The organism is Jannaschia helgolandensis (genome assembly GCF_900109285.1).
Classification (GTDB): Bacteria; Pseudomonadota; Alphaproteobacteria; order Rhodobacterales; family Rhodobacteraceae; genus Jannaschia; species Jannaschia helgolandensis.
In genome coordinates, this window is record NZ_FNZQ01000004.1 from 277,084 (window position 1) to 333,484 (window position 56,401).

The 56,401-nt window shown below is 63.5% G+C and carries 55 protein-coding genes and 1 tRNA gene (2 of these 56 running past the window's edge); 23 read left to right on the forward strand and 33 right to left on the reverse strand.

The genetic code is table 11. From position 1 onward, the window contains the following. From BMY38_RS12265 to BMY38_RS12280, 4 genes are all read right to left on the reverse strand, one after another. Positions 1–33: the 5' portion of a DMT family transporter gene (locus tag BMY38_RS12265; protein WP_092763167.1), read on the reverse strand. The gene continues 864 nt to the left of window position 1, outside the view; 33 of the gene's 897 nt are visible here — the first part of the coding sequence; the start codon lies at positions 31–33; its stop codon lies off the left edge, out of view. A 40-nt stretch (positions 34–73) separates the two neighbouring features. Further along, entirely contained in the window at positions 74–667 is a 594-nt protein-coding gene (locus tag BMY38_RS12270; protein WP_092763169.1) for a LysE/ArgO family amino acid transporter, read from the reverse strand. A 130-nt stretch (positions 668–797) separates the two neighbouring features. Continuing rightward, positions 798–1,448, reverse strand: a complete 651-nt coding sequence (locus BMY38_RS12275) for a DUF998 domain-containing protein (protein WP_092763171.1) — start codon at positions 1,446–1,448, stop codon at positions 798–800. Positions 1,449–1,523: 75 nt separating this feature from the next. Then, positions 1,524–2,267: a YebC/PmpR family DNA-binding transcriptional regulator gene (locus BMY38_RS12280; RefSeq protein WP_092763173.1), complete on the reverse strand. Its 744-nt coding sequence runs from the start codon at positions 2,265–2,267 to the stop codon at positions 1,524–1,526. Between the two features lie 166 nt (positions 2,268–2,433). Here BMY38_RS12280 and BMY38_RS12285 point away from each other — a divergent pair, with 166 nt between their 5' ends. From BMY38_RS12285 to BMY38_RS12300, 4 genes are all read left to right on the forward strand, one after another. Further along, positions 2,434–4,218, forward strand: a complete 1,785-nt coding sequence (locus tag BMY38_RS12285; protein WP_092763175.1) for an SLC13 family permease — start codon at positions 2,434–2,436, stop codon at positions 4,216–4,218. An 87-nt stretch (positions 4,219–4,305) separates the two neighbouring features. Further along, complete coding sequence (locus BMY38_RS12290; RefSeq protein ID WP_092763178.1) at positions 4,306–5,103, forward strand: MBL fold metallo-hydrolase; 798 nt, start codon at positions 4,306–4,308, stop codon at positions 5,101–5,103. A gap of 33 nt (positions 5,104–5,136) precedes the next feature. Next, positions 5,137–6,063 carry an AEC family transporter gene (locus BMY38_RS12295; RefSeq protein ID WP_092763180.1) on the forward strand — a complete coding sequence of 309 codons (927 nt, stop codon included), beginning with the start codon at positions 5,137–5,139 and terminating at the stop codon, positions 6,061–6,063. A gap of 123 nt (positions 6,064–6,186) precedes the next feature. Further along, positions 6,187–6,612, forward strand: coding sequence for a lipocalin-like domain-containing protein (locus BMY38_RS12300; protein ID WP_092763374.1), 426 nt, complete (start codon positions 6,187–6,189; stop codon positions 6,610–6,612). A gap of 124 nt (positions 6,613–6,736) precedes the next feature. On the opposite strand, the gene BMY38_RS12305 is transcribed toward BMY38_RS12300, so the two are convergent. Beyond that, positions 6,737–7,621 (reverse strand): transglycosylase SLT domain-containing protein, encoded by an 885-nt coding sequence (locus BMY38_RS12305; protein WP_092763182.1) that lies wholly within the window; start codon positions 7,619–7,621, stop codon positions 6,737–6,739. Between the two features lie 292 nt (positions 7,622–7,913). Here BMY38_RS12305 and gatB point away from each other — a divergent pair, with 292 nt between their 5' ends. The 3 genes from gatB (at position 7,914) to BMY38_RS12320 (ending at position 11,090) form a co-directional block, all read left to right on the forward strand. Beyond that, a complete protein-coding gene (gene gatB / locus BMY38_RS12310) occupies positions 7,914–9,443 on the forward strand; it encodes an Asp-tRNA(Asn)/Glu-tRNA(Gln) amidotransferase subunit GatB (RefSeq protein ID WP_092763184.1) in 1,530 nt (509 codons plus the stop codon). Between the two features lie 175 nt (positions 9,444–9,618). Beyond that, positions 9,619–9,942, forward strand: coding sequence for a DUF4177 domain-containing protein (locus BMY38_RS12315; RefSeq protein ID WP_092763186.1), 324 nt, complete (start codon positions 9,619–9,621; stop codon positions 9,940–9,942). 167 nt (positions 9,943–10,109) lie between these two features. After that, the gene (locus tag BMY38_RS12320; RefSeq protein WP_281243223.1) at positions 10,110–11,090 is read left to right on the forward strand and encodes a restriction endonuclease; all 981 of its coding nucleotides are present in this window, start codon (positions 10,110–10,112) and stop codon (positions 11,088–11,090) included. A gap of 197 nt (positions 11,091–11,287) precedes the next feature. Here BMY38_RS12320 and BMY38_RS12325 read toward each other — a convergent pair whose 3' ends face one another. Then, positions 11,288–11,548: a BolA family protein gene (locus BMY38_RS12325; RefSeq protein WP_092763190.1), complete on the reverse strand. Its 261-nt coding sequence runs from the start codon at positions 11,546–11,548 to the stop codon at positions 11,288–11,290. A gap of 92 nt (positions 11,549–11,640) precedes the next feature. On the opposite strand from BMY38_RS12325, the gene BMY38_RS12330 reads away from it, so the two are divergent. Further along, entirely contained in the window at positions 11,641–12,255 is a 615-nt protein-coding gene (locus BMY38_RS12330; RefSeq protein WP_092763192.1) for a J domain-containing protein, read from the forward strand. A 24-nt stretch (positions 12,256–12,279) separates the two neighbouring features. On the opposite strand, the gene BMY38_RS12335 is transcribed toward BMY38_RS12330, so the two are convergent. The 4 genes from BMY38_RS12335 to BMY38_RS12350 form a co-directional block, all read right to left on the reverse strand. After that, on the reverse strand, positions 12,280–13,449 hold the full coding sequence (locus BMY38_RS12335; RefSeq protein ID WP_092763194.1) for a phospholipase effector Tle1 domain-containing protein: 1,170 nt from the start codon (positions 13,447–13,449) through the stop codon (positions 12,280–12,282). A gap of 182 nt (positions 13,450–13,631) precedes the next feature. Then, a complete protein-coding gene (locus tag BMY38_RS12340; protein WP_092763196.1) occupies positions 13,632–14,192 on the reverse strand; it encodes a fasciclin domain-containing protein in 561 nt (186 codons plus the stop codon). A gap of 102 nt (positions 14,193–14,294) precedes the next feature. Continuing rightward, a complete protein-coding gene (locus tag BMY38_RS12345) occupies positions 14,295–14,966 on the reverse strand; it encodes an anti-sigma factor (protein ID WP_175495867.1) in 672 nt (223 codons plus the stop codon). Then, complete coding sequence (locus BMY38_RS12350) at positions 14,963–15,511, reverse strand: sigma-70 family RNA polymerase sigma factor (protein ID WP_092763200.1); 549 nt, start codon at positions 15,509–15,511, stop codon at positions 14,963–14,965. Before BMY38_RS12350 ends, BMY38_RS12345 begins: the two co-directional genes overlap by 4 nt. Before the next feature lie 116 nt (positions 15,512–15,627). Between BMY38_RS12350 and cobS the strand changes: the two genes are divergently transcribed. The 4 genes from cobS to BMY38_RS12375 all read left to right on the forward strand — a co-directional run bounded on the left by cobS (position 15,628) and on the right by BMY38_RS12375 (position 21,319). Further along, the gene (gene cobS / locus BMY38_RS12355; RefSeq protein WP_092763202.1) at positions 15,628–16,614 is read left to right on the forward strand and encodes a cobaltochelatase subunit CobS; all 987 of its coding nucleotides are present in this window, start codon (positions 15,628–15,630) and stop codon (positions 16,612–16,614) included. Between the two features lie 505 nt (positions 16,615–17,119). Continuing rightward, positions 17,120–18,991: a cobaltochelatase subunit CobT gene (gene cobT, locus BMY38_RS12365; protein ID WP_092763206.1), complete on the forward strand. Its 1,872-nt coding sequence runs from the start codon at positions 17,120–17,122 to the stop codon at positions 18,989–18,991. A 154-nt stretch (positions 18,992–19,145) separates the two neighbouring features. Further along, positions 19,146–20,924 (forward strand): aminopeptidase P family protein, encoded by a 1,779-nt coding sequence (locus BMY38_RS12370; RefSeq protein ID WP_092763208.1) that lies wholly within the window; start codon positions 19,146–19,148, stop codon positions 20,922–20,924. A gap of 53 nt (positions 20,925–20,977) precedes the next feature. Then, complete coding sequence (locus BMY38_RS12375; RefSeq protein WP_092763211.1) at positions 20,978–21,319, forward strand: DUF427 domain-containing protein; 342 nt, start codon at positions 20,978–20,980, stop codon at positions 21,317–21,319. A 179-nt stretch (positions 21,320–21,498) separates the two neighbouring features. Here BMY38_RS12375 and BMY38_RS12380 read toward each other — a convergent pair whose 3' ends face one another. Then, the gene (locus BMY38_RS12380; RefSeq protein WP_092763213.1) at positions 21,499–22,527 is read right to left on the reverse strand and encodes a lysylphosphatidylglycerol synthase transmembrane domain-containing protein; all 1,029 of its coding nucleotides are present in this window, start codon (positions 22,525–22,527) and stop codon (positions 21,499–21,501) included. A gap of 295 nt (positions 22,528–22,822) precedes the next feature. Continuing rightward, positions 22,823–24,196, reverse strand: a complete 1,374-nt coding sequence (locus tag BMY38_RS12385) for an FAD-binding oxidoreductase (protein ID WP_092763215.1) — start codon at positions 24,194–24,196, stop codon at positions 22,823–22,825. Between the two features lie 63 nt (positions 24,197–24,259). On the opposite strand from BMY38_RS12385, the gene BMY38_RS12390 reads away from it, so the two are divergent. Both BMY38_RS12390 and BMY38_RS12395 read left to right on the forward strand, forming a co-directional pair. After that, positions 24,260–25,942, forward strand: a complete 1,683-nt coding sequence (locus tag BMY38_RS12390; RefSeq protein WP_092763217.1) for a chloride channel protein — start codon at positions 24,260–24,262, stop codon at positions 25,940–25,942. After that, positions 25,942–26,598, forward strand: coding sequence for an NAD(P)H-binding protein (locus tag BMY38_RS12395; RefSeq protein ID WP_092763219.1), 657 nt, complete (start codon positions 25,942–25,944; stop codon positions 26,596–26,598). Before BMY38_RS12390 ends, BMY38_RS12395 begins: the two co-directional genes overlap by 1 nt. Here BMY38_RS12395 and BMY38_RS12400 read toward each other — a convergent pair. Then, positions 26,576–27,487: a sugar kinase gene (locus tag BMY38_RS12400; RefSeq protein WP_092763221.1), complete on the reverse strand. Its 912-nt coding sequence runs from the start codon at positions 27,485–27,487 to the stop codon at positions 26,576–26,578. The two genes, BMY38_RS12395 and BMY38_RS12400, sit on opposite strands and share 23 nt — an antisense overlap. Positions 27,488–27,625: 138 nt before the next feature. Between BMY38_RS12400 and BMY38_RS12405 the strand changes: the two genes are divergently transcribed. Beyond that, positions 27,626–28,582, forward strand: a complete 957-nt coding sequence (locus BMY38_RS12405) for a glutaminase (RefSeq protein WP_092763223.1) — start codon at positions 27,626–27,628, stop codon at positions 28,580–28,582. Here the strand turns inward: BMY38_RS12405 and BMY38_RS12410 are convergent. From BMY38_RS12410 to pdxH, 7 genes are all read right to left on the reverse strand, one after another. Next, positions 28,579–29,031: a YtoQ family protein gene (locus tag BMY38_RS12410; protein WP_092763225.1), complete on the reverse strand. Its 453-nt coding sequence runs from the start codon at positions 29,029–29,031 to the stop codon at positions 28,579–28,581. The genes BMY38_RS12405 and BMY38_RS12410 overlap by 4 nt on opposite strands. A gap of 25 nt (positions 29,032–29,056) precedes the next feature. Beyond that, a complete protein-coding gene (locus BMY38_RS12415) occupies positions 29,057–29,803 on the reverse strand; it encodes an SDR family NAD(P)-dependent oxidoreductase (protein WP_092763227.1) in 747 nt (248 codons plus the stop codon). A 308-nt stretch (positions 29,804–30,111) separates the two neighbouring features. Further along, entirely contained in the window at positions 30,112–33,798 is a 3,687-nt protein-coding gene (locus tag BMY38_RS12420; protein ID WP_092763229.1) for a vitamin B12-dependent ribonucleotide reductase, read from the reverse strand. A 564-nt stretch (positions 33,799–34,362) separates the two neighbouring features. Continuing rightward, positions 34,363–34,439: transfer RNA gene (locus tag BMY38_RS12425), tRNA-Pro, on the reverse strand. A 48-nt stretch (positions 34,440–34,487) separates the two neighbouring features. Then, a complete protein-coding gene (locus tag BMY38_RS12430; RefSeq protein ID WP_245737588.1) occupies positions 34,488–35,006 on the reverse strand; it encodes a DUF192 domain-containing protein in 519 nt (172 codons plus the stop codon). Continuing rightward, positions 34,985–35,515, reverse strand: a complete 531-nt coding sequence (locus BMY38_RS12435; protein WP_092763233.1) for a cold-shock protein — start codon at positions 35,513–35,515, stop codon at positions 34,985–34,987. Before BMY38_RS12435 ends, BMY38_RS12430 begins: the two co-directional genes overlap by 22 nt. A gap of 182 nt (positions 35,516–35,697) precedes the next feature. Beyond that, positions 35,698–36,312, reverse strand: coding sequence for a pyridoxamine 5'-phosphate oxidase (gene pdxH / locus BMY38_RS12440; RefSeq protein ID WP_092763235.1), 615 nt, complete (start codon positions 36,310–36,312; stop codon positions 35,698–35,700). Positions 36,313–36,391: 79 nt separating this feature from the next. Here pdxH and fabI point away from each other — a divergent pair, with 79 nt between their 5' ends. From fabI to gpt, 3 genes are read left to right on the forward strand one after another with little or no spacing between them, the layout of a single operon-like run. Then, positions 36,392–37,207 carry an enoyl-ACP reductase FabI gene (gene fabI / locus BMY38_RS12445; protein ID WP_092763237.1) on the forward strand — a complete coding sequence of 272 codons (816 nt, stop codon included), beginning with the start codon at positions 36,392–36,394 and terminating at the stop codon, positions 37,205–37,207. A gap of 4 nt (positions 37,208–37,211) precedes the next feature. Beyond that, entirely contained in the window at positions 37,212–37,820 is a 609-nt protein-coding gene (locus BMY38_RS12450; RefSeq protein ID WP_245737589.1) for a LysE family transporter, read from the forward strand. Between the two features lie 16 nt (positions 37,821–37,836). After that, positions 37,837–38,343 carry a xanthine phosphoribosyltransferase gene (gene gpt, locus BMY38_RS12455; RefSeq protein WP_092763239.1) on the forward strand — a complete coding sequence of 169 codons (507 nt, stop codon included), beginning with the start codon at positions 37,837–37,839 and terminating at the stop codon, positions 38,341–38,343. A gap of 78 nt (positions 38,344–38,421) precedes the next feature. Here the strand turns inward: gpt and BMY38_RS12460 are convergent, their stop codons facing one another. Continuing rightward, positions 38,422–39,765, reverse strand: a complete 1,344-nt coding sequence (locus BMY38_RS12460; protein WP_092763241.1) for a cytochrome P450 — start codon at positions 39,763–39,765, stop codon at positions 38,422–38,424. Further along, positions 39,762–41,024: a hypothetical protein gene (locus tag BMY38_RS12465; RefSeq protein ID WP_092763243.1), complete on the reverse strand. Its 1,263-nt coding sequence runs from the start codon at positions 41,022–41,024 to the stop codon at positions 39,762–39,764. The genes BMY38_RS12460 and BMY38_RS12465 overlap by 4 nt, the downstream gene beginning before the upstream one ends. Before the next feature lie 69 nt (positions 41,025–41,093). Here BMY38_RS12465 and BMY38_RS12470 point away from each other — a divergent pair, with 69 nt between their 5' ends. Next, entirely contained in the window at positions 41,094–41,315 is a 222-nt protein-coding gene (locus tag BMY38_RS12470; protein WP_092763245.1) for a sulfurtransferase TusA family protein, read from the forward strand. A gap of 52 nt (positions 41,316–41,367) precedes the next feature. Here the strand turns inward: BMY38_RS12470 and BMY38_RS12475 are convergent, their stop codons facing one another. After that, entirely contained in the window at positions 41,368–44,772 is a 3,405-nt protein-coding gene (locus BMY38_RS12475) for an indolepyruvate ferredoxin oxidoreductase family protein (RefSeq protein WP_092763247.1), read from the reverse strand. Positions 44,773–44,902: 130 nt separating this feature from the next. Between BMY38_RS12475 and BMY38_RS12480 the strand changes: the two genes are divergently transcribed. Next, positions 44,903–45,808, forward strand: coding sequence for a LysR family transcriptional regulator (locus BMY38_RS12480; protein WP_092763249.1), 906 nt, complete (start codon positions 44,903–44,905; stop codon positions 45,806–45,808). Between the two features lie 170 nt (positions 45,809–45,978). On the opposite strand, the gene BMY38_RS12485 is transcribed toward BMY38_RS12480, so the two are convergent. Beyond that, positions 45,979–46,404, reverse strand: coding sequence for a SufE family protein (locus tag BMY38_RS12485; RefSeq protein WP_092763251.1), 426 nt, complete (start codon positions 46,402–46,404; stop codon positions 45,979–45,981). Positions 46,405–46,531: 127 nt separating this feature from the next. Between BMY38_RS12485 and BMY38_RS12490 the strand changes: the two genes are divergently transcribed. After that, positions 46,532–46,981: a hypothetical protein gene (locus BMY38_RS12490; RefSeq protein WP_092763253.1), complete on the forward strand. Its 450-nt coding sequence runs from the start codon at positions 46,532–46,534 to the stop codon at positions 46,979–46,981. On the opposite strand, the gene BMY38_RS12495 is transcribed toward BMY38_RS12490, so the two are convergent. The 6 genes from BMY38_RS12495 to BMY38_RS12520 are packed head-to-tail and all read right to left on the reverse strand — an operon-like array spanning position 46,978 to position 52,122. Next, positions 46,978–48,120 (reverse strand): cobalamin-independent methionine synthase II family protein, encoded by a 1,143-nt coding sequence (locus tag BMY38_RS12495; protein ID WP_092763255.1) that lies wholly within the window; start codon positions 48,118–48,120, stop codon positions 46,978–46,980. The genes BMY38_RS12490 and BMY38_RS12495 overlap by 4 nt on opposite strands. Positions 48,121–48,151: 31 nt before the next feature. Next, the gene (locus BMY38_RS12500; protein ID WP_092763257.1) at positions 48,152–49,117 is read right to left on the reverse strand and encodes a cupin domain-containing protein; all 966 of its coding nucleotides are present in this window, start codon (positions 49,115–49,117) and stop codon (positions 48,152–48,154) included. Positions 49,118–49,164: 47 nt separating this feature from the next. Further along, on the reverse strand, positions 49,165–49,368 hold the full coding sequence (locus BMY38_RS12505) for an SRPBCC family protein (RefSeq protein ID WP_092763260.1): 204 nt from the start codon (positions 49,366–49,368) through the stop codon (positions 49,165–49,167). Beyond that, positions 49,365–50,351 (reverse strand): nuclear transport factor 2 family protein, encoded by a 987-nt coding sequence (locus tag BMY38_RS12510; protein ID WP_092763262.1) that lies wholly within the window; start codon positions 50,349–50,351, stop codon positions 49,365–49,367. The genes BMY38_RS12505 and BMY38_RS12510 overlap by 4 nt, the downstream gene beginning before the upstream one ends. Next, on the reverse strand, positions 50,348–51,370 hold the full coding sequence (locus BMY38_RS12515; protein ID WP_217638809.1) for a LacI family DNA-binding transcriptional regulator: 1,023 nt from the start codon (positions 51,368–51,370) through the stop codon (positions 50,348–50,350). Before BMY38_RS12515 ends, BMY38_RS12510 begins: the two co-directional genes overlap by 4 nt. Next, positions 51,367–52,122: an SDR family NAD(P)-dependent oxidoreductase gene (locus BMY38_RS12520; protein ID WP_092763266.1), complete on the reverse strand. Its 756-nt coding sequence runs from the start codon at positions 52,120–52,122 to the stop codon at positions 51,367–51,369. Before BMY38_RS12520 ends, BMY38_RS12515 begins: the two co-directional genes overlap by 4 nt. A 136-nt stretch (positions 52,123–52,258) precedes the next feature. On the opposite strand from BMY38_RS12520, the gene BMY38_RS12525 reads away from it, so the two are divergent. Then, positions 52,259–52,831 (forward strand): exopolysaccharide biosynthesis protein, encoded by a 573-nt coding sequence (locus BMY38_RS12525; protein ID WP_245737590.1) that lies wholly within the window; start codon positions 52,259–52,261, stop codon positions 52,829–52,831. Here BMY38_RS12525 and BMY38_RS12530 read toward each other — a convergent pair. The 3 genes from BMY38_RS12530 to BMY38_RS12540 form a co-directional block, all read right to left on the reverse strand. Beyond that, positions 52,828–53,772, reverse strand: a complete 945-nt coding sequence (locus BMY38_RS12530; protein ID WP_175495868.1) for an ester cyclase — start codon at positions 53,770–53,772, stop codon at positions 52,828–52,830. The genes BMY38_RS12525 and BMY38_RS12530 overlap by 4 nt on opposite strands. 40 nt (positions 53,773–53,812) lie before the next feature. Then, complete coding sequence (hisD, locus tag BMY38_RS12535) at positions 53,813–55,138, reverse strand: histidinol dehydrogenase (RefSeq protein ID WP_092763270.1); 1,326 nt, start codon at positions 55,136–55,138, stop codon at positions 53,813–53,815. Between the two features lie 272 nt (positions 55,139–55,410). Then, entirely contained in the window at positions 55,411–56,154 is a 744-nt protein-coding gene (locus BMY38_RS12540) for an alpha/beta hydrolase (protein ID WP_092763272.1), read from the reverse strand. A gap of 116 nt (positions 56,155–56,270) precedes the next feature. Between BMY38_RS12540 and BMY38_RS12545 the strand changes: the two genes are divergently transcribed. Beyond that, positions 56,271–56,401, forward strand: the 5' end (the start) of a protein-coding gene (locus BMY38_RS12545) for an ArsR/SmtB family transcription factor (protein WP_092763274.1). Its footprint extends 610 nt past the window's final position; only the first 131 of its 741 coding nucleotides appear in the window; the start codon lies at positions 56,271–56,273; its stop codon lies beyond the right edge, outside the window.

A 56,401-nucleotide genomic window follows, 5' to 3' on the forward strand; every position in this document is an offset into this window, starting at 1 on the left:
AATACCCTGGATCGGATGCGATGGCATTTTCATCCGCAATCCATGGGCCGGGCGCGGGCCGTCCGCAAGCGCGTCATCCGCGCAGCAGGCTGATGGCGATGGACCACATGACGATGGCGATCAGCCCGTCCAGAACGCGCCAGGCGACGGGTCGTGTGAACACCGGGCGCAACAGCGTCGCGCCATACCCCAGCGCGAAGAAGAACGCGAAAGAAGATGCGACGGCCCCGACCCCGAACATCACCGGCGATGCCGCCTGCGTCGAGATCGAGCCCAGCAGGATCAGCGTATCAAGATAGACGTGCGGATTGAGCCAGGTCAGTGCCAGGCAGATCGTCACGGCCCGGCGCAACCCGCCCGCCGCCGCCGCCGCCTGCAAGGAGCTGCCGCCTCGCCATGCCGCCAGCGCCGCCCGTCCGCCATAGACGATCAGGAACGCCGCCCCGCCCCAGCGGAACAGCGGCACGATCCAGGGCACCGTCTCGACAAGTATGCCGAAGCCCGCGACCCCCGCCGCCACCAGAAGGGCATCCGAGAGCGCGCAGGTCAGAACGACAGCCAGAACATGTTCGCCACGCAGCCCCTGGCGCAGCACGAAAGCGTTCTGTGCCCCGATGGCGAGGATCAGCGAAAGGCCAAGGCCGAAGCCGGAGAGGAACGAAGTCATAGCGGGCGGAAGGACCACACGGACTGGACTTGTGCAACTGGGAAGTTACGCAAAGTCAGGAAACGCTCTGCCAGAGATGCCCGGACCGCCGCCGTCCGCGTTTGGGCACTGCATCAGCCGGTATGCCCTCTCATGCGTCGATTGCCTTGGCCCGCCCCAGAAACGTCAGAGCGATGGCTGCGACGAAGACAAACGTCAGGGCACCGAGACCGCGTTCATACAGTCCGTCGATGTTGTCGGGCATGAAAAAGAACACCGGGGCCAACGGCAGCCAGAGAACCGTGACTGCCTTGCAGGTCAGTTCCAGACGGCGCGAAACCACACCCGCACCCGCCGACATCGCCCAGGGCACGACCGAAAACAGAACCCACAGACCCCAGACCAGATAGGTGTGGATCACCACGCCCTCGGAATCGCTGTCGCCATATTCGTCCCGTGCACCGACAAGGAAAACAATCAGCCCAGCCAGGATCAGTCCATAGATGCCCGTGGTCCAGCCGCGTCCGCCCAGATGTGCATGGGCCGCACCAACCGCGCAGGCAATCAGCGCGGCAGAATAGGAATAAATACCCGCGTCTACGATGAATTCGTACCGCCCCGCGCCCAGATCGCTGATCGTGTCGGACACCCAATCGTGGTCCGGCACCGCGAAATCGGCGATCAGCATGGACAGCGAGAACAACACCATGCCCGCAATCGCGATCACGGCCATACCGCGCAGAATGTGCGAATGCTCCGGCAGGGGGACATAGGGCTGATCGGAAAAATCTCTGGCCTGCATGGTCGTCTCCTCCGGTCGCGGACATACCGCAGGTGGCGGAACAACGACCAGAAAAGGGACTGGTTCCTCCGGCGTCTACTCCAGTTGCGCCATGACCTCGTCGCTGGCCTCGAAATTGGCGGTGACATTCTGCACGTCGTCGTCGTCTTCCAACGCATCGAGCAGTTTCATCAGCGATTGCATGCCGTCCAGGTCCAACTCGGTCGTGGTGGTGGGCCGCCACACCAGTTTCGTGGATTCGCTTTCGCCCAGATGCTCTTCCAGCGCGGTCGACACGGCATTCAGATCGGTATCGGCGCACCAGACGACGTGGCTTTCCTCGTCGCTCTCCACATCTTCGGCACCGGCCTCGATCGCGGCCATCAGAACGGTTTCGCCATCGCCCACGCTGGCGGGATAGACGACCTGTCCTTTGCGGTCGAACATGAACCCGACGGAGCCCGTTTCGCCCAGGTTACCGCCATTCTTGGAAAACGTGGAGCGCACGGACGAGGCGGTCCGGTTGCGGTTGTCGGTCATCGCCTCGACGATGACAGCAACGCCATTGGGGCCGTAGCCTTCGTAGCGGATCTCGTCATAGCTTTCCGCGTCGCCGCCCGACGCCTTGGCGATGGCGCGCGCGATGACGTCCTTGGGCACCGACTGCTGCTTGGCCTCTTTCACGGCAAGCCGCAGGCGGGGGTTCTTGTCGGGATCGGGGTCGCCCATCTTGGCAGCAACGGTGATTTCCTTCGACAACTTGGAAAACAGCTTGGCGCGGATCTTGTCCTGACGCCCTTTGCGATGCTGGATATTCGCCCATTTGGAATGGCCTGCCATGGGGTCTCTCCGGAATTTGAGGTTTGTTTGCGGCCCGCTATACCGCCCCGGCAAGGGTGGCGGCAAGCCGGGACGGAATTTCAGGTCGGCGCAACCCGACAAGGCATTTGCGCGTTCCCTTCGGTCCGTCCTAGACGGGGATACCCAGATCGGAACGGACACCTGCATGACAACCGACCAGATTATCCTGTTTGCCCTGTTCGGGGGCGTCTTCGCCATGCTGCTCTGGGGCCGGTTCCGGTATGACATCGTGGCGTTTTCCGCGCTGCTGCTGGGCGTGATTCTGGGCGTCGTTCCCAAGGAGGACGCATTCCTGGGCTTCGGCCACCCTGCCACGCTGGTTGTGGCGCTGGTGCTGATCGTGTCGGCGGGCCTTGTGCGGTCTGGCGCGGTGCTGCTGATCACGCGCACACTGGTCGATGCGAAACGCGGCACCGGGACGCATATCACCATCATGGGCGGAATCGGCGCGATCCTGTCGGCGTTCATGAACAACGTGGCGGCGCTTGCGCTGTTGATGCCGGTGGACATCGCCACCGCGCGCAAGGCAGGCCGCCTGCCCGGTCGGACGCTGATGCCGCTGTCATTCGCGACCATACTGGGCGGCACGATCACCCTGATCGGCACGCCGCCCAACATCGTTATCGCGGGCATCCGCAGGGACCAGCTGGGTGAGAGCTTTGCGATGTTCGACTTCGCACCGGTCGGCCTGGTGACCACGCTGGCGGGGCTGATCTTCGTGGCACTTGTCGGCTGGCGGCTGATCCCCGGAATGGGGGACAGCGACGCGCAGGGCGGGCTGAACGAGAACGAAAAGGCCCATTACGTCGCCGAACTGACCGTGCCCGAGGGCAACGCCCGCGTCGGCGCGCACGTCGGCGATCTTTATGATACGGGCGACGAGATCGGGGTGCATATCATCGGCCTGCTGCGCAATGGGCGACGGATGTTCGGAACGTCCCGCGATGTCGTGCTGGAGGCGGGCGATGCCCTGATCCTCGAAGCGATGCCCGAGCAACTGGACGAGTTTCGCGTGGCGGAATCCTTCGAATTCACCGATGATCGCCGCATGACGATGCTGGAAGCGGCGGATCAGGGTCTGAGCCTGATCGAAGTCGTGGTCCGCGATGACAGCCGCATCAACGGCAAGTCGGCGCAGGCCATCGGCCTGGCATGGCGTCAGCGCACGATTCTGATGGGAATCTCGCGTCGGGGGCGGCGCATCACCGACCGTTTGCGCCGCGAAACGATCAAGGCGGGCGATATTCTGCTGTTGCTGGCTCCCACCGACTCGGCCGAGGAAATGGTGACCTGGCTGGGCGCGCTGCCACTGGCCGACCGTGGTCTTGCCGTGACCGATAACAAGAAGATCTGGCCGTCGGTCGGGTTCTTCGCGGTGGCCGTGGCGGCCGCCAGTTTCGGTCTTGTCGACCTGACCGTCGCGCTCGGCGTTGTCGTCGTCGCCTATGTCCTGACCCGCATCGTGCCCTTGCAGGAACTGTATAACCATGTCGAATGGCCGGTCGTCGTCCTGCTGGGGTCGATGATCCCGCTGGGCGCGGCGCTCGACTCGGCGGGCGGCACCAAGCTGATTGCCGAATGGCTGCTGGTGTTGACGAAGGGACAACCGGCCTGGATGGCGATGCTGCTTCTGATGGTGGTGACGATGGTGCTGTCGGCGGTGCTGAACAATACGGCGACCGCGATCGTGGCCGCCCCCGTCGGCATCTCGATGGCGCGGGCGATGGACGTGAACCCGGATGCCTTCCTGATCGCCGTGGCGATCGCGGCGTCCTGCGCGTTTCTGACGCCCATCGGCCACAAGAACAACACGCTCATCCTTGGGCCCGGCGGCTATCGCTTCGGCGACTACTGGCAGATGGGTCTGCCGCTGACAGTCGTGATCCTTGCCGTATCCTTGCCCGCGACGCTTTATTTCTGGCCGCTTTGAGGTTGGGGCGATGGCGCAGTCGGAAATTTGTGACACCGCGACCGCGACCGGCTTGCCCCTGCCCCGCGCCGGGCGCATGAAGCAGGCATGACGCTGCGCTTCACGATCCTCGGTTGCGGCTCCTCCGGCGGGGTTCCGCGGCTGGGGGGCCACTGGGGCAATTGCGACCCGTCCAATCCGCGCAACCGCCGACGCCGCTGCTCCATGCTGGTCGAGAGGATCACGCCGGACGGCAGGACGCGGGTGTTGGTCGACACCTCTCCGGACATGCGCCAGCAGCTTCTGGATGCGGGCGTCGGTCAGTTGGACGGCGTGGTCTGGACCCATGCCCATGCCGATCATGTCCACGGGATAGATGACCTGCGGATGATCGTCATCAACCAGCGCCGGATGCTGGACATCTGGGCCGACGACGCGACCTGGGCCGACCTGTCGACACGCTTTGCCTATGCCTTCCAGACGCCGCCCGGGTCCAGCTATCCGCCGATCCTGTCGCGCCATTCCCTGTCGGGGCCGGTCAAGGTCGAGGGCGCGGGCGGGCCGATCACCCTGCACCCGATCAGGGTCGGCCACGGAGAGATCGAGGCCCTTGGGCTGCGCATCGGCGGGCTGGCCTATATGCCTGACGTCAATGTCATTCCGCCCGAAGCGCAGGCGCTGCTATCCGATCTCGACGTCTGGGTTCTGGATGCCCTGCGCCGAACGCCGCACCCGTCGCATCTGTCGCTGTCGGAATCGCTTGCCTGGATCGACCGCATGAAGCCCCGGCGCGGCGTTCTGACCAACATGCATCTCGACCTCGACTACGCGACCGTCATGGCGGAAACCCCCGAAACCGTCGTCCCCGCCCATGACGGCATGACGATCGAACTGCCGGATGACTGACGTTCGGGCCCCCTGCGCCCGAAAGCCGCACTGATGCTCGACGTCCTTACCGTCACGCTTCCGGTCTTCCTGATCATCGGCGCGGGCTATGTGGCTGTCTGGCGCAAAGTCTTCTCTCAGGGCCAGGTCGATGGGCTGATGATGTTCACCCAACGCTTCGCGATTCCCTGCCTGCTGTTCCTTGCCATGGCGCGGCTGGACCTGAGCGAGGGCTTCGACTGGCGCATGCTGACGGCGTATTACTCCGGCTCGCTCGTCAGCTTTGGCGCAGGCGTCATCGGCACCTTGCTCTGGCTCAAACGAGGGATAGAAGACGCGGTCGCCGTTGGTTTCGCGGCCATGTTCGCCAACACCGTTCTGCTTGGCCTGCCGATCGCCGCCCGCGCCTACGGCGAAGACAGCCTTGCGCCGAACTATACCATCATCGCGTTCAATGCGGCCTTTTGCTACTTCATCGGCATCTCCGCGATGGAAGCTGTGCGCGCGGGCGGGACCGGCTTTCTCGGCGGGATGAAGACTGTCGCGCGCCGGATGTCGACCAATTCGCTGATGATCGGCGTCGCAGCCGGTTTGCTGGTGAACCTGACCGGCCTGCCCCTGCCCGGCCCGATATCCGAAGCCCTGACGTTGATCGCCAGCGCCGCCCTGCCCGCCGCGCTGTTCGGTCTGGGGGGCGTGCTGGTGCAATACCGCCCCGAAGGCGACGCGCGCGGCATCATTCTATGCTCTGGTATCGCGCTGATCCTGCATCCAGCATGGACCTGGGGCATTGGGCGCATGCTGGGTTTGGATCAAGCCGCATTCCGTGCGGCGGTCCTGACGGCGGCGATGGCACCGGGCGTCAATTCCTATCTGTTCGCGGCGATGCACGGACGCGCCGTCCGCATCAGCGCTTCATCTGTCCTGATCGGAACGGCCGTATCGGTGCTGACGGTATCGGGCTGGCTGCTGTTGCTTTGACCGATGCAAACCGGATCTGTCAGATACCTCTATGCTGAACTTTTCGGTATGGTCCCCGAAGGGCCGGACTGCATCGACAGCACGGCCCATCCCTTTCGGCGGACCGTTCGCAACGAGGCAGACATGACACAGGCAAACGACCTGATCGGCACCTGGCGGATGATATCCTGGACACGGCAGGCCCTGAAGACAGGTCAGGTGTCCGACGCAATGGGGCCGAACCCCATAGGATACATCGCCTATCACGCCGACGGACGCATGATGGCGACCGTGTTCCGCAACGACCGGCTATCCGCGCGCGACGGGGTGTGGACGAGCGACCAGAAGGCGCAACTCTTCGACACCATGCTGGCCTACGTGGCGCGCTACAGCATCGAGGACGATCAGGTGATCCATCACGTCGAACGGGCCTGGAACCCCAACTGGCAGATCGACCTGTTCCGCCCGTTCTCGCTTCGGGGTGAAACCCTGACGATCAGCGGGGCACCGGGTATAGACCCATCGACCGGGGAAGAGGTGATCTACCGAATGGAATTCATCAAATTATGACGCTGCAACGGCTTCCCGCTTGCGGTCGTCATGTCCTGTCCGACCTGTGAAAGACGGATGCCGCAAAAGAAAAAGCGGGACACGAAGGTCCCGCTTTCCGGATCGACAGGTCAGGAAACGTCAATCACATGTCTTTCAGCACTGCCACGTCCGGTGCCGATCGCGTCGACAGGAACGTCTTGTCCAGTTCCCACGATACGAACAACGGAACCTCGTCGGCGTCGCCTGCCGGATCGTTCAGCCATTCGGGACGCTCGACCGGACGTGCCGAAATGCTCAGACCGTTGCAGAACGGTTGACGCACCAGCCAGCGGCGCATGTCCTCGCGTTTGCGCGACGAATAGAACGGCCCCCAGTCGGCGGCCACGCCGCGCATCCCGCGCGACACGACGCCGTCACGGGGCACGGTGGTGTTCATGATGCGCACCGCACAGGACATGTTCAGGGCGCCGTTCTTCAAGGCCTCGCCCGTCCGCGCCTCGCAGCCATAGCCCCGTGCCGTGGCGGGCAGAATCTGGACCAGCCCGAACCAGCGACCGCCCCCCCCGACGGCAGTCGGGCGATAGGTGCTTTCGTGCTTGGACAGGGTCGACAACAGACCGGCCCAGAACGCCTTGCGCTCCCACTTGCTGGCATTCGGATAGGACGGGCACCATTCGGCGATGTCGCGCGGCACGGTATTTACCAACCTCTGTCCGTGTGTTTCAAGTGCGCGCATCGCGGCCCGCGTCCATCGTGCGGAACCGTTGACGCTATCCCAGCGCAGATCCGGCATCTTCTGGACGATGTTCCGCGGACGGCCTTTCGGCGCGACAGAAGTTTCCGGCGCCAGGGCCGAGGCCTGAGGCACGCGCAGAGACATCGTGCTGGGCGTCGTCAGCAGCGGCGCCGTCGGCGCGGTCGCATCGGTTCCGGCCCAGCCTGTCGAGGCGGCAGCAGCAGACACAAGCGCCGTCAAAACGGCGAAGGCGGTCAGTCTGAGACCGCGTGCAGATCGATTCGTTATCAAGTGGCACCCCCAAGGCGACATGTATTCTTGTCGAATTGACGCAAGGGATGGTGCTTTCACCGCCCCGGATTGCGACATCCGGTAGGCCGAAGCTTACGATCCGGGTAGCAGCCCGGACTTCGACCTGCGGGCAATTAGCAGTTTTGCCTTTTTGTGCAAACCCATGCGCACCAGCGCCCCGTCTCCCGGCGGAACCCGGCTTATGCGCTGTGTGATGCCGCAAGCGGCGTGACGCGCTTGCCCCGGCCTGCCCCCCGTCCTAAACCGGGCCGCGATCCCGCCGGAGGCCCCCATGCTCGACACCCAGATGCCCACCCCGAAACCCCGCGTCATCGCAGGAGAGTCGCACGACTGGGAACTTGTCATCGGGCTGGAAGTCCACGCGCAGGTCGCCACGAAGGCCAAGCTGTTTTCCGGCGCATCGACCACCTTCGGGGCCGAACCCAATTCCAACGTGGCCTTCGTCGACGCGGGCATGCCGGGCATGTTGCCCGTCATCAACGAAGAATGCGTCGCGCAGGCCGTGCGTACGGGATTGGGGCTGAAGGCCGAAATCCATCTGACCTCCGCCTTCGACCGCAAGAACTATTTCTATCCCGACCTGCCGCAGGGCTATCAGATCAGCCAGCTTTACCACCCCATCGTCGGCGAGGGCGAAGTGCTGGTCGAACTGGGCCCGAACGATCAGGGAACGCCCACCGCGCGCACCGTCCGCATCGAACGCATCCATCTGGAACAGGATGCCGGCAAATCCATCCACGACATGGACCCGGCCCTGTCCTTCGTCGACCTGAACCGCACCGGCGTCGCCCTGATGGAGATCGTCTCTCGCCCCGACATTCGCGGCCCCGAGGAAGCCGCCGCCTATGTCACCAAGCTGCGCCAGATCATGCGCTATCTGGGCACCTGCGACGGCAACATGCAGAACGGCAACCTGCGCGCCGACGTAAACGTCTCGGTCTGCCGGCCCGGCCAGTACGAGAAATACCAGGAGACGCAGGACTTCGGTCATCTCGGCACGCGCTGCGAAATCAAGAACATGAACTCCCTGCGGTTCATCCAGGCCGCCATCGAGGTCGAGGCCCGCCGCCAGATCGCCATCCTTGAATCCGGCGGCTCGGTCACGCAGGAAACCCGGCTCTACGACGTCGAAAAGGGCGAAACCCGGTCGATGCGGTCCAAGGAGGAGGCGCATGACTATCGCTATTTCCCCGACCCCGACCTTCTGCCGCTGGACATCGAACAGGCCTGGGTCGACGACCTCGCCGCGCATCTGCCCGAACTGCCCGATGCCAAGAAGGCCCGCTTCATCGGCGATTTCGGCCTGTCGGACTACGACGCCTCGGTCCTGACCGCCGACACCACCTCCGCCACGTTCTTCGAAGCGGTCGTCGCCGCCTCAGGCAACGGCAAGGCCTCGGCCAACTGGGTCATCAACGATCTGTTCGGACGCCTGAAGAAAGACGACCGCGAGATCGCCGAAAGCCCGGTCAGCCCGGCGCAACTGGGCGGCATCCTCAAACTGATCGAGGCGGGCGACATTTCCGGCAAGATCGCCAAGGACCTGTTCGAGATCGTCTATACCGAAGGCGGCGACCCGGCGGAAATCGTCGCCGCACGCGGCATGAAACAGGTCACCGACACCGGCGCGATCGAACGGGCCGTGGACGAAATCATCGCCGCCAACCCCGATCAGGTCGAAAAGGCCCGCGTCAATCCCAAGCTGGCGGGCTGGTTCGTCGGCCAGACGATGAAGGCGATGGGCGGCAAGGCCAATCCTGCGGAAGTCAATCGGCTGGTGGGCCAGAAGCTCGGCCAGTAAGGCGGCATCGCGGGCAAGGTTGCGGTCGCGACGGCGGACGCAACCGGACCCGGCGGTAGGCCTGTCGCGCGCCAGATCCCTGAACTCCGACGCATCTGCCGCCTTTCCGTCCCGCCCCCGTCATCGGATCGTCCAGATCCCGGTGTCCTCTGCCCCTTCACAGAGGATACCAGATATGCGCCACGAATCCTTCCCTGCCCCCGAAGCCTTTGAATTCAGGGTTGTTCCAGCCCCCCGCAAAGGCGAACGCGTGCCCGGCCTCAAAACTGACGAGGCGCGGATGGCGAACACCCTGACCGACGTCCTCAACCAGATGGCGACGGATGGCTGGGATTACGTTCGCGCCGACCAGCTTCCGAACGACACCAGCACCGACCTGACCGGCACCGCGCCGAAAACCATGATCCTGCTGGTCTTCCGCCGCCCCCTGCCGTCCGAGCGACCGCGCGCCCGCCGCCGCCCCGACCCGCTGGTCCTGACCGATCCGCTGATGGGGTGACGCGGCGGACCGACGCCCCTTGATCCGCTCCAAACCCTTCCTTAACCCTTGGCGGCGACGATCCCGGCATTCGGGACGCGAAAGGGGCACCGGGCAGGAACAAGCTGTGTTATGGCGACAACCTCGCCGTCCTGCGGGAGAGTATCGCGACCGAGAGCGTCGACCTGATCTATCTGGACCCGCCGTTCAACTCGAATGCCAGCTATAACAAGCTGTTCAAGGCCCCGGACGGCAAAGACAGCCTCGCGCAGATCGAGGCGTTCGACGACACATGGTCGTGGAACGAGAGTGCCGAGCAGGCCTTTCAGGACGTCCGCCGCTCCGGCAACGTCGCCGCCCTGACCATGTTGCAGGCGATGCGGTCGTTTCTGGGCGAGAACGACATGATGGCCTATCTGTCGATGATGGCTGTGCGGATGCTGGAACTGCACCGGGTGCTGAAGCCGACGGGGTCGCTCTATCTGCACTGCGATAATGAGGTCGTTTGGAAGCGAACTTTTGCACACGGGTCGGCCCATAAATGGGGACCTGTGCATGACACGATGCTATTCTATAGCCGCATCGACGTCACCCACCTCGCCATCGGCCTGATCGAAAAGCGTTTGCGCGATGCCTACCGCGAGCGACCCGACGATCTCAACTTCAAGACCTACGGCGTCCCGCAGGATATCGAGGGCGCGCGCAACCTCGCCCGCCGGGGCCGCACGGAAGGCCGTCATTACTTCGAATTCGAGAAATGGGCCGTCTCCCTTCTGGCCGGGGAGCAGACGAAGAACACCGGCGACGGCGGCATCGACGGCATCATCCCCTTCGGCAAGAAGTCCATGGCCGTCGTCTCGGTCAAGGCGGGCGAGAATGTCGGCGTCGCCATGATCCGCGACCTGCGCGGCGCGATGGAACGGACGGGGGCCGAGATCGGCATCTTCCTGACCCTCACGCCTCCCAAGGGCGGCATGGCCGCCGAGGCGGCGACGGCGGGCCAGCACGAGGAACCGGGCTTCACCCCCGTCCCCCGCATCCAGATCGTCACCATCGAGGATGCCATGGCGCTCCGCGACCGCGCCGCGCAAATTCCCGCCCGCCTCGGGTCCGTCCAGAAGGTCGCGCCGAAACAGAAGAACGACGCGGATCAGGGCAAACTTCTCTAGTCGCGAACCCCCTGCCGCCATACCCCCGAACCGCCCCACCGCACGCTGGGGATGCCTGCGCGTCTGCACGGGGGGTGTACGGGGGGTGCATCGGGGGTGCACGCCGTTTCGGCGACGCCGACGGGCGCCGGTCGCACATCCGCGTCCGTCGCCCCTGTCCTGCGCCAGCGGGCCGCAACCCGGGCGCGGGTGCCGCATCAGGCCCCGTCCGACAGGTCCATCGACAGGGCATGGATCTGCTGCATGATGTCGCCAAGCGCCGCATGAACCATCCGGTGCCGGGCCACGCGCGACTGTCCGGCGAACACATCCGCCGCGATCACGACGTGCCAATGGCTCTCGCCCGTGCCGTCGTCGCCGGCATGGCCCGCATGTTTGTGGCTCTCGTTGACCACCTCCAGACGGCTGGGCGACAGCGCCTCGGTCAGCCGTGCGCGGATCACCGCTTCCATTGTCATCGGATTTCCCTTCGAATTGCGCCGTCAAGGTCTTCACCTCCGGCCCGACAATGCCTAGAGTCCAACGCCTCAGGCCGGAAGGGGGTTCGAAGATGACCAGCAAAGACCCATTCAATTTCGACATGCGTGTGTCGACGGCCAAAAAGCGTAATCCCAGGGGTAAACGTGGCATGTCGGGCGCGGTCGAAACATCGACACGCGTCTGCGATCACGATGGATGCGAAGAAGGCGGCAAGTACCGCGCGCCCAAGATGCGCGACACCAGCGAAGATTATTTCTGGTTCTGCAAGGACCACGTCCGCGAATACAATGCCAAGTGGAGCTTCTTCGACGGCGCGACCGAGGCCGAGCTGGCCCGGCAGGCTGAATCCGATGAACGGCCGACCACGCCATTTCGCAAGACGGTCGAGGAACGCGCCTGGGCGCGCCTGGGGATCGAGGATGCGCATCAGGTGCTGGGCGGCAATGCCACCCGCAACCCCGGACGGGGGGTCGTGGGGCGCAAATTGCCGCCGACCGAACGCAAGGCCCTGACCATCCTTGAAGGCAAGGACGATTGGGACAAGGCGATGATCCGCAAGGCTTACAAGAGCCTGATCAAGGTGCTGCACCCCGATATCAACGGCGGCGACCGCAGTCAGGAAGAACAGCTGAGCGAAGTCGTCTGGGCCTGGGACCAGTTGAAGGACAGCCGCAATTTCAAATAGATGTGGCGTAAAAAGCGTACGCCATCAGCTTGGCCGGTCGTCTTTCCATTGCTGTAACTCATCTGCCAGTCGCGACAGGGTGTCGGGACGATAGGACCTGAAATCCGGGTCCGTCGCCTCGTAGGCCCAGCGCTCACGGACGGCGGAATGCAGGTCGTCCAACCGCAAGATCGCATCGCGCGGCGCACCGAACCGCCGCATCAGCGCGGCGACTGGCCCGCCTTTTGGCACGCTGGAATTCGCCAGCGGACCAAGCGGATCGCCCTCGGCCCTGATCGCGGCGGAGACGAGCGGGTCGAATTCCAGCCCCATGACGCCCGCGCCGTCCATCATCCAGTCCAGCGCGATCGCGCTGAGCGCGGTGATATCGCCGCCACCGCCGACCGATCCATGGTCGCCCGCGAAATGCTGCTGTCGATAGGGCGGGGTGGCATGGCCCCGGTTCAGCTCGTCCAGATTGGACCACAGGGTCGGGCGAAACGCCCTGCGCCGCTCGTCGATGGCAACGGCGTGGCGCGCGGATTGGACCATTGGCGTCAGTGCTGTATCGTGGAAAGCGTATTTCCTGTTCAACACCGGCGCCGCCGTGAAATACCCTGGCACGCCCAGCGCGCCCACCGTATCCCAGACACCCAGATAGGCCACGTCGAACAATACGGCCTCGTCCGCGCCGAATTCGGCATAGATATCGGCATCGTCGGGATCGGTCATGATGTGGGGCGAATTGAGCGCCCGCCATTCCGCGTTGCGCCGCTGACGTCGGTCCGCCGTTTCGATCCGACGCTCGGAATAGCGCGCGACCGCCTCCGGCAAAAGGTGCAGATCGGCACGTGCCAGAAGGCCCGTGAACCGGATCAACCCGACAAGGGATCGCGCGGTGAAGGCGCCGCGGGAAAACCCGAAGACGAACACCTCGTCCCCCGGCTCGTAGAGAAAGACGAGGTGACGGTAGGCTTCGGTCACGTTTTCCATCAGGCCCAGCCCCAGCACACCGCCCAACACGCGGTCCGTGGCGCGTGACAGGGCGGTCACACCACGCCGCCCTGTGCCCACCCCTTCGATGTAGATCGGGATCTGCACAAGATCGTCCACCCCGACCGGAGCGAGAGCCTGGCCCAGCCGGACGACATTGGTAGGGTCGGGTGCTTCGGCGGCATTCCAGGTCCCGTCACACAGAAGAACGATGCGTTTCATCCCGGCAGTCTACACGATGCGGCGCCCCTGCCATAAAAAAGACGCCCCCGACCGGAACGACACGGGAGCGTCAGTCGTCATGGGACGGAATCGGTCCGGGGGGACCGCTCCGCCCACCGCCCGCCGCCACTTGGGTGTTGCGCGACGGGTTGAACGGGCGCGGGAGGACGCGCCGTCATCACTTACTGCCTGGGCAGCAGAACACGGTCGATGACGTGAATGACGCCGTTCGATTGTTTGACGTCGGCGGTGGTCACGGTCGCTTCGCGGCCATTTTCGTCCGTGAGGGTGAAGGTGTCGCCCGAATATGTGCCCTGCAGAACGCAACCGCCCACGGTCGTGATCGGGTAGGAACCGCCGTCGGCGTCGATCATGCCCTTCAGCGCGTCCGACATCACGTCTCCGGCGACGACATGACAGGTCAGGACCTGCTGAAGCTGGGCCTTGTTCTCGGGCAGCAGCAGGGCGTTCAGCGACTCCTCGCTGACCATGCCGAAAGCTTTGTCCGTCGGGGCGAATACGGTGAACGGGCCGGGGCCCTGCAGCGTCTCGACCAGATCGGCGGCAGTCACGGCGGCGACCAGCGTGGTGTGGATCGGCGAGTTCACGGCGTTCTCGATGATGTTCTTTTCGGCGAACATCTCCGCCCCGCCGACCATCGGGTTCGCGGCATTCGCGTCGGCCAGTGCGGCAGCGGTGGTCAGCGACAGGGCGGCGGCAGCGCCAAGAACGATTGTTTTCATGATGTCTCTCCAGACTGAATGCGCGGAGAGCGTCTGCCCCCCGTCGCATCCAGACACGCAAAGGGCGCGGCGGAGTTTCAGCCAGATGGCGCGAAAGTGCCTTTACAGATCGTAAAGAGGTCCGGCGGCCAGAACCGCACCCGTCGCCTGCCCGGTGGGCGACCCGCCCGGCGGTTCGTCCGAGACGGCCAGAACCGCGCCCGCTGTCAGACCCGCCGGGGCCGGAATGACCACACGGTCCTGATCGGGCAGCACACCCAGCGATACCGGCGCGGCATCGCCGGCGATCAGCCAGAGTTGCAGGACACGGCCCGGCAATGGCTCACCCGACCGGCGAATGATCAGCAGATCGGTGCCGTCGGTGCCAGCGGCCAGGTACAGATCGCCCGCGCCGGAGCCTTCGATGCCCGGCATTTCGGCGTTCAGCGTCGGGACGAATCCGGTCGGTGGCTGCAACAGGAAAACGGCCAGCGCAAAGGCCGCGACCGGCCCCGCGACGATGCCCGCCCAGCCCCACCAGCGGCTGCGTTTCGGCTCGGGTCGGAACAACCTGGCCTCGATTTCGGCGCGCAGACGGGCGGGCGCGGGCACATCGCGACCGGCCAGCATCGGCGACAGCGCCTCGGCCCAGTCTGAGTGCAGTTGCGCCAGCGTCCGGTCCTGCGGCAGACGCCGTTCAACGGCCGCTTCTTCCTCGGGGGACAGAAGGCCCAGAAGATACTCGCCTATCAGCGCGCGATCATCGTCTTCGAATGTGTCGGTCACGTCGGTCATCGGCTCAGACACTCCCGCAGGGCGATCAGACTGCGCCGCAGCCATGTCCGCATCGTGTTAAGCGGAATGTCGAAGCGCGCCGCCAGATCGGCATATGTCTCGCCTTCCAGATAGGCGCGGCGCACGGCTTCGGACTTCTGATCCTCCAGTTCGGCCAGGCAGTCGACGATGGCGCGCGCCTCACCGCGGGCGACGGCGTTCGCCTCGGGTCCGGGGGCGATGTCACGCAGAAGATCGTCGGCGGGCATCTCGCGCCGCCCCGCCTCGGCCCGTCGCTTGCGCAGCCGGTCGATGCAATGGTTGCGCGCGACCGTTGCCATCCAGGTAATCGGGGACAGCCCGTTCACGCGGTATCGGTCGGCGTTTCGCCATATTTTGACATAGATGTCCTGCAAGGCGTCCTCTGCTTCCGCTCGGTTTCCCAAGACACGCAGCGACAAACCGAAGAGTTTCCCCGATGTCGCATCGTAAAGCTGTCCGAACGCCGCACGGTCTCCCAGGGCCGCCCCGGCAAGCCAGCGCTCCAGATCGTCACGTGTCGCCAATCGACCCTCCCGATGTATGCCTCAGGCACGCACGCGTCGATTTCACGCCCGGCCTTCCCCTTGCAGATAACCCCCTTATGTTGCATCCGGGCGAGCAACTGCAAGGAGACCGGACGATGGCAGATGGTGCGATGGACATGATGGCGGAACCGACCAAGGACTTTTCCGTCCGCGAGGTGTTCGGCATCGACAGCAACATGATCATCAAGGGGTTTCCCAAAGGCGGCGACCGCGTGCCGGTCATGGACCCGACCTACAAGTTCGATCCCGATACCACGCTGGCGATTCTGGCGGGCTTCGGCTGGAACCGCCGGGTGATGATCCAGGGCTATCACGGCACCGGGAAATCGACACACATCGAACAGGTCGCCGCGCGCCTGAACTGGCCCTGCGTCCGCGTGAATCTCGACAGCCATATCAGCCGGATCGACCTGATCGGCAAGGATGCGATCAAGCTGCGCGACGGCGTGCAGGTCACCGAATTCCACGAAGGCATCCTGCCCTGGGCGCTACGGAACCCTGTCGCCATCGTGTTCGACGAATACGACGCGGGCCGTGCCGACGTGATGTTCGTGATCCAGCGCGTGCTGGAACATGACGGCAAGCTGACCCTGATGGACCAGAACACCATCATCGAACCGCACCCGTCCTTCCGCCTGTTCGCCACTGCCAACACGGTCGGCCTGGGCGACACGACGGGCCTGTATCATGGCACGCAACAGATCAACCAGGCGCAGATGGACCGCTGGTCGCTGGTGGCAACGCTGAACTATCTGAGCCACGACGCCGAGACGATGATCGTTCTGGCCAAGAACGCGCATTACAATACCGAGGCCGGGCGCAAGACCGTCAGCCGCATGGTCACCGTCGCCGACATGACCCGGACCGCATTCATGAACGGCGACCTGTCCACCGTCATGTCGCCCCGCACCGTGCTGGCCTGGGCCCAGAACGCCGAGATCTTCCGCGACGTGGGATATGCGTTCCGCCTGACGTTCCTGAACAAATGCGACGAGCTGGAGCGGCAGACCGTGGCGGAGTTCTACCAGCGGTGCTTCGACGAGGAACTGCCGGAGAGTGCGGCGAGTCTGAGCTTGGGGTGATGTGGGCTGAGTGGACGACTGCTCAGATAGCGTTGATATTCAGCGCCTTCTCTCTCTGTATCTCGTTATGCGGCTTTGTCTGGAATGTTTGGTCAAAATTTATCTACCCTAAGCCACAGCTTCAGATGTCAGTGGGCAGGTTCGTCGGGTTTGGGAGCAAAAATTCTGACAAGCTCGAGTTCGTCATCGCGACAATCGTGAACCACGGTCCAATTGCATGTACAGTCAAACTATTTATCGGGCGACGACCTCGTTGGCACACAGTAGCAACTAGGCGGTTCCAAGGATTCATTGTGAAGACATGGGATGCAAAGCCTGCTCTTCTTCCAATAGAGCTTCCGTGCACGATTGACGTAGGAGAGGAGAAGCAGTTTTATTTCTCTTCGGACGTCGAATGGTCACTGGAAAAAAATCGATTTCAGTTGGGGATCGCTGATGTTTATGGGCGCCATCATTGGGTGCCCCGCCGGACAATGAAAAAGCTTACGGAGTCTGGAAAGTCACCATGAATAAGCCAACCGACAACCCCGCCGATCCGTTCAAGAAGGCCCTCGCCGAGGCCACCAAGACCATGGCCGACGATCCGGAGCTGAACGTCTCGTTCTCCGTCGATCCGCCGGGCAAGACCGACGACAGCATCCGCCTGCCGCAGGTCAGCCGCCGCATGACCCGCGACGAAGTGCTGCTGTCGCGCGGCACCGCCGACGCTTTCGCCCTGCGCCACCGCCACCACGACATCGCGGTGGCCAACAAGTACATGCCACAGGGCAACATGGCGCGCGAGTTGTACGAAGCGATGGAAACCGCCCGATGCGAGGCGGTCGGCGCCCGCGACATGCCCGGCACCGCGGGCAACATCGACGCCAAGATCAGTGTCGAGGCGACGCGCAAGGGCTATGGCGACGTGACCGACAAGGCGCAGATTCCGCTGGCTTCCGCCGTCGGATATTGGGTCCGCCAGATGGCCACGGGCCGCGACATGCCCAAGGGCGCGGACAATGCCCTGGACCTGTGGCGCGGCTTCATCGAGGAATCGGTGGGTGACCGACTGGACAACGTGCAGGACCTGCTGGCCGACCAGTCCGCCTTCGCCCGCCTTGCCCGCCAGATGATCGAGGACCTGGGCTACGGCGACCAGCTGGGCGACGACCCCGATATCGAAGACGAGGATCAGGAGGACGAGGGCCAGTCCGAGGAAGAGGAGGAGCCCGACAGCACCGGCGACGACGATCAGGAGGACGCCGATGCCGACGCTTCGCCGGATCAGTCGCAGGAGCAGCAGGACGACCCCAGCCAGGCCCAGGTCAGCATGGACGACATGGCCGATCAGGAAGCCGGTGAAGAGGCGGAGATGCCCGACTCGGACGAGGCGAAGGACCCTCCCGCCCCGCAGCCGGTATCGGACGCCGACCCGAATTACACTGTCTTCACCGAAGCTTTTGACGAGATCGTCGGGGCCGCCGACCTTGCCGAACCGGCGGAGCTGGAGCGTTTGCGCGCCTATCTGGATCAGCAGTTGGAGCCGCTGAAGGGCGCGGTGTCGCGACTTGCGAACAAGTTGCAGCGCCGTTTGCAGGCTCAGCAAAACCGCTCGTGGGAGTTCGACCTTGAGGAAGGCATCCTTGACGCCGGACGTCTGGCCCGCGTCGTCGCCAACCCCACCACCCCCCTGTCGTTCAAGATGGAGCGGGATACCGAGTTCCGCGATACCTGCGTGACGCTTCTTCTGGATAATTCCGGCTCGATGCGCGGACGTCCGATTTCGATCGCCGCGATCTGCGCCGACGTTCTGGCGCGGACGCTGGAACGCTGCGGTGTGAAGGTCGAGATACTGGGCTTTACCACCAAGGCGTGGAAGGGCGGACAATCCCGCGAGGCCTGGCTCAAGGCCGAACGCCCCGCCTCGCCCGGTCGCCTGAACGACCTGCGCCACATCATCTACAAATCCGCCGATGCGCCATGGCGCCGGGTGCGCCCGAACCTTGGGCTGATGATGAAGGAAGGCCTGCTGAAGGAAAACATCGACAGCGAGGCGCTGGAATGGGCGCACCGCCGCGCCACCGCCCGGCCCGAGGCGCGCAAGATCCTGATGGTGATTTCCGATGGTGCGCCGGTCGACGACAGCACCCTGTCGGTGAACCCGGCAAACTTTCTGGAAAAGCATCTGCGCGACGTGATCGCCATGGTCGAGAAACGCCGCGCGGTCGAACTGCTGGCCATCGGCATCGGGCATGACGTGACGCGGTATTACGACCGGGCCGTAACGATCACGGACGTCGAGCAGCTGGCGGGCGCGATGACAGAACAGCTGGCCGCCTTGTTCGACAGCGATCCGCGCGCAAGGGCGCGGGTGATGGGAATGCGCCGCGCCTCCTGACCCTGGTGCGCCCTGCCCGGTCGAAGCCTCCGGCGGGGATATTTGGACAAGGGGGAAGCGGGATTGAAAAGCCCTCCCCTATTTGAAAATATTTCGCAGGGGTCCGGCGGTGCGCGCCCTGCCTCCCGACATTGCGACCAAACCGGAGACCCGCATGTTCCAGACCTTCGACGTCACCGCCCGACCCGAGGCCGCCGCGCCCCGCGTGGCCCGCCTGCGCGCGTGGATGGCCACGCAGGATCTCGACGCTTTCCTCGTGCCCCGCGCCGACGCGCATCAGGGCGAATACGTCGCCCCCCGCGACGAGCGGATGGCCTATATTTCCGGCTTCACCGGGTCCGCGGGGTTCGTCGTCGTGTTGCGCGACCGGGCGGCGATCTTCACCGATGGGCGGTATACCGTGCAGGTCCGCGCGCAGACCGACCCCGCGATTTTCGAGACGGTGAACTGGCCCGCGACGGGACTGGCCGACTGGTTGCCCGGTGCCCTGCCTGACGGCGGACGTCTAGGATTCGATCCCATGCTGCACAGCGTTACTCAGATCGAGGGGCTGCGCAAACTGTCCGGGCTGGACGTCGTGGCGGTGTCCAACGGTATCGATGCCACATGGCCCGACCGTCCGGCCCCGCCCAACGCGCCGATGACCATCTATCCGCAGGCGCTGGCCGGTAAATCCGCCACCGAAAAACGCGCCGAAATCGCCACCGCGCTGCAAGCCGCCGGTGTCGCCAGCTATGTCACGAACCAACCCGAGGCGGTGGCCTGGCTGCTGAACATTCGCGGTGCTGACATTGCGCGAACGCCCCTGCCGCAGTGCTTTGCGGTGATCCATGCCGATGCCGGCGTCGATCTGATCTGCGCGCCGGAAAAAGCCGCCCCGATCACGGATCATCTGGGACCTGACGTGCGGATCACGGCGCCCGCAGACATGGCCGCTTTGCTGGGCGGGCTGACCGGCCCTGTCGGCCATGACCCAGCAAGTTGCCCCGTCGCGCTGGCCGAAATGCTGACGGATGCCAAGGCGATCCCCGACCCCTTCGCCCTGCGCCGCGCGCGCAAGACCGGGGCCGAGATCGCCGCCACGACCGAGGCGCATCTGCGCGACGGGGCCGCCATGGTCCGTTTCCTGCGCTGGCTGGACCACGAGCGCCCGGCGGATGCGACCGAGATCGACGTGGTCCGCGCACTGGAAGGATTCCGGCGCGATACAAACCAGTTGAAGGATATCAGCTTCGAGACCATCGCAGGCGTCGGTTCCAACGGTGCCATCGTGCATTACCGGGTCAACGAGGACACGAACCGGAAGTTGGGAACGGACACAATCCTGCTGGTCGATTCCGGCGCGCAATATCTGGATGGAACCACGGATATCACACGGACCATGCCGCTGGGAACGCCACCGGACGGTGCTGTGCGGGCGTTTACCCGCGTGTTGCAGGGACTGATCGCGATCAGCCGGGCGCGGTTTCCGGTCGGTGTCGCGGGCGCGCATCTGGACGCTCTGGCGCGCGCGCCCCTGTGGATGGATCACCGCGATTACGATCATGGGACGGGGCATGGTGTCGGCGTCTATCTGGGTGTGCATGACGGGCCTGCGCGGATCAGCCGTGTCAGTCAGGTGCCACTGGAAGCGGGCATGATCCTGTCGAACGAGCCGGGATATTACCGCGAGGGCGAATACGGCATCCGGATCGAAAACCTGATCCATGTGGTCGAGGCGGTTCGACCCGACGGCGGCGACGACCGCAAGATGCTGCGGTTCGAGACGCTGACCTGGGTTCCGATCGACCGGCGACTGATTGATCGCGCGCTTCTGTCACCCGACGAGCGGGCGTGGGTCGATAGGTATCATGCTGATGTCATGTCGAAAATAGGCCCGCGCGTTGACGGTGCGGAGAGGGAATGGCTGACCGCGATGTGCGCGCCTCTCTGACCTTTCGTCGGGGGTTCGCAACGGATAGGGTTCGCCGAAAGAGGGAGAAGCTCATGACGAAGATCACCGTATCGCCCGCCGAGGGAACCTGGTCCGTGCGTTCAGACGATGGCGTTCTGGTCGAAAGCAGGAATGCCCTGTCCCTGGTCGAGGACGATATGGGCTTCGTGATTTACTTCCCGCGCGCGGACGTTGCGATGGCCTTGCTGGAACGCACTGAAACGACGACGGAATCTCCATACAAGGGCACGGCGAACTATTATTCGTACATCGGTCAGTCGGCACAGATCATGGATGTCGCCTGGACCTACGAGGATGTCACGAATCCGGACGCCAAGGCGGTCGAAGGGCATCTGGCATTCTATGACACCAAGGTCACGATCGAACAGATCTGACGCCGCCGCCGTCTGCAAATCCGGATATTACGGGGGTGCATACCGGGGTATTACCCCGGTATTCCGTCCAGACGCATCATTCTGCACCTGCGCTTTGCCGGGGCCTTTGGACCCGACCCGGAATGTCCGGCCGTGTCGAGATGTCGGACAGGTCCGATTTTTCCGCCACGACATTGGCTTCATATGCCGGCGTCGACGGCTTGCGATGCAAGTCGGGCGCGGTGGATGTCTATGCCGTTTTGCCACAGGACGATCAAGCCGAAGCCCACCACAAGAATGATTGACATGATATAATTGAACAGGATCATCAGAAGCGCCGTTTCGGGCGGAACGTCCAGCATTTGCAACGCAAATCCTGCGCCAAAAATGAAGCTGCCGGGGATCCGCACGAAACGACCCAGCACCATGATGAACCCGGCAAACACCATCAGGAAAATATAGTCCCAAGGGGTCAGAACGACGCCAACCGCAAGACCTGCCCAGACGAAGTGGGTGGCTGCTGTCAGCTTGGCCGCGACCGCACCCAGGAACACCGCCGCCCGCCGCATCGCATCGCGCGGCCAGACCACACCATTGCAGAGAGCCCTGCGCAGTTCCCTGCCATCGCCGCGCATTCGCTTGGCCAGCCAGTCAAACAGACGGCAAACCGCTGGTCCGTCGGTGGCGAAAAGCGCGCGGAACCGGAACATCGCCCAAAGCAATCCCCCGAATACTGCAATATTGAGTGCCCCCGCGACGCTCAGGCCCAGTTCCAGATTGCCCTCGACCTGCGGAACCCGCCCGGACATAGCCAGGACACCGGCAAAAAGCGCAAAAACCACGCCGTCGACAAAGCGCGAAATGATTGTGGTTGTCAGTACGGTTGCCATCTTCAACTGTTCAAGCCGTGCGATGATCCATGCCCGTACCAACGGGCTGATGCCAAGCGGCACCAGCACATTGGCCCCGTATCCGGCCAGCAAAGCGCCGGTTAACCTCAAGGTGCCAACAGATTTGACATCATGCAAAATCTGACGCCATTTCCAGCCGTTCAGGAACTGTTCCAGCAGGATGGTCACGGCAAGAACCACGATCCAGACGGGATTGGCCGAACGCAACACTTCCAGGAATTTCCAGAAGTCCAGGCTTCCATACAGCAGGAAAATCAAAAGAAGCGCCACGACACCACCGATCAATGGAGCCGCCCAGCGCAGCAATATTCTTTTCATGACTGCTCCTGATCGGCGACCGGTTCAGCGAAGCCGCCAAAGCCGTCCTCCTGTCCGTCGGATGTGGGAACGGCCTAACGATTTTCAGTACATACGTCATATCACCATTGCGGTATCGGGTTCAGGCTTCGACGCGATACTTCTGGCAAAGGGCCACCTGCAAGCACCGGTTTCAATAGACGTCGGTCGTGTAAAGAAAGCGCCGGCGCGCGATGACACGGCACGGAACAGCGGACCCTGAATTCGACCGCGGCAAGGCCTGCATAGTCGCGCATGAGCGACCGCATCGCGACCCTCAGTTCTGTCGGACCAGTTTGCCGGGGTTCATCGTGCCGTCGGGGTCGAGGCTGCGTTTGATCGCGCCCATCACGTCCCAGGCGGCCCCATGTTCCGCCTCCATCAGGTGCAGCTTGCCAAGGCCGACGCCATGTTCGCCCGTCGCCGTGCCGCCCAGGTCCAGCGCATGCGCGACCATTGCGTCCGACAGGCGCTTGGCCTCGGCGATCTCTGTGGGCGCGTTGCGGTCGACCAGCAGGATCGCGTGATAATTGCCGTCTCCGACATGGCCCAGGATAGGACCATCAAGCGACGAGACATCGATGTCGGCGGCGGCGCGGGCGATGGCCTGCCCCAGTTTGGAAATCGGGACGCAGACATCGGTGACGACGGCGGTGGCACCGGGACGTGTGGCCAGGATCGTGTGATAGGCACGGTGGCGCATCGACCAGAGTTTGCTGCGATCCTCGGGTTTGGTGGCCCAGCGATATGCGCTGCCGCCATGGTCTGCGGCGATCTGGCCGAAATGTTCCGCCTCGGTCGCGACAGCGGCGTCGGAGCCGTGGAATTCAAGCAGCAGATGCGGCGTCTCGGGCAGGTCGGCCCCGTCGGCGGCATTCAGTATCCGGGTGGTGGCGACATCGACGTATTCGATGCGCGCCGGGGTCAGCCCCATCTGCATGGCGAGGATCACGGCGTCGATGGCGCCTTCGGTCGTCGCGAAACCGCAGACGGCGGCGGCGGTCGCCTCGGGCTGGCCCCAGAGTTTCAGGGTCAGTTCGGTGATCAGGCCCAGCGTCCCTTCGGAGCCGACGAACAGCGCGGTCAGGTCATAGCCCGCCGATGATTTCCGGGCACGGGAGCCAGTGTGGATGACGCGCCCGTCGGCCAGCACGACCTCCAGCCCGCGCACCTGATCGCGCATCGTGCCGTAGCGCACCGCCGTTGTCCCGCTGGCGCGCGTTGCGGCCATCCCACCGAGCGAGGCATTGGCGCCGGGATCGACTGGAAACATCAGGCCGGTGGCGCGGAGTTCGGTGTTCAGCGCTTCGCGCGTGCAGCCCGGCTGGACGCGCACCAGCATGTCGTCGGGCACGATTTCCAGCACCGCATCCATGTGGCGGAAGTCGACCGTAACGCCGCCGCGCGGGGCAGAGGCATGGCCTTCCAGCGCTGTGCCGGTGCCCCAGCCGATCACCGGCAGGCCATGTCGGGCGCAGGTCTGCACGATGGCCGCCACCTCCGCCGTCGTCACGGGATAGGCCACGGCGTCGGGCGGCATTTCGGGATGGAACGTTTCGGACCGGCCATGCAGGGACAGATCGCTCTTTCCCGTGGACAGTCGTTCGCCTAGCATCGCCTGCAATTCGGACAGTGCGTCTTGCGGGATCATCGGCCCCTCCCCAAATGGAACGCCCCCGAGGGTGCGCGAGGGGCGCGGGAAGGACAAGAGGCCGTGACCGACGCCCCCCCGTCAGCCGCCAGAGCATCGCATCCGATTACCGGAAGGGTCCGCCGCGCCTGGGAGGTGGTGCGCAGGCGCGGGCCGTCCAAGGTTCAGTTCTGGTTTATCGCGCTGATCGTGGGCATCGCCTCGGGCTATGCCGCCGTCGCCTTCATGATGGCCATTCAAAGCTTGCAGACGGCGCTATATGGCACGGACGATCCACGCAAATTGCATTCCTTCGCGGCGACGATGCCCTGGTTCTGGGTGCTCATCCTGCCGGTGATGGGCGGCCTTCTGGTCGGATGGATCCTGACGCGGTTCACCCCGGATGGGCGTATCCGCGCTGTCGCCGAGGTCATCCAGGCCTCGGCCATGAAGGAAGGCCGGGTCGAACGTCGCGCCGGATTGGCGTCGATCGCCGCCTCGCTGATAACTTTGTCGTCGGGCGGCTCGTCGGGCCGCGAGGGGCCCGTGGTCCACATGACCGGCATGATCGCGGGCTGGGTCAGCAACAAGATGAACGCCGATGGGGTGACGGGCCGCGACCTTCTGGGATGCGCGGTGGCGGCGGGCGTCGCGGCCAGTTTCAACGCGCCGCTGGCGGGCGCGCTGTTCGCGATGGAAGTCGTACTGCGGCATTTCGCCGTCCATGCCTTCGCGCCCATCGCCATCGCCGCCGTGTCAGGGGCGGTCATCAGCCGCATCCACTTTGGCGACGTGACCGAATTCGTTCTGCCGCAGGCGGGGGCGCTGGCGTTCTATGTCGAACTGCCGGCGTTCATCCTGCTGGGCGTGGTCTGCGCGCTGGTGGCGGTGACCTTGATGAAATCGGTGTTTTTCGCCGAGGACGTGGCAAACCGCATCCAGGCGCGCCTGTCGATGCCGCCGATGCTGCGCCCGGCCATGGCGGGGCTGATGCTGGGGGCGATGGCGATCTTCTTTCCGCATATCATCGGAGTCGGCTACGAGACGACGAGCGCGGCCCTGTCGGGAAACCTGATCCTGCGCGAGGCAATCGTGTTCGCCATCCTGAAGGTCGCCGCCGTCAGTATCACCATGGGCGGACGGATGGGCGGTGGGATATTTTCGCCCGCACTGATGGTCGGGGCCCTGACCGGGCTGGCGTTCGGGTTGATCGCGACGGCGGTCTTTCCCGACATCTCGGGGACCGGATCACTCTATGCGCTGGCGGGGATGGGCGCGGTCGGGGGGGCGGTGCTGGGCGCGCCGATCTCGACGACGCTGATCGTGTTCGAGCTGACCGGCGATTGGCAGACCGGGCTGGCGGTGATGGTCGCGGTGTCGATCGCATCGGCGCTGGCGTCACGGATGGTGGATCGGTCGTTCTTCCTGACGCAGCTGGAGCGGCGCGGTATCCATCTGGCGGCGGGGCCGCAGGCCTATCTGCTGGCGATGTTCAAGGTCTCGAGCGTGATGAAATCGTCCGACCACCCCAATGCCCCGCCCGAGGACCGCGTGCGCCGGGCCGTGAACGAGGGGCTGTTCGTGGCCCCCGTCGACACGCTGGAGGCCGCGATGCCCCTGTTCGAGAGGTCGAATTCGGACTTTCTGGCGGTCGTTCGGCTGTCTGATGAAGGTGCACCGGATGTCTTGGGCGTTGTGCTGCATGTTGATGCACTGCGGGTCTATAACCGGGCACTGGCCGCGACGGCGGCGGAGGAGCATTCGTGATGCGGGTTGAAAAAAAGGTCGTGATGATCGGGGCGACCGGGGCCGTGGGCGGGGCCTGCGCTGCGGCGCTGACCGGGCGGGCCGGGGTGACGGCACTTGGCCGACGGACCGAGGATGGATTGGCAGCGGATCAGCATGTCGTCGATCTGGCCGACCCCGCCAGCTATGCCGCGCATCTTGAAGGGCAGGATGCCGCGATCTGCTGTCTGGGCGTGGGCGAGCCATCGAACGTGTCGCGGGCGGAATTCAGGCGCATCGACCACGATATTCCGCTGGCGTTCGCCACGGCCTGCCGGGCCGCAGGTGTGTCCGGATTTTCGCTGCTGTCTTCGGTCGGGGCGGATGCCGGGTCGCGGATTTTCTTCGCGCGCAGCAAGGGCGAACTGGAGGACGGGCTGCGGGCACTGGCCTTCGACCGGCTGAGCCTGTTTCATCCGTCGATGATCCTGACGCCGAAGAACCGCTATGGCCTCTCGCAGGCGCTGACGCTGGCGATCTGGCCCAGGCTGACTCCCTTGTTTCAGGGGCCGATGAAGAAGCTGCGCGGTATCCCCGTGGCCCGTCTGGGTCGGGCAATCGCGCAGGATGCGCTGCGCGACCGTCCGGGCGAAGCCACCTATGAGTGGCCCGAGATCATGGACCTGAGCGCGGAATGATCGCGCCACGGTAGCCGATGACACGGCATGCCAGACTATGGCCCGTTTGCAGTGCGGCGGCCTGATCCGCGCCGGACAGCCAGGCTGCGAGGTATCCGCCGGTAAAGCTGTCGCCCGCCGCCGTCGTGTCCACCACCTTGTCGCAAGGCGCATAGGTCGCGTCGAAGCGCGCGCCTATGGGCAACGGGCCGGATTCGCCACGTTTGAGCGCACCTGTCGGAACGCCGTATCCTTCGATCCGCGCCATCACGGCAGCGGTGTCCGCATCGCCGAAGAGCGCCATTTCGTCGTCGACGCTGGGAAATCCGATGTCGGTTTCGCGCCACATCGCTGCGACCGCCGACTGTGCCGTCGGCACGTCTTCCCACAGTCGGGGGCGATAGTTGCTGTCGAAGGCGATACGCCCCCCCGAGGCGCGGTACCCCGGAACCCACGACATCAGCGCCGCGCGGGCTTGCGGCGCCAGTATCGCCAGCGTGATGGCAGACAGGTGCACCACGTCGAACTGCGACAGGGTTTCGGGTTGGATCGGGCTGTCGGGTGTCATCATGGTGCGCGCCGCAGATGTGTCGCGCCAGTAGACGAAGCTGCGTTCGCCAGACGTATCGGTTTCGATGGCATAGGCCCCGGCGATACGGTCGGCATGGCGGGTGATGTGATCGGTCGACACGTCTTCGGCCGCGATGCGCGCCACCATCCGGTCCGACAGCATGTCCTGCCCGACGGCAGAGACGAAAGACACACGATGCACATCCGGCAGGGACCGGCGCAGATAGATCGCGGTATTCAGCGTATCGCCCGCAAAGCCCAGATGCGCGATATCGCCGTCCAGCGACAGCTCCACCATGGCTTCGCCCAGACAGGCGATCGAAAGCGGGCGGTCGGTCATGGCGGTATCCCCTTTGGCTTCATGGCTCGGCGGCGCAAGATAGGCGCGCGTCGGGGTGGGCGCAAACAGGTCGGCAGGCGTTTCCCTGCCCCGCCGCGCGGACTATGGTCCGGCCAGCCACCGCCCCCGGAGACCGCGATGACCGACGACCGCCCCGCAGGCCCCGTGCCCCCCGTCGACCCAGGCAAGCTGAAGGCATTTCTGGATCGTCTGTCGACCGAGGTTCACGCGGCAGACGACTGGGGACAGGTCGCCACCTACATTCCTGAGCTTGCCGATGTGGCGCCTAACCAGTTTGCGATCTCGGTCGTTCTGGCAGACGGGACACGTCTGTCGGCAGGCGCGCGCAGCGTGCCATTCTCGATCCAGAGCGTGTCGAAAGTCTTCATGCTGGCCTGCGTCCTGGGGCGCGAAGGAGATAATATCTGGCGGCGCGTCGATCGGGAGCCATCCGGCGATCGCTTCGATTCGATCCTTCTGCTGGAACAGGAGAAGGGCCGCCCGCGCAATCCGTTCATCAACGCCGGCGCGCTGGTGACGACGGATGCCATGCTGGCCAACCGCGCGCCGAAACAGGCGCTGAGCGAGTTTCTGGGATTTCTGCGCGCCGCCGCCGGAGACGAGGATATCCATATCGACCCGAGCGTCGCCGCGTCCGAGGCGCGCTATGGGTTCCGCAATGTGGCGCTGGCGAATTATCTGAAATCATATGATAATCTGCACAACGCGCCCGAACTGACGCTGGGCACGTATTTCCACCAATGCGCGGTCGAGATGACCACCGATCAACTGGCCATGGCCGGTCGGATGATCGCGCAACTGCCGGGTGCTCCGCCCCTGATGGCACCCGCGCGGGCACGGCGGCTGGGGGCCCTGATGATGACCTGTGGCCATTACGACGGGTCGGGCGATTTCGCCTTCCGCGTCGGTCTGCCGGGCAAGAGCGGGGTCGGCGGCGGTATCCTGATGGTTGCGCCCGGCCGGGCATCCATCGCGATCTGGTCGCCGGGGCTGAACAGCTATGGCAATTCCAAGGTCGGCACCGAAGCCGCGGAGTTGCTGACGGATTTCACCGGCTGGTCGGTTTTTTCCTAAGGCAGCGCGCCGGTCTGCACATAGGTCAGGATCTGGACGACCTGCGCCGGGGTTTCGGCCACGGCGAGCGCGGCGGCATCGACCTCTTTCAGCGCGTGCTGATGATCGGGACCATGCAGCACGATCAGCGATTTGCCCAAGGCCGCCGCCTGCCCCGCATCGAAGGCCGCGTTCCATTGCTTGTACTTGTCACCGAACCGCACGACCACGATGTCGGCAGCGGCGAGTGCCGTGCGCGTGCGGATGGCGTTCAGTCTGGCGCCCTTGTTGTCGTGCCAGAACTTGTCCGGCTCGGCCCCCAGAATGGCCACGCCGCAATCGTCCGAGGCGGCGTGGTCGGTCACCGGGGCGGAGAAGGTGACATCCAGACCCGCATCCGCGCAGCCCTGCATGATTTCGTTGCGCCAATCGGTGTGGATTTCGCCGGACAGATAGATGGAAAGGGTCATCGCAGGCTCCGTGACATCGGTTGGATCAATAGGTGGCGCGTCCGCCCGACAGATCGAAGGCCGCGCCCGTGGTGAAGCTGTTCTCCTTCGAGCAGAGCCAGAGGATCATCGCGGCCGCCTCGCCCAGTTCAAGAAAGCGACCGCGCGGAATTTTCGACAGCATGTAGTCGATGTGCTCCTGCTTCATCTGGTCGAAGATGCGGGTGCGGGCGGCGGCGGGGGTCACGCAGTTCACCGCGATATCCATATCCGCCAGCTCTTTTCCCAGCGATTTGGTCAGGCCGATGACACCCGCCTTGGACGCGGAATAGGCCGAGGCGTTGGGATTCCCCTCCTTGCCCGCGACCGAGGCGATATTGACGATGCGACCGTATCCTTTGGCCCGCATCCCCGGCACCACCGCCTTGTTCACGAGGAACGTGCCGGTCAGGTTGATCGCGACGATCTGCTGAAATTCCTCGACCGGATAATCGGCCAGGGGCGCGTTTGACCCGGCGATCCCGGCGGAATTCACGAGGATGTCTGCTTCGCCCAACGCATCCACGGTCTGCTTGTGCGCCGCCTGCACCGAGGCCCAGTCGCCCAGATCGCAGGGCACGGCGATGGCCCCGTTGCCCAGCGTCGCGGCAGCCTTGGACGCCAGTTCCTTGTCCATGTCCCAGATCGCGACACGCGCGCCGTGATGGGCCAGCTCCGTAGCGACGGCCCCGCCGATCCCCTGCGCACCGCCGGTCACGACAGCGATGCGGTTCCTGAAATCCGAAGTATCCATGGGTCTCTGCCTCTCAAGATGGTGTTGCGCCGACGATAGCGGATCGCTGGCCAAGGTCGAGCATCTGCGTTTGACCTGCAAGCCGGCAAATGACGGGCGGGGCGCCCGGTGGCCATGACGGACCTTTCGCGCTTTCGCTTCGGCGTTACCCGCGGACCCCGAAAACCTGCCCCGGTCTTCTTCGGGGGATCCGAAACCCAATATCTCGGGTGTTCATGCCCGGCCTCCGAGACCGTTCGGCGTGCCGGATAGCCGCAGAAAAGCCGGGGGCGCGGGATGCCGTCCCCGCGCCCCCGGCATCAATCCGTTCAGCTACAACCGGACGTCCCGCCGCAGGTGTTGCACTTCATGCAGGTGCCGTTGCGGACCAGCGTGTAGTTGCCACACTCGCCACAGGCCTCGCCCTCGTAGCCCTGCATCTTTGCCTTGGCCCGCGCGTTCAGACCCGTGGCCGCGACCGTCGTGGTGGAGGTGGTGAACGTGGCCTGCGCGGTCTCCGAGAAGCCTGACGCCGCGGTCGATCCGGCAAGTTCCGCCGCGACACGGTCCATGCCACCACGAAGCGCGACCAGATCCTGCGGCATACGATTGCGCAGATACCCTGACGAGGTGACCGACTTGATGACCTCCAGCGACTTGGTGGCCGCCGATTGACCAAGGGCCGAGACGTTGCCATCCGCGTCGGGGGCGCCTTCGCCGCCGTTGTGGATCGAGTCGAAGGTCGCGCCTTCGGGTTTGACGTGGGCCAGATCTTCCCGGTCCAGATAGCTGACGGCCAGTTCGCGGAAGATGTAGTCCAGAACCGACGTGGCATTCTTGATCGCCGCGTTGCCCTGCACCATGCCCGCAGGTTCGAACTTGGTGAAGGTGAAGGCGTCCACGAATTCCTCGAGCGGGACGCCGTATTGCAGGCCGACCGACACGGCGATGGCGAAATTGTTCATCATCGCCCGGAAGCCCGCGCCTTCCTTGTGCATGTCGATGAAGATTTCGCCCAGATTGCCGTCCTTGTATTCGCCGGTCCGCAAATAGACCTTGTGACCGCCGACGACCGCCTTCTGGGTATAGCCCTTGCGCCGCTCGGGCAATTTGGTGCGCGCGGCGCGGGCGACCTCCTTGACGATGATTTTCTCGATCACCTTTTCGGCCAGAACGCCGGCCTTTTCGTGTGGCGTACCGCTTTCCAGGATCTCGGCGGCCTCGTCGTCATCCTCGACCAGGGCCGCGGCCAAGGGCTGCGACAGTTTCGATCCGTCACGGTAGAGCGCGTTGGCCTTGACCCCCAAGGACCACGACAGCTCGTAGGCAGCCTTGCAGTCCTCGATGGTGGCGTTGTTGGGCATGTTGATCGTCTTGGAAATCGCGCCCGAGATGAAGCTCTGCGCCGCCGCCATCATGTGGATGTGGCTGTCGACCGACAGGAAGCGTTTGCCCTTCTTGCCGCAGGGGTTGGCGCAATCGAACACGCTCAGGTGCTCGTCGCGCAGACCCGGCGCGCCTTCCAGCGTCATGGTTCCGCAGACGTGGTCGTTGGCGGCCTCGATCTCTTTCTTCGAGAAGCCCAGATGCCGGAGCAGGTCGAAGGTCGGATCGTTCAGCCTGGCCGCCGGAATGCCAAGCGCCTTGGTGCAGAACTCCTCGCCCAGCGTCCACTGGTTGAACACGAAACGAATGTCGAAGGCCGAGGGCAACGCCGCTTCGATCTTGGCGATCTCCGCCTTGCCGAAGCCGTGCCCGATCAGCGACGTGTGGTTGATGCCGGGCGCCTGTCCCAGTGATCCGTGACCGACGGCATAGGCGATGATCTCGCCGATCTGCGCCTCGCCATAGCCCAGCTTGCGCAGGGCGGCGGGCACCGACTGGTTGATGATCTTGAAGTAACCGCCGCCGGCCAGCTTCTTGAACTTCACCAGGGCGAAGTCCGGCTCGATCCCGGTGGTGTCGCAATCCATGACCAGACCGATGGTGCCGGTCGGAGCGATCACAGTGGATTGGGCATTGCGGAAGCCGTTCTTCGCGCCCGCCTCGACGACCCCGTCCCAGATTTCGGCGGCCAGCGCGATCAGGCGCGCATCAGGGCAGCCGTCGATGTCCAGCGCGACGGGCTTGACCGCCAGTTCCTCGTAACCATCCGTCTGACCCTTGGCGGCATTGCGGTGATTCCGCATCACGCGCTGCATGTGGTCGGCATTCCTGGCATAGCCGGGGAATGGCCCCAGTTCACCGGCCATTTCGGCCGACGTGGCGTAGGACACGCCCGTCATGACGGCGGTCAGCGCACCGCACAGCGCGCGACCTTCGCGCGAGTCGTAGCCCAGACCCATGTTCATCAGCAGGCCACCAATGTTGGCATAACCCAGACCCAGGGTGCGGAAGTCATACGACCGCTGGGCGATTTCCTTCGACGGGAACTGCGCCATGGCGACCGAGATTTCCAGCGTAACGGTCCAGAAGCGCGCCGCGTGAATATAGCCTTCGTGGTCGAAGGAGCCGTCGGCGTTCAGAAACTTCAACAGGTTCATCGAGGCCAGATTGCAGGCCGTATCGTCGAGGAACATGTACTCGCTGCACGGATTCGACCCGCGGATCGCACCGTCTTCCGGGCAGGTGTGCCAGTCGTTGACGGTGTCATGGAACTGAATGCCCGGATCGGCACAGGCCCAGGCGGCATGGCCGATCTTGTCCCATAATTCGCGGGCCGGCACGGTCTTGGCAACCTTGCCGTCACGGCGGTTGATCAGCTCCCAGTCAGCGTCCTTTTCAACGGCGTGCAGGAAGGCGTTCGTCACCCGAACCGAGTTGTTGGAGTTCTGGCCCGAAACGGTGCTGTAGGCCTCGGAATCCCAGTCGGTGTCGTAGGTCGGGAATTCGATGCTGTCATAACCCTGCTTGGCATATTGCAGCACGCGCAGGATGTAGGCTTCGGGGATCATGTGCTTCTTGGCGGCCCGGATCACGTCCTTCAGCGCCTCGTTGATGTTCGGATCGGTCGCATCGTCCAGCGTGCCGTCCCAGGCACGAACCGCTTCCATGACTTTGGTCAGCTGGGCCTGGTGCGCCTTGGACCCGGCGACGATGGCCGCGACCTTCTGCTCCTCGATGACCTTCCAGTCGATGAAAGCTTCGATATCGGGATGGTCCATGTCGACGATGACCATCTTGGCCGCGCGCCGCGTGGTGCCGCCGGATTTGATGGCCCCCGCCGCCCGGTCGCCGATCTTGAGGAACCCCATGAGACCGCTCGACTTGCCACCGCCCGACAGTGCCTCGCCCTCACCGCGAAGCGAGGAGAAGTTGGTGCCGGTGCCCGAGCCGTATTTGAACAGACGGGCCTCGCGGACCCAGAGGTCCATGATGCCGCCGTCGTTCACCAGATCGTCGCTGACCGACTGGATGAAGCAGGCGTGCGGTTGCGGATGCTCGTAGGACGACCTGGACCGGACCAGCTTGCCGGTCTTCGGGTCGACATAATGATGCCCCTGCGCGGGGCCGTCGATGCCGTATGCCCAGTGCAGGCCGGTGTTGAACCACTGCGGCGAATTCGGCGCGGCCATCTGTCGGGCCAGCATGACGCGCATTTCGTCGAAATAGGTGCGCGCGTCTTCCTCGGTGGTGAAATAACCGCCCTTCCAGCCCCAATAGGCCCAGGCCCCGGCCAAACGGTCGAACACCTGCTTGGACGACGTCTCGCCACCGAAGCGTTCGTTCTCGGGCAATTCGGCCAGCGCGTCATCGTCGGGAACCGAGCGCCACAGGAACTCGGGCACGCCCTTTTCCTTGACCGCCTTCAGCCGGGCCGGAACGCCTGCCTTGCGGAAATACTTCTGCGCGATGACATCGGACGCGACCTGGCTCCAGCCTTCGGGGATTTCCACCGCTTCCAGCTTGAACACCACGGTACCGTCGGGATTGCGGATCTCCGAGGTGGTGGTGGTGAAGGTCAGTGCCGAATAGGCATCTTTACCGCTTTCCGTGAATTTCCGCTCAAGCCGCATCGTGGTGTCCCCTATGAAATCGTCTTGTTACAAATCGGTGCATTATCCGCCCCGTCCCTTGGCCCGCACGGCAGTTTTCCGACGCACCTCGACCGTCGCGTCCGGTCGGACACGGGGGAATGGAATGTCTGAGGCTGCTGCCCGGTCTTGTCGCACTGAGCCACTACATTTGGTGGCCTCTCTTTGCCAAGACACCAATAGCTGCGCTTTTCGGGGGCGGTCAATGTGGATAACGGGGATAACTCGCAAAGAAAATTCTTGACCGCTCGTTAACGGATTCAAGACACCCACGACTCACATTCACCTGGGTCGAGTAACGATGCGAAGCGCCTTGGAATCCTGCAAAACGGATGCGGTCGCCATGCGGTCGGGGGGCGAACCGGGAACCGTGGCACGGCTGCAACGCCTGCTGTCATACAAAGTTGTCCACAGGATGTTAGATCCGGGAATCACCCGGCATGTCACGGGTTCATGAAGATTGATTACCGTCACCCCGGCGGGACAGATATCCAGGATATCTGCATTGTGGCTTATGTTGCCACTCGCGATACCAGATGTATCGCATGGTCGGGGCGAGAAGATTCGAACTTCCGACCCCCTGTACCCAAAACAGGTGCGCTACCAGGCTGCGCCACGCCCCGACTCGTGCCGCTTAGCAGGGCTTTGCGACGGGGAAAAGCCTTGACGGTTCAATCACAGGGCCAGGCGGCGGTATCCTGCGGCAGGGCAACGGTGCGCAGCTCGTCACCCGCGTCGATGCCCAGCATCCGCGCCATGCCGCCATTGATCTCCAGCACAGCCAATGTCGGCGCACCGGCGGGAATCGGCGTCTCGTCCAGGGGCACGGCATTCTCGTGGACCCGCACGATGCGGCCTTCGTCATCGACGAAGATCATGTCGAGCGGGATCAGAGTGTTCCGCATCCAGAATGCGACATTCGATTCGCGCGGATAGACGAACAGCATCCCCGAAAGGCGGGACAGCGACTCGCGGTTCATCAGGCCTTTTGCCTGCTCTGCGGGGGTCAGGGCCAGTTCGACGCGAAAACGGACTTGTCCGAAATCCCCGCGCACATCGACCATGCCGTCCTGACATTCGCCCGATGAAAGTGCTGCAACGTCGCTGGCGGCAAAAACCGGAACCGCCAGGATCAGGGCCAGACGCAAACCGCCCATCAGCCGGTCGTTCAGTCGGTGAAATATTCCCATCGGCGCACCTCTACCGCTAGTCGTCCTCGCGCGCCATCCACGACGCGGATGCAGATTGCCTCGCCCGGAAGTAGTTCCGCAAGGCCGAAACGGCGCACGACTTCAGTATGAACGAAAATGTCAGCAGTATCGCCGAAGATATTCACGAAACCGAAGCCCTTACCCCTGTCGAACCATTTCACCCGCGCCGGCAGATACGGAAGATCATCGGGGATTGGCATCAGGTATTCGGGGGAGGTCAGATCCTCGGACGGAGTATCGGATCCGACCGGGTCGATCGACAGAATCCGAACCGCCTGAAGGCCCCGGTCGCTGACTTGATAGGTGAGCCGGATCAAGCTGCCATCGAGGACGGAACTCTGCCCGAAGTTGCGCAGGACATTGACGTGCAGCAGGATATCCCGCTCCGCTTCATCGGACACGACGAAGCCGAAACCGCGGACCGGATCGAACCATTTCACGATTCCCGAAATCGTCAGTTCTGTGAAACCCGTCTCGCTCACGCCCATCAAAACACCACTAAATCGTGCCCCCATCCAGTTGATGGAAAAGATCGATATTGGCCAGCCGGGCTGGCATTCAAGGGTGCATGTCCGGAAAAACCCGACAATCCTGTGGTAACGCCGGGTCAGCCGCGAAAGTCCGCCTGTCGATCTGGCAAACAGGCAGACTGCAGCCAAGGCGGCTGCAATCAGGGGTTGAGTCTTGAAACCGCCCAATTCCCTGTCTGCGGGGTGTCGCGGGTGAATCGAAATCGGTCGTGCAGGCGAAACGCACCGTCGGCCCAGAGTTCGATCTCTACGGGCCGGATCCGAAATCCACCCCAGAACGGCGGACGCCTGGGCGACACGCCCTTGCTTGCCGTGACCTTCGCCACTTCGGCCATCAAGGCACCCCGGCTTTCCAGAGGGCGGGATTGCGCCGAGGCCCAGGCCCCCAGCCGCGATTGCAGCGACCGGGACGCGTAATAGACATCCGCCTGCTCGTCCGACACCCGCTCTACCGGACCGCGCACGCGGACCTGACGGCGCAGGCTTTTCCAGTGCATCACGAAGGCGGCCTGCGGGTTGGCGGCCAGTTCCTGCCCCTTCTTGCCTTCGAAATTCGTATAGAAAACAAAGGCCCCTTGTCCGATCTCGATCTCTTTCAGCAGGACCATGCGGACATTCGGCAGGCCGTCGGGGTCGACCGTGGCCAGGGCGATTGCACTGGGGTCTTCCGGTTCGGACGCCGTGGCCTCTTCCAGCCAGCGGGCGGCGATGGCCACCGGGTCGTCGCCTGCGAATATGCCGTCGCGTTCCGCCATCGTACCGCCCCTGCCCCGTAAACCTTGCTGCACATACACCTTTCGCCTAAGCCTGCGTCAAGGCAAGTCGGAGGGGAATATGGCAGGCTTAATGGCAGGCAAGCGCGGACTCATCATGGGTCTGGCGAATGACAAGTCCATCGCATGGGGCATCGCGAAGGCCTGCGCCGATCAGGGGGCAGAACTGGCCTTCAGCTATCAGGGCGAGGCCCTGAAGAAGCGGGTCGATCCGCTGGCCGCGCAGACCGGCAGCGACATCGTGCTGCCCTGTGACGTAGGTGATGGGGCATCGATCGACGCGATGTTCGCCGCCCTTGGGGAACGCTGGGACAAGCTGGACTTCCTGGTCCATGCCATCGGCTTTTCGGACAAGAACGAATTGCGCGGGCGCTATCTGGAAACGTCGCTCGACAACTTCCTGATGACTATGAATATTTCGGTCTACTCCTTCACCGCCGTCATGCAGCGCGCCGAGAAGATGATGACCGAAGGCGGGTCGGCCCTTACGCTGTCGTATTACGGTGCGGAAAAGGTCATGCCGCATTACAACGTGATGGGGTTGGCGAAGGCCGCACTGGAATGTTCGGTTCAGTATCTGGCGGAAGATCTTGGCCGCGACGGCATCCGCGTGAATGCCATTTCGGCGGGTACGATCAAGACGCTCGCCGCGTCGGGCATCGGCGACTTTCGCTATATTCTCAAGTGGAACGAATACAATTCCCCCCTGCGCCGTACCGTCACTCAGGAGGAAGTCGGGAAATCGGCGATGTATCTGTTGTCGGACCTGTCGTCGGCGGTCACCGGCACGATCCATCATGTCGATGCGGGTTACCATGTCGTCGGTATGAAGAACGTCGATGCACCCGACATGACGCTAGACAAGAAGGCCACCTGACCCGGTGCTGAGCGTTGCGCATCTGCTGGCCTTCAACCTGGCACTGTTGCTGGCGGTCGCGTCCCCCGGACCGGCGTTTCTGGTCTGCGTCCGGGCCAGTTTACAGGGGGGACGGCAGGAAGGCATCCTGACCGGTCTCGGGCTGGCGGTCATGGCCGGACTGTGGACGCTGGCGGCGCTTCTGGGGCTGGATACGATTTTCACCCTGTTCCCCTATGCCTACACGGTCATGAAAATCAGCGGCGCATTGCTGGTCATGTTCATCGCGGTGCAGACATGGCGCGGGGCAGCGAAGGCCATCGTCACCGCGCCCCCGGCCTCGTCACGACGGGCGGTCCTGCGCGGCCTCCTCCTGAACCTTGGCAATCCGAAAAGCATCCTGTTTTCCGCAGGTGTCCTGCTGGTCATCTTCCCCCCCGGCCTGTCTGCGGCCGAGATGTCGCTGATTACAGCCAACCAGATTGTTCTGGAAACGGCGGTCTATACCGTTCTGGCCACCCTGATGTCGCGTGACACCGTTCGCGCCCGGTATCTGGCGTTCAAACCATCGCTGACGCGAGCGATGGCCCTGGTGCTTGGCGGGCTGGGGTTGCGTCTTTTAATCACGTCCTGACCCGGAGGTCTGCGCCATGTCCAACCAACTGCCACACGAAAAAGGCTTCCACATCAGTTGGGACCAGATCCACCGCGACAGCCGTGCGCTGGCCTGGCGGCTGGACGGACGCGGCCCCGGCGATGGTGGCGCATGGAAGGCCATCGTCGCGATCACCCGGGGCGGCATGGCTCCGGCAATGATCGCCGCGCGCGAGCTGGGCATCCGCCTGGTCGATACCATCAGCATCAAGTCCTACGACCATCAGGCCCAGGGGGACGCGCAGGTCCTGTCGCGCCCCGACCCCGACATGATGGGCGACGGCACCGGCGTTCTGGTGATCGACGATCTGGTTGATTCAGGGAAAACACTGGAAGTGGTGCGCGCGCTCTACCCCAATGCGCATTTCGCCACCGTCTATGCCAAGCCCAAGGGCGAGCCCATGGTCGATACCTTCATCACCGGCGTTAGTCAGGATACGTGGATATTTTTCCCTTGGGACATGGCGCTGCAATATGTCGAGCCGTATCGCGGCAAGGACTGACAGTGCGGTGCCGCCAGCCGAAGCCGTCGCGCCGGGAATGCTCCGATCTTGCGAGGTCCGGACAGGGCCGCAGAGTCATCACTGGCGCAATGTCAGCCGCAGTCTGATACCGTCCCGCGACCGCACTGTCAGATGCGCCACCGGGACCGGCGGATCGCCGATTGGCGCGACGCGATATGCACCGATCAGTCGCGCCAGCAGCAGCACACCCTCGGCCATCGCGAACCCCGCGCCTGTGCAGACCCGAGGCCCGGCGCTGAACGGCATATAGGCCTGCCGCGCACTCTCCCTCGTGGCCCCTGTCTGCCAGCGGTCGGGGTCGAAGCCATCAGGATTGTCCCACATCCGTTCGTGCCGATGCAGATGCCATGGTGACAGCACGATCTGCGCGCCCGTCGGGGCCTGCCGGTTGCGAAATGTCTCGGGCCGGGTCGTCTCGCGGACCATCATCGGGACCGGTGGATATAGACGCAGCGTCTCGCGGAAAACGTCGCGGGTATGTGGCATCTGGCTGAGATCACTGAACTTGAACGTATGCCAATCTCGTGTGGCTTCGGCCGCGACACGGTCCTGTGCCTCCTCGTGCGTGGCAAGAAGATAGAGCGCCCATGCCAATGCGGACGCACTGGTTTCGTGCCCCGCCAGAAAGAAAATCGCGACCTGATCGACCATTTCCGGCACCGAGAACCGGTGGCCCGTGTCCGGGTCGGCAAATGTCATGATCTTGGTTGCAAGGTCGTCGGGCGCGGACCCATCTTCGATCTGGACAGCGCGGCGATCGACCAGCGCGGTGATGGCGGACCGGATCGAACGAGCCGCCGCCAGCGTCCTGCGCCTGTGAAAGCGCGGCATCCAGCGCGGCATCGGAATCAGCGCGGCGATGTTCAGAAGCGGCTGCGTGCGTTGATAGTCGCGGAACTCGCGGAAGACCTGAGCGGCCAGGGCATCCTCGATCGGGACGGAAAACAGCGTGCGGAAGATGACGTCGGCGGCGGCATAGCTGGCCAGTTCCTCGATCTCGTGCTCGCCTTCGGTGGCACGCTCGATCATCGCCTGGGCAGCGTCCAGCATTCCCGGAAAGGCGTCGCGCAACCTGCCACCCGCAAACGCCGGATCAATGATCCGCCGCTGCCGCTTCCATTCCGCGCCATTGGTGACAAAGACAGACCGGCCCAACAGCGGCGCAAGACCCTCGCGCACCCGGTCCGATTTGGGAAAGTCGTCCGGGCGACTTTTTATCACAATATCAATAAGTTGAGGGTCGTTCATCATGTAGCTTCTGAAGAACGGAGTCCGAAACTCGGCCATCCAGGCGCGATACAGGCGCGCAGGCTGAGCACTCAGAATATCGGCCCGAAAGCGGCGCATGTAACCAAACAGGCCGACGCGACCGTCGCGTGGGGTGGGTTTGGGCGGGATCATGGGGCCATCGCGGTGTATCGGTTGACAGGTGTGCGCTTGGTCGATGGGCTGGGCGCCCGACCGGCAAACCGCTCGCCCAAGCGGTGCGGACCGGCCGTTATGCGGAAATAATCATAGTCCGATGAGGTTCCCGGAAGCGCATCGAAGGCGCAAAGATACTGGAAATGCAGGCGAAAGTATCGCCGCTTCAGCTTGCGCCATGTTTCGGGAGTCAGGGTTTTGGTAAAGGCCGCCGACAGGATCAGCGGCCCGGTCTGCCGATCTGGCGCGACGCCGGTGACAGACACCGGATCGCACAACGCGAAGGCGCATCCGTCGCCGGGCGCGGTGACGTCGACCCAAGGGATCAGGTCCTGTCCGCCCATGACATGAAGATCTGCACGTAACCTTTTGGCATCAGGCAAGAAACTCACCATCGGAACGACCTGTCCAAGACTCAGGAAACTGCACCGTCCGGGGGGAATACGTGACCCCCGGATCATGTCAGCGAGAACCGAGACGGCAAGATGCGCACCCGAGGAGTGGCCGACGATCAGAACCTCGTCGACATTGGAAGCGAGAGCCTCCGCAATGCGGTCCGCATAGCTGGCCATCCTGGCCTCCAGCTCCGGCGGATTCGCCCCGTTCCAGCGGGCCGAGAATGCATAATCGTACATAAGGTAATATGCGAAGACCTTGGAATCCCTGGCCTTGAACCATCGCAGGACCAGCCAGCCTGCCGCTGTACCAAACAGGATCGCCGCGAAATAGCGTGGTACTTCATAGGACAGGACCGGAGGCAGCGGTTGCCCGGTCGCGACCATGATCAGGTCCGATACCCATGCGACGCCCCATGCCACAAGTCCGCCTGCTGCGATGGCTGTGACAAGTTGTAATACAAGAAATACAATGGGATACAACGCGGCGATAATCGGCCCCTGTCGCAGGCGCATCAGCCGGAACAACGCGCCCGATGAGATATAGATCCAGGCCGTGCGGGCAAGATGCCAATAGGTCGCCGGGATGGAGGCGGCCATGCTGGACGACACGATGTCGGACCAGACCAGAACCTCGATATCCGTGGTGACCCGTGCCCCGTCGATCTGTGCCTCGACCTGCCAGGAAAAGGCGTTTTCGCCCTTTTGTTGGCTTATGGAATATCCCGATAATTCAGCTTGTTGCGCGCCTTCCTTGCGATATAATTCGCGATACCGTCGCGGATGAAACGGATCGAAACCGGGGATGTAGAGGACGCGGCGGGTGGCTACGGTCTGGGTCATCTGGCGATCGTGCCTTGCGTCGGGTCGGGACAGGATGACACAACCATCGGGCGGAAATAAGGACAAGTGATGGACAGTAAGCCGGATCTGGAAATCGACGCGCTCGGACTGTTGTGCCCTCTGCCCGTGCTGCGCCTGAAAAAACGTATGCAGCCTTTGAAATCAGGGGCTTGCGTCAGGCTTCTGGCGGATGATCCGGCTGCGCTGATCGATGTACCTCACTTCTGCGCCGAAACCGGTCACCGGTTCGTCGGTGTCGATGGGCATGCCTTCATTATCGAAAAAGCATAGGAATACCGGCGTATTACGACGGTGCATACCAGGGTATTACGTTCGTATCCCCCTATTCCGCCGCCTGCGCCAAGTCCGGCCCCCCGGCACGGATACTGGCCAATAACTCCTCGCGCCGCTTGGCGGCGGCCCGCGCATTCGCGTCCTTCACCGGGCCGAAGCCGCGGATTGCAAGCGGCAGTTCGGCCAAGGCGACCACGGCGTCGCGGGTGGCGTCGGACAGCTGCGGTAACACTTCCTCAATATCTGCCTCGTATTGGTCGATCAGCGCACGCTCCATCCGACGCTCCGAAGTCCGACCGAAGGGATCGAGGAATGTGCCGCGCAGGACCTTGCCCCTTGAAAGGAGAGGATAGAACCGTTCGATCCATTCGCCGAAAGCCCGCTTGACGGGCCGCCCGTCAGGGCCCTGCTTCGATATCACCGGAGGGGCCAGATGGTAGGTCAGTTTCAGGTCGCCGTCGAAGGTCTCCGCCGCCTTGGCGCGGGTCGTTCGAAGCAGGCGCGCAACTTCGTATTCGTCCTTGTAGGAGAGCAGCTTGTGATACCCCTTCGCCACCGCCTCCCGCACGACAGGATCGGCGATCCGGTCCAGCATCGCGGTATAGCGACGGGCATAGCGCGCCGATTGATACGCGGTCAGATGATCGACCCGCGCCGCGATGCGCGTTTCGGGCGTGTCCGGCAGGCGGGTGACAGTGTCGGCCAGCAATTCTCCGGCCCTGTCAGGGTGGACAACAGCCCAGCGGCCCAGATCGAACGCGCGCTGATTGCGATCAACAGCAGTCCCGTTCATCTCGACCGCTTTCAGAATCGCCTCTCGGGTCAGGGGGATCAGACCTCTTTGCCACGCAGCACCCATGATCATCATGTTAGAAAAGATCGTGTCGCCCAACAGTTTCTCGGCCAGTTTCGAGGCGTCGAACAGGGTCAGGCGGTCGCGCAGCCGGGCCTGCAACGACAGGGCAAGCCGGTCGGCAGGCAGCTTGAAGTCAGGGTTGCCGGTAAAGTCGCCGGTGACGATCTCGTGGCTGTTCACCACCGCCCCCGTGCGGCCCGCCATCGTAAGGGACAGGATCTTGTTGTCGGCACTGACGACCAGATCGCCGCCGATCAGGGCATCGGCCTCGCCCAGTGCCACGCGGATGGCGCTGATGTCGGCGGGCGCATTCGACAACCGGCAGTGCAACGCGACCGCGCCGCCCTTCTGCGCCAGTCCGGCCATTTCCATCAGGCCGGCGCCCTTGCCGTCCAGATGTGCGGCCATGGCCATGACGGCCCCGATGGTCACGACGCCGGTGCCGCCAACGCCGGTGATGACGGTGTTCCAGGTGCCGTCGATCGGGGGCAATTCCGGTTCGGGCAGATCGCCGATATCGACATCCGTCGTGGCCCTTTTCTTCAGCTCCGCACCCTGGATCGACACGAAACTGGGGCAAAACCCCTTGATGCAGCTATAATCCTTGTTGCAGGACGACTGGTCGATGGCGCGCTTGGTGCCGAAGGCCGTTTCGACGGGCACGAGCGAGACGCAGTTCGATTGCACACCGCAATCGCCGCAACCTTCGCAAACGTCGGTATTGATGAAGATGCGACGGTCCGGGTCTGGATAAAGGCCGCGCTTGCGGCGGCGGCGCTTTTCGGCAGCGCAGGTCTGGATAAACAGAATGACCGAGACGCCTTCGATCGCGGCCATGCGCTTCTGCACGATTTCCATCTCTTCGCGTTCGTGCCAGTCAAGGCCCGCCGGGAAGCGCGATTTATCAACGCCTTCCTTTTCATCGTAGACGACCGCGATGGTCGTGACGCCCATCGCCTGAAGTTCGCGCGCAATCCGTTCGGGCGACAGGTCGCCCTCGTTGTGTTGCCCGCCCGTCATTGCAACGGCATCGTTATAGAGAATTTTATAGGTGATGGTGGTGTTCGCGGCCAAGGCGGCGCGGATGGCAAGAATGCCGGAATGGTTGTACGTCCCTTCTCCCAGGTTCTGGAATACATGTTTGCGGGTCGAAAACAGCGATTCACCGATCCAGTTCGCGCCCTCGGCCCCCATGTGGGTGTAGCCTTCGGTGTTGCGATCCATCCAGAGCGCCATGACGTGACAGCCGATGCCCGCACCCGCGCGCGACCCGTCAGGCACTTTGGTCGAGGTGTTGTGCGGGCATCCCGAACAGAACCATGGTGTGCGCCTGGCGATATCGGGGGCATTGTCGGCCCGCCTGGCCTCGGCCACGCGGGCCAGACCTGCCTCGATGCGGGGGGTCGTTCGCCCCTCCTCCTTGAGGATGCCGCCGATCTTTTCGGCGATATCGGTGGGCGACAGGGCATAGGCCTGCTGGAACAGGATCGGGCCGTCAGCCTGCTTGCGGTAGCCGTAGACACGTCGACCGTGGCGGTCGTCGAAGATGGCCTCCTTGACCTGAACCTCGATCAGCTTGCGCTTTTCCTCGACGCAAACGATCAGGTCGAGACCTTCGGCCCAGTCGTGGAAGCCTTTCATATCGAGCGGCCAGGTCTGCCCTACCTTGTAGGTGGTGATGCCGAGGCGTTCGCATTCCGCGTCGTCCAGACCCAGCAGCGACAGGGCGTGGACCAGATCGAGCCAGTTCTTGCCCGCCGCGACGAAGCCGATCCTGGCGCCCGGCTTGCCGTGCATCCGCTTGTCCATCCTGTTGGCATGGCTGAAAGCCTCGGCGGCCCAGCGCTTATAGCCCAGAAGACGGTCTTCCTGCGGAATCCAGTGGTCGTTCAGACGGATGTTCAGCCCGCCCGGCGGCATGTCGAAGTCCGGTGTGACGAAGGACATACGATCGGGGCGCCCGTCAACGACAGAGGTGACTTCGACGGTGTCCTTCATCGTCTTCAGTCCGACCCAGACGCCTGCGTAGCGCGACAGCGCCCAGCCATAGAGGCCGAAATCAAGGATCTCCTGCACGCCGGCGGGCGACAGGACGGGCATGTGGACGTCGACCAGCGCCCAGTCGGACTGGTGGCAGGTGGTGGAGGACTCGCCCGTGTGGTCGTCGCCCATGGCCATCAGGACGCCGCCGTGTTCGGACGTGCCCGCCATGTTGGCGTGGCGCATCACATCGCCCGACCGGTCGACGCCCGGTCCTTTGCCATACCACAGGCCGAAAACGCCGTCATGCGTGCCTTCGCCGCGCAATTCGGCCTGCTGGCTGCCCCAGACGGCGGTGGCGGCAAGGTCTTCGTTCAGACCGGGGCGAAAGGTAATGTCATTGGCGTCCAGAACCTTGCGGGCCTTCTCCATGTTCAGATCGACACCCCCCAACGGCGAGCCTCGGTAGCCGGTGCAAAACCCTGCCGTGTTCAAACCGGCACGGCGGTCGCGTTCCTTCTGCATCAGCATCAGACGCACCAGCGCCTGGGTCCCGTTCAACAGGACGTCACGTTTTTCAAGATCGAACCGATCGGACAAGGACACGTCGTGGCGCATGAAAATCTCCTCCTGACGGGATTATAGGTCAACTTTACTGACCCATAAAGCGAAATCTTCTTCAGACATTCTTATAGCACTTCCCTATAGGGAGAGGCGACGGGAGGAGACCGTCAAAAGCGAGCATGTGATGGACTGGGATAAACTGAGAATTTTTCACGCCGTTGCGGATGCGGGGTCTCTGACCCATGCGGGCGACGTGCTGCACCTGTCGCAATCCGCCGTCAGCCGCCAGATTCGCGCGCTGGAGGAGATGCTGGGCACGACGTTGTTCCACCGGCACGCACGCGGCCTGATCCTGACGGAACAGGGCGAATTGCTGTTCGACGCGACGCAGGCGATGACCAAGCGGCTGGAGACCGCCAGCGCAAGGATCCGCGATTCGGAGGAGGAGGTGTTCGGCAACCTGCGGGTCACGACCACCATCGGCTTCGGGTCGATCTGGCTGGCGCCGCGACTGTCGAAGCTCTATGCGAAATACCCCGACCTGAGCATTGACCTGATGCTGGAGGAGCGGGTGCTGGACCTGCCCATGCGCGAGGCCGATGTGGCCATTCGCATGAAAGAACCGAGTCAGGCCGACCTGGTGCGCAAACGCCTGATGGATATCCGGATGCAGCTTTTCGCGTCACCCGCCTATCTGGAGGCGAACGGCGTACCCAATTCGCTGCACGATCTGTCAAAGCATCGGCTGATCAGCCAATCGCTGGGCGTGACGCAGGTCAGCGCGGGCGCGATGCTGGTGCGCGAATTGATGACCTATGACATCGGGCGGTCGCTGACGGTGAACAATTATTTCGGCGTGCTGCAAAGTGTGCTGAGCGATCTGGGCATCGGTGTCCTGCCCGACTATCTGAGCCAGGATTTTCCGCAGCTTGTGCGCGTCCTGCCGGGCATCGAGTCGAACGAGGTGCCGGTGTTTCTGGCCTTCCCCGAGGAGTTGCGCGGATCGAAGCGGGTTCAGGCGTTCCGCGACTTCGTGGTCGAGGAGGTCGTGGCCTATCGAAAGGCGCGGCAGGGCGCGGCGGCACGGTAAGGCATGCACGAAACGCATAGCGGGATTGCACCGATTGGTTCCGTTCCGCCTTGTTCCCCGGCATGTCGCGCAATATTTAAGCTATCGAAGGACGGTGCTTCTGCGCCCCTTCACCTCCCTGTTGGACTTCGGCCGAGCTTTTAGCTCGGCCTTTTTTTTGCTCGTGGCGATTACGCCGCTGCCGACGCTGCCACCGCGCGGATGCGTTCGACCATCGCCCGCAACCCGTTGGACCGTTGCGACGACAGGTGATCGTTCAGACCAAGACGGGCGAGTTCGGCGGGGGCGTCGATGGCACCGACCTGTGCCACGGGAATGCCGCCATAGAGGTCGTGCAAAATAGCGATCAGTCCGCGCACGATCATGGCGTCGGATTCGCCCGCGAAATCGAAGGTCGCATCCGGCCCCTGTCCTTCGATACGCGGATGCAGCCAGACCTGGCTGGCGCAGCCGTCGACCTTGGTGGCAGGAACCTTGAGCGCATCGTCAAGCGGCGGAAACGCCTTGCCCAGTTCGATGACATGTCGATAGCGGTCTTCCCAGTCGTCCAGAAACTCGAATGTTTCGACCAGATCCTCGAACCGTTCCTGTGCCATTTTCACCCCCGTTTTACCCCCGTGAGGTAGGTGCGGGCGTTCCAAAGGTCCAGCCCGCTTCCCAAAGGCTCGCCGATGGGCTAGCCCGTATGGCAAAGCCGAAGGCTAGGGATTGACGGGGGTTCACATGGGAATGACGGCGCGCATCGGGGCGGTTCTGGCAGTTACGGCATTGGCCGGATGCGGGCTGGGGCAGACGCGCCTGAACCCGTTCAACTGGTTCGGCAGCGACCGCGAGGAGCGGATCGAAGTCGCCCGCGTCGCAACCGCGCGACCGGTCGTGCAACAGGTCGTGTCGCTGGAGGTGGCGCAGACGCGCAGCGGCGCAATCATCTCGGCCGTGGGCCTGCCTCCGACGCAGGGCTTCTGGGAAGCCGATCTGGTCCGCGTCCCGACCGACGATCCGTCGGTGTTGCTGCTGGATTTCCGCATTCTGCCGCCGATCACGCCCGAGCCGGTGGGCACGCAGCCGTCGCGCGAAGTGCTGGCCGGCACGACCTATAGTACGCAGGACCTTGCAGGCATCCGAACGATCGTGGTGCAGGGCGAAGTGAACCGCCGGTCGGTCAGCCGCTAGACCCGGTCCGAAAGCCGCGCATTTGCAAGGGCCGCCCCGTCCGACAGGGCCCCGAGCTTGGCGAATGCAATGTCAGGATCGACCGCACCGAAACCGGCGAATGTGCCAAAGCCGCAATCGCTTCCGGCGATGACGCGATCGGGGCCGACGATATCGGCGAACCGGCCCAGCCGCTCGGCCACGACTTCGGGGTGTTCGACGAAGTTCGATGTGGTGTCGACCACGCCCGGCACGAGGATCTTGTCGTCGGGAATTTCCGATTTCCTGTCGCGGAACACCTGCCACTCATGGGCGTGGCGCGGGTTCGATGTTTCAAAAAGAAGCTGACTGGCGTTCACCCCGAGGAAGGTCGAGAATACCGCGTCCATCGGGATGTCGCAGACATGCGGCCCCTCGTAATTCCCCCAACATATGTGCACGCGAACCCGTGATGGATCAATGCCTTGCAAGGCACCGTTCAGGGCTTCAACATGGTTTTGCGCGATCTTTAGGAAATCTGCATCGGTCAGATCGGCAAACAGCATGTGCCGCGACAGGGCAAGGTCGGGACAATCGAGTTGCAGGAAAAGTCCTGCGTCGACGATGGTGCGGTATTCCTCGCGCATCGCGTCGGACAGGGCAGCAAGGTATTCATCGCGGCTGGCGTAGTAGTCGTTTTGCAGGAACAGCGAAATGACGCCAGGACTGGCGGCGTTCATGAAGCCTTGGCGCGCGCCGTGCGTGTCCATCGCAGATTTCAGGTTGGCGATATCGGTCAGCAGGTCGTCCTGACCCTTGGATTTGACCGGGCCGGTGCACATCGGGCGGGCATATTTCGGCGTGCCCCCATCCGCCGCCAGACGCTTGAGAAAACTGGGAAAGAGCTTCAGGTCCGCGGGCGCATTGCGCGGGGAATCGCCGGAAAATCCGGTGTAGCGATCCTTGACATAGGTGGCATAGCTGATCTTCGACGTCTCGCCGTCGGACACGATGTCGATGCCCGCTTCGACCTGACGGCGCACCACCTCGTTGCAAGCGGCGGTCATCTGAGCGGCGAAGGCATCCGCATCGTAGGGCATGCCGTTTTCGCGGGCAAAAATCATGTCGACGGTCGCCTGCGTCCGCGGCAGAGAGCCGACGTGAGTGGATTTTATCGCCATGAAAGGCTCCTTTGCAGGTATTCTGCGGTTTTCATTGCAGCCATGACGGACCCGCGGGATCGTCGGTCGAGACAATATGGAACAGGCTCGCCTCGCCTGTCATCGACGGGACCGCCGCATGCGGAAGACCGGCGGGGACGGACATGGTGTCGCCGGGCGCCAGAACCTCTGCGCCCGCGTCGGCCCCCTGCCCCCAGGTGACGCGCCAATGGCCGCGCATCGGCATCAGAACCGATGGGCGGTCGTGCGCATGTGGTGTGTCGGTGGCCGAAGTGCGGGTGATCAGGTCGACCTCGAACCCCGGCTTGTCACGGATGATGCCGGTGGCACCGATCACCTTGCAGGGCCTGTGCCGGGCCAGCGCCGTCATGTCGTTATAGCGCCGCACGCCCCATCCGACGACCTGCATCGGGGACAGTTCGGGAAAATCGGCCAATTCGTCGTCGGTCAGGGTCGGCATCGGGTGGACGCCCTCGGGCGGGGTCTGGCCTGCCTTGCTGTCATAGAGTTTGCCGTTCTCGCCCAGGATCAGCCCGTGATCCCGCGCATCCTCGATCACCTGCGGCGCCCAGATCACGCCACCGCCCGCATCGTCGCCGCCCAGAATGGCCATGATCATCCCGTAGTCGGTGCCGATATTTTCGAACCCGCGAAAGATGCCGGTAGGGATGTCGATGATGTCGCCTTCTTCCAGCACCACTTCCCCGGCCGTTCCATGTCGGCCCCAGAAGAACCGCCAGCGGCCCGACAGGACGAAGAACACTTCGGCCGTCCGGTGACTGTGCAGGGAGTTCCGGCATTTCGGTGGCTGGCCGGCCGCGCCGATGTTGAAGCCGTGGGGCGTGGTGATGTGCACATGCTGATCGGCGGATTCGCTGACGCCGCCGCCGATGATGGTGAAATTCTCTTTCTGGTCGCTGCCGGGTGTATGGGCGTCGATGAAAGCGGTCTTGCAGGGGATCAATTCGCCGTAGCGGACAGTTGTGGGGGCGGTCATGGCGGAAGCTCCTGTCATGTCGTGGTCGGGGGGCGGTCAGGCGGCGTTCAATACGGCAGCGAACCGGTCGGGCATTCGATCAGGATCTCGCCATTGTCGCCCTCCGCAGTGGCGTAAGTCACGTGCGACATGCCGGAGCCTGCGGGCGTCTCGAACCGGGCGCGGGCATCGGGGTCGAGCCATGTGGCGAAAACCGGCGATGCCGAATGTTTGAAATCGCGGGAACAGGTGACGGTGAAATGACGGGTCATGAGGTGCCTCCCAGATGGATCTGTTTCCAGACCGCCGTTTCGTCGAAGACGGTCCATTCGCGCCTTATGCTCCAGCCGTCCGGGCCGAAGGGTCCGAATTCCACGTGAGTGATGCCCATGACATAGACCTGAGCGCCGGTCGGTGTCCCGAACGCGCCCCAGCCGGAGTGTTTGCCCCAGAGCGACCAGCGCACGGCGGCACGCGGCGGCATCATCGGATCGTCGCGACCGATGACATGTTCGATGGTGAATTCGGCGTCCGGGAAGGCGGCGCGCAGCGACATCCAGAAGCGGTCGGCATCGCCGTGGCTGTGGCCGGTGACACCACCGGGGTATTCCAGTTGCGCCGCGCGGTCATACACGTCCGGAATGACACGCATGTCGGCTGACATGATGCGGGTCAGTGTTTCGGCCAGCCTTGTGCCCCAAATGTTGTCGTTGCCGCGCCCCTGGTACGGGCCGGGTCTGTCCGTATCGGGCGTCAGCGGGCGGATCGCGGCGTCCTTGCCGCCCTCGCGTTCGATCAGGTCGGCGGCATAGGCAGATGGCTCCCACCCCAATTGCCGGACGATCGCACCCTGATCGCGGATCAGCCATTCGTCGTCGATGGCGATGCCCCGAACGTGGCAATCGGCCATGATGCGATAGATCAGCGTCTTGCCTGTGGCGCGGCCATAGATGCCGTCGCCCAGATGCGTCGCGGTGGACAGCAGGCGGTGCGACGAGAGCATGCCTGTCCGGGGATCGTCGCCTGACCAGATGACGTCTTCACCCAGCAGGGTGCGGTCGGGAAATTCTGCCAGCGTCGCCATCGTAGCACCGATGACGTTCTGGTTGCCGACGACCACAGACGCGGGCGAGCGGACGACAATATCGGGTGCGTAATACTGGTGCAGGGTCGCGATGCCCCTGTCCTCCCAGATCTCCTTCGTGATCGACAGGATGTAGTCGGGCAGGTCTTTCCAGCGGTCGTTGAAGGTCATGGCGTGTATCCTTCGGGTATGCGGGCCGAGGTGCGAACCACGAGCGGTCCGTCGATCTCGATCCGTCGGGCGGCGCGATTGGGGGTGTCGAGCTTGGCCATCAACTCGTCCACCGTGGCATCGACCATGCGTCGCGTCGGCTGGCGCAGGGTCGTGAGGTCATAGGCAGGCCACCCGGCCATCGGCACATCGTCGTAACCCAGAATGCTGACGTCCTGCGGGACCTTCAGGCCAAGATCGAAGCGCAGCATATCCATCACCGCCAAGGCCATGTGGTCGTTGGCCACGAAAATCGCGTCGGGTGGATCGGGGCGCGCCATCAGGTCGCGAGCCGCCTCGGCTGCCGTGGCACGGTCGTAGCGGCCATCGACCAGCGCGTGCAACGGCGCGCCCGCCCTGTCCAGAGCGGCGCGAAAACCGGCCAGCCGGTCACGGCTGGTCGAGGCGTCCATGAAACCGGAAATATGGGCAATGCGGACATGCCCGCCCGCCAGCAGGAACTCCGCTGCCTTGCGCCCTCCGGTCAGATTGTCCGAGGTGACCGCCGACAGACCCGATCCGGGGATGGCCCGGTTGAACAACACGACCGGGATGCCCGCCGCAGCGCACCGTTCGGACAACTCGCCCGACAGGTTGATCGATGCCGTGATGATACCGTCGACCTGATAATCCAGCAGTTCGGAAATCACGCGATCGGTATCGATACCGTGTTTTCCGGTCGTGAAAATCAACAGGTGATAGCCCTGCGCCTGCAACACGGTCGACAGCTTTTCGATGGCGTCCGGATAGAACGGATTGTCCAGATATGCGACGACCAGCCCGATGATACGCGACCGTCCGGTGATAAGGCCACGGGCCAGTGCGTTGGGGCGATAGCCCAGTTCGTCAGCGGCGGACCGCACGCGCGCGGCCATGTCGGGGCTGACCGACGCGCCCCTGGTGAAAACGCGGCTGACTGCGGATTGGCTGACCCCGGCTTTCCGGGCCACATCCTGAGAAGTGACTTTGCGCGCCATCAATCCGCCGTCCAGCCACCGTCGACCAGCAGTGACGTCCCGGTGACCATCGCCGAAGCATCGGAGGCGAGGAACAGGACCGCGCCCATGATATCCTCGACCTCGCCGACGCGGGGCAACTTGATCTTGTCGTCGATCCAGGCGCGGCGAACAGGGTCGCTGAACGTGGCTTCGGTCAGGGGCGTCCGGATGAAGGTCGGACAAATCGTGTTTACGCGTATGTTTCGTGGTCCCCATTCGATGGCCATGGCCTTGGTCATGCCCTCGACCCCATGTTTCGTGGCGCAATAGACTGCGCGGTCGACCCCGCCGACATGGCCCATCTGACTGCTGATCTGAAGGATGCAGCCACCGTTCGACATGCCGCGCGCGACCCTCTGGGCCAAAAAATACGCTGCGCGCAGATTCAGGCCGGTGACCAGGTCAAAATCTTCTGGAGTGGTGTCCAGCGCCGGGCTGTGACGGGCGACCCCGGCAGAGTTGCACAGGACGTCGAAAGGGGCCTGCCCGGACAGAAAATCGTCTACCTTCGACAGGTTCGCGACATCGAGCGCAGTGCCTTCGGCGGAAAACCCGGCTTCGTTGATCCGGGCCACAGCGTCGTTCACACCCGCCTGGCCGCGCGCGACGATCACGACATGGGCCCCGGCTTCGGCCAGAGCGGCCGCGCTCGCAAGGCCGATCCCGCGAGACCCTCCGGGGACGAAGGCGCGACGGCCATCCAGTCGAAAGGATGGGGTGCAGGGAAGTGACATCTGGCGGCTCCGACACGGGGCAGTGTTATTTGCATAGGTATGCAGACACATCTTGGCTACACGAGGCAAGAGCTTAGCGATGAACCTTTTCGGTTCTTGCCGCATTGATCCAGCTAAAAGCCTAGAAATGGACGCCATGACCAAAGCCACAGAAATCCTGTCCGCATTGAATGATGCCGCCGAGGGTCAGTCCGAAGTGACATTGGGCCATGTCAATGACCAAATCGGGCATCGTGGCACAGGTGCCCTTCTGGCGATTCCGGCCGCATTGGAAATCACCCCCATCGGCGGCATCCCTCTCGTACCCTCGACGCTGGCATTCATCGTTGCAATCTTTGCCGTGCAAATTGCATTCGGTCGCGAGGATATGTGGCTGCCAGGGTTTCTGGAGCGGCGGAACATCTCAGCCGCAAAGCTGACGAATGCCGTCGATAAATTGCGCCCCGCCGCCGAATGGTCCGACAGGCATCTTGGAAAACACCTGCATCTGCTGACCGACGAGCCTGCTCCACGCATCGTTGCCGTGGCGATTCTCGTGCTTTGCGCGTTGGTGCCGCCCCTGGAACTGGTGCCTTTCGCATCGTCGATTCCCATGGGAGTGATCGTGCTGTTCGGTCTGGCTCTGGTGACGCGGGATGGCCGGGTCATGGCGCTGGCCTGGGCGGCGTCGGCAATCGCGCTGTGGGCCGTGTGGAAACTCTGGCCCTAGGTCAGCTGCCGCATCCGGGCCAGCACGTCGACACCCAGCTGGTGCCAGACGTCCAGAAGGTCGACGCAGACCCAGTTTTCGCGGATCAGATCACCCTCTACGCGCCAGAAATCGAGGCTGCGCATGGTGATTTTCTGACCGGATGGGGCAATTCCCAGCCATCCGTCTCCGGTAACGTGCATCTCCATCCCCGGCCACGCAGTAAAAGCGACGTAATCGCCCTGGGCGAAGAAGTGTCCCCGCTCGATCAGTCCGCGCCGGTCGGGCATGGCATTCAGGAACGGGATCTGGTGGTGGTCGCGAAACCCCCGGATGCCCCGCGCGGTGCCAATGCCGCCGGGGCCGTACCAGGTGCACCTCGGGTGCCATGCGGCGGGCAGGTCCATCGCCGCCTCGCCCTGCGGCGACAGGTGCAGCCGGTCCAGCATATCGCCCACAACGCGCAGAGCATGGCTGCCATTGCCACCGATCCGCAACCCGTCCTGCGTCATCGGGCCGGGCACTCGTCCGCTATGCCCCAGAGGCGGTCCCATCGGCCAGACACCGGCCTGTAACATCAGATCGGGCAGGTCCCAGATCGCCTGAACTTCGACGGCCAAGTTATTAACAATACGGTAAAATTCGTGAAATCGCAGGTGGGCCAGGCGTCCTGTTGGCGGGATACCCAGGAAAGGTGCGGCAAACCCACCGGCATAATGCCCCGCCTGCCCCAGCCACGCCTGTCCGTGACCATCGACCCCTGTCATGGAGATATCGACACGGCGTTCCACGTCCGGCATCGCCGCCCAGAGAGGACCAAGCGCGATATCGACGAATCCTGCGCCCCCGGTCACGTCCCCGAAAGGATGGCACAGATGAACGCTGGCATCTGGTGCGATGCCACTTTCGATCACCTTTGCCATGCGGGCCGCATCACAATCGGACAGGGCCGTCAGGTCCATTGTCTATGCTCCTTGAATATTCATGTGCGCCGCACGTGCCTCAGTCGGCGTCGTCACGATACGGCGCACCCTCGCCATAGGGCACGTTTACGCCGCCATATCGACGGACCCGGACGTTGCATTGCTCGGCATGGCCGACGAAGCCTTCCAACATGCACAACCGCGATCCGTATTCCCCGATCAGGGTGGCTGCGGCATCGGTGGTGATCTTCTGATAGCTGTGTGTCTTCAGAAATTTCCCAACCCATAGCCCTCCGGTATAGCGTCCGGCCTTTTTTGTCGGCAGGGTATGGTTCGTGCCGATCACCTTGTCGCCATTGGCCACGTTGGTGCGCGCGCCAAGGAACAGCGCGCCATAGCTGTGCATGTTCTCCAGATACCAGTCGTCGCGGTCGGTCATGACCTGCACATGCTCGGACGCGATGTCGTTTGCGCAGGTCAGCATCTCGTCATGGTCTTTGCATAGAATGATTTCGCCATAGTCCTGCCAACTGACCCGCGCCGTTTCGGCGGTGGGCAGGATCGTCAGCAGCCGGTCGATTTCGGACAGGGTGTCATCGGCCAGCTTCCGCGAGGTCGTCAGCAGGACAGCGGGCGAATTGTATCCGTGTTCCGCCTGCCCCAGCAGATCGGTTGCGACCAGTTCTCCGTCCACGGTGTCGTCGGCGATGACCATGGTCTCGGTCGGCCCGGCGAACAGGTCGATGCCGACGCGACCATAAAGCTGCCGCTTGGCTTCGGCGACATAGGCATTGCCCGGCCCCACCAGCATATCGACCGGGGTGATGGTTTTGGTGCCGATGGCCATGGCACCGACGGCCTGGATGCCGCCCAGAACATAAATCTCATGCGCCCCGCCCAGATGCATCGCCGCAATGACGGCGGCGTTGGGACGCCCGCGGAACGGTGGCGTGCAGGCGACGATGCGCGGCACACCCGCAACGGACGCGGTGGCGACCGACATATGCGCGCTGGCAACCATTGGAAACTTACCGCCGGGAACATAGCATCCGACGGACTGAACGGGGATGTTGCGATGGCCGAGGATAACGCCTGGCATCGTCTCGACCTCGATATCCTGCAACGAGTCGCGTTGTGCCTGCGCGAAGTTGCGAACTTGTTCCTGCGCAAATCGGATGTCGGCGAGTTGGCGCTGCGACAATTCACCCATGAGGTTTTCGATCTGGTCCAGCGTCAGGCGAAAGCTCTCTGGCGAATAGCTATCGAACATCGCGGACAGATCGCGTACCGCAGCGTCGCCCCGACGTTCGATATCCGCAAGAATCTCTTCGACTTCGGTGCGGACCTTGGCGTCGTCTGCAGCGCGGTCGGTGGCGGATTTCGATGTCTTGAAATGTTGTGCCATGGCAGCCTCCGATCGCGGACGTCAGGTGTATATGTCACCTCGCGCAAGAGTGAAGCGGTTTTTGCATACGCTTGCAATGCTGCGTTTCAAAGGCCTTCGTTCCAGCGGGTCATCGCAGTAATTGCATACGGCATGCCCGACTGGCCGAGGATGTCGCCCGCAATGACATGAAAATACACCCCGCCAGTGTTCCACCCGTCCATGCCATCCATCTGAAAAACATGCGCACCGACATACCCCTGCCGCGGTCAGGTTCGCCGGGGGCGCACGCCTCAAGAGGGCAGACGGCTCAGCACATCCTGAACGTTATGTCGGATCAGTTCCAGATCGTCATCGCCCGAAAATCTGTGATCCGCACCCCGCACCAGGGTCAGGCGGATGTCCGGGCCCTCGGCATGGTCGAGCAGGCGCAGTGCGGTTTCGGTCGACACGGCAGTATCGGCCGTTCCCTGCATCATCCGTACGGGAAACGGCAGGTTCAGCGGGGATCGCAGGACCAGACGGCTGCGGCCTTCTTCGATAAGGCGGTGCGTGATGATGTAGGGATCACCGTAATCTGACGGGACGGCAATGTGCCCGACCTCGGCCAGTTGCAGGCGTTGATCCGCATTGAACGCGGCCCAATAGCCGTCTTCGGTGAAATCAGGGGCAGCTGCGATGGTGACGAGGCCCGCAACCAAGTCGGGATGATCCCGCGCGATCAGAAGGGCGATCCAACCGCCCATGGATGAGCCGACCAGAACCTGCGGCCCGGTGGTGGCCGCGCGGATCACGGCCAGCGCATCTTCCGTCCAGTTGCCGATACTGCCGTCGGTAAACGCGCCCTCCGACTGACCGTGGCCCGAATAATCCAGACGAAGAAAGGCACGGCCCTGCTGTCTGGCCCAGACTTCCAGCGCGATGGCCTTGGTGCCTTCCATATCGGATTTGAAGCCGCCCAGGAACACGATGCCCGGCCCCTGCCCTTGGGTCGCGTGGAAGGCCAGCGTGTTGCCGGCCCGTTCGATGGTCTGCATGGTCGCCTCCGCCGTCGGTCGCCCCCGGCCTAGCCGGAACGCCGATCCAGCGCAAACAGGTGACCAATTAGTCACGCGTCTTGACGTGTGACCGTTTGGTCTCGTATTAATCCGCCATGGATTCGATCTTCAAAGCCCTCGCCGACCCGTCGCGCCGCGATTTGCTGGATGCCTTGCGGCAGACCGACGGTCAGACGCTGTCGCAACTGGAGGCGGCGCTGCCCCTGTCACGGTTTGGTGTAGCCAA

Coding starts and splice junctions, on each gene's coding strand:
- BMY38_RS12270 (WP_092763169.1), bottom strand. CDS start 667: ATGACTTCGTTCCTCTCCGGCTTCGGCCTTGGCCTTTCGCTGATCCTC.
- BMY38_RS12275 (WP_092763171.1), bottom strand. CDS start 1,448: ATGCAGGCCAGAGATTTTTCCGATCAGCCCTATGTCCCCCTGCCGGAG.
- BMY38_RS12280 (WP_092763173.1), bottom strand. CDS start 2,267: ATGGCAGGCCATTCCAAATGGGCGAATATCCAGCATCGCAAAGGGCGT.
- BMY38_RS12285 (WP_092763175.1), top strand. CDS start 2,434: ATGACAACCGACCAGATTATCCTGTTTGCCCTGTTCGGGGGCGTCTTC.
- BMY38_RS12290 (WP_092763178.1), top strand. CDS start 4,306: ATGACGCTGCGCTTCACGATCCTCGGTTGCGGCTCCTCCGGCGGGGTT.
- BMY38_RS12295 (WP_092763180.1), top strand. CDS start 5,137: ATGCTCGACGTCCTTACCGTCACGCTTCCGGTCTTCCTGATCATCGGC.
- BMY38_RS12300 (WP_092763374.1), top strand. CDS start 6,187: ATGACACAGGCAAACGACCTGATCGGCACCTGGCGGATGATATCCTGG.
- gatB (WP_092763184.1), top strand. CDS start 7,914: ATGCTCGACACCCAGATGCCCACCCCGAAACCCCGCGTCATCGCAGGA.
- BMY38_RS12315 (WP_092763186.1), top strand. CDS start 9,619: ATGCGCCACGAATCCTTCCCTGCCCCCGAAGCCTTTGAATTCAGGGTT.
- BMY38_RS12325 (WP_092763190.1), bottom strand. CDS start 11,548: ATGACAATGGAAGCGGTGATCCGCGCACGGCTGACCGAGGCGCTGTCG.
- BMY38_RS12330 (WP_092763192.1), top strand. CDS start 11,641: ATGACCAGCAAAGACCCATTCAATTTCGACATGCGTGTGTCGACGGCC.
- BMY38_RS12335 (WP_092763194.1), bottom strand. CDS start 13,449: ATGAAACGCATCGTTCTTCTGTGTGACGGGACCTGGAATGCCGCCGAA.
- BMY38_RS12340 (WP_092763196.1), bottom strand. CDS start 14,192: ATGAAAACAATCGTTCTTGGCGCTGCCGCCGCCCTGTCGCTGACCACC.
- BMY38_RS12345 (WP_175495867.1), bottom strand. CDS start 14,966: ATGACCGACGTGACCGACACATTCGAAGACGATGATCGCGCGCTGATA.
- cobS (WP_092763202.1), top strand. CDS start 15,628: ATGGCAGATGGTGCGATGGACATGATGGCGGAACCGACCAAGGACTTT.
- cobT (WP_092763206.1), top strand. CDS start 17,120: ATGAATAAGCCAACCGACAACCCCGCCGATCCGTTCAAGAAGGCCCTC.
- BMY38_RS12370 (WP_092763208.1), top strand. CDS start 19,146: ATGTTCCAGACCTTCGACGTCACCGCCCGACCCGAGGCCGCCGCGCCC.
- BMY38_RS12375 (WP_092763211.1), top strand. CDS start 20,978: ATGACGAAGATCACCGTATCGCCCGCCGAGGGAACCTGGTCCGTGCGT.
- BMY38_RS12380 (WP_092763213.1), bottom strand. CDS start 22,527: ATGAAAAGAATATTGCTGCGCTGGGCGGCTCCATTGATCGGTGGTGTC.
- BMY38_RS12385 (WP_092763215.1), bottom strand. CDS start 24,196: ATGATCCCGCAAGACGCACTGTCCGAATTGCAGGCGATGCTAGGCGAA.
- BMY38_RS12395 (WP_092763219.1), top strand. CDS start 25,942: ATGCGGGTTGAAAAAAAGGTCGTGATGATCGGGGCGACCGGGGCCGTG.
- BMY38_RS12400 (WP_092763221.1), bottom strand. CDS start 27,487: ATGACCGACCGCCCGCTTTCGATCGCCTGTCTGGGCGAAGCCATGGTG.
- BMY38_RS12405 (WP_092763223.1), top strand. CDS start 27,626: ATGACCGACGACCGCCCCGCAGGCCCCGTGCCCCCCGTCGACCCAGGC.
- BMY38_RS12410 (WP_092763225.1), bottom strand. CDS start 29,031: ATGACCCTTTCCATCTATCTGTCCGGCGAAATCCACACCGATTGGCGC.
- BMY38_RS12415 (WP_092763227.1), bottom strand. CDS start 29,803: ATGGATACTTCGGATTTCAGGAACCGCATCGCTGTCGTGACCGGCGGT.
- BMY38_RS12420 (WP_092763229.1), bottom strand. CDS start 33,798: ATGCGGCTTGAGCGGAAATTCACGGAAAGCGGTAAAGATGCCTATTCG.
- BMY38_RS12430 (WP_245737588.1), bottom strand. CDS start 35,006: ATGGGAATATTTCACCGACTGAACGACCGGCTGATGGGCGGTTTGCGT.
- BMY38_RS12435 (WP_092763233.1), bottom strand. CDS start 35,515: ATGGGCGTGAGCGAGACGGGTTTCACAGAACTGACGATTTCGGGAATC.
- pdxH (WP_092763235.1), bottom strand. CDS start 36,312: ATGGCGGAACGCGACGGCATATTCGCAGGCGACGACCCGGTGGCCATC.
- fabI (WP_092763237.1), top strand. CDS start 36,392: ATGGCAGGCTTAATGGCAGGCAAGCGCGGACTCATCATGGGTCTGGCG.
- gpt (WP_092763239.1), top strand. CDS start 37,837: ATGTCCAACCAACTGCCACACGAAAAAGGCTTCCACATCAGTTGGGAC.
- BMY38_RS12460 (WP_092763241.1), bottom strand. CDS start 39,765: ATGATCCCGCCCAAACCCACCCCACGCGACGGTCGCGTCGGCCTGTTT.
- BMY38_RS12465 (WP_092763243.1), bottom strand. CDS start 41,024: ATGACCCAGACCGTAGCCACCCGCCGCGTCCTCTACATCCCCGGTTTC.
- BMY38_RS12470 (WP_092763245.1), top strand. CDS start 41,094: ATGGACAGTAAGCCGGATCTGGAAATCGACGCGCTCGGACTGTTGTGC.
- BMY38_RS12475 (WP_092763247.1), bottom strand. CDS start 44,772: ATGCGCCACGACGTGTCCTTGTCCGATCGGTTCGATCTTGAAAAACGT.
- BMY38_RS12480 (WP_092763249.1), top strand. CDS start 44,903: ATGGACTGGGATAAACTGAGAATTTTTCACGCCGTTGCGGATGCGGGG.
- BMY38_RS12485 (WP_092763251.1), bottom strand. CDS start 46,404: ATGGCACAGGAACGGTTCGAGGATCTGGTCGAAACATTCGAGTTTCTG.
- BMY38_RS12490 (WP_092763253.1), top strand. CDS start 46,532: ATGGGAATGACGGCGCGCATCGGGGCGGTTCTGGCAGTTACGGCATTG.
- BMY38_RS12495 (WP_092763255.1), bottom strand. CDS start 48,120: ATGGCGATAAAATCCACTCACGTCGGCTCTCTGCCGCGGACGCAGGCG.
- BMY38_RS12500 (WP_092763257.1), bottom strand. CDS start 49,117: ATGACCGCCCCCACAACTGTCCGCTACGGCGAATTGATCCCCTGCAAG.
- BMY38_RS12505 (WP_092763260.1), bottom strand. CDS start 49,368: ATGACCCGTCATTTCACCGTCACCTGTTCCCGCGATTTCAAACATTCG.
- BMY38_RS12510 (WP_092763262.1), bottom strand. CDS start 50,351: ATGACCTTCAACGACCGCTGGAAAGACCTGCCCGACTACATCCTGTCG.
- BMY38_RS12520 (WP_092763266.1), bottom strand. CDS start 52,122: ATGTCACTTCCCTGCACCCCATCCTTTCGACTGGATGGCCGTCGCGCC.
- BMY38_RS12525 (WP_245737590.1), top strand. CDS start 52,259: ATGACCAAAGCCACAGAAATCCTGTCCGCATTGAATGATGCCGCCGAG.
- BMY38_RS12530 (WP_175495868.1), bottom strand. CDS start 53,772: ATGGACCTGACGGCCCTGTCCGATTGTGATGCGGCCCGCATGGCAAAG.
- hisD (WP_092763270.1), bottom strand. CDS start 55,138: ATGGCACAACATTTCAAGACATCGAAATCCGCCACCGACCGCGCTGCA.
- BMY38_RS12540 (WP_092763272.1), bottom strand. CDS start 56,154: ATGCAGACCATCGAACGGGCCGGCAACACGCTGGCCTTCCACGCGACC.